Source organism: Wolbachia endosymbiont (group A) of Pogonocherus hispidulus (genome assembly GCF_964028195.1).
Classification (GTDB): domain Bacteria; phylum Pseudomonadota; class Alphaproteobacteria; order Rickettsiales; family Anaplasmataceae; genus Wolbachia.
Map to the genome: position 1 here is coordinate 1,325,716 of NZ_OZ034750.1, position 57,671 is coordinate 1,383,386.

The 57,671-nt window shown below is 36.0% G+C and carries 46 protein-coding genes, 1 tRNA gene and 4 pseudogenes (2 of these 51 only partly in view); 16 read left to right on the top strand and 35 right to left on the bottom strand.

Features of this window, described 5'->3' with window-relative positions:
• The 6 genes in view from ABWU58_RS06450 to ABWU58_RS06475 are tightly spaced (at most 59 nt apart) and all read right to left on the bottom strand, a layout consistent with a single transcriptional unit that may run on beyond the window.
• Positions 1 to 873, bottom strand: the 5' portion of a protein-coding gene (locus tag ABWU58_RS06450; RefSeq protein WP_353283733.1) for a COX15/CtaA family protein. 126 nt of this gene lie to the left of the window's left edge; the window shows 873 of its 999 coding nt (coding positions 1-873); its start codon is at positions 871 to 873; the stop codon falls past the left edge of the window.
• Entirely contained in the window at positions 855 to 2,453 is a 1,599-nt protein-coding gene (locus ABWU58_RS06455) for a glycosyltransferase family 2 protein (RefSeq protein WP_353283734.1), read from the bottom strand. Before ABWU58_RS06455 ends, ABWU58_RS06450 begins: the two co-directional genes overlap by 19 nt.
• A gap of 14 nt (positions 2,454 to 2,467) precedes the next feature.
• Complete coding sequence (locus ABWU58_RS06460) at positions 2,468 to 2,944, bottom strand: hypothetical protein (protein ID WP_353282952.1); 477 nt, start codon at positions 2,942 to 2,944, stop codon at positions 2,468 to 2,470.
• An 8-nt stretch (positions 2,945 to 2,952) separates the two neighbouring features.
• A complete protein-coding gene (locus tag ABWU58_RS06465; protein WP_064125096.1) occupies positions 2,953 to 3,432 on the bottom strand; it encodes a hypothetical protein in 480 nt (159 codons plus the stop codon).
• A gap of 3 nt (positions 3,433 to 3,435) precedes the next feature.
• Positions 3,436 to 3,663, bottom strand: coding sequence for a F0F1 ATP synthase subunit C (locus ABWU58_RS06470; protein WP_006014985.1), 228 nt, complete (start codon positions 3,661 to 3,663; stop codon positions 3,436 to 3,438).
• Positions 3,664 to 3,722: 59 nt separating this feature from the next.
• On the bottom strand, positions 3,723 to 4,448 hold the full coding sequence (locus ABWU58_RS06475; protein WP_353282953.1) for a F0F1 ATP synthase subunit A: 726 nt from the start codon (positions 4,446 to 4,448) through the stop codon (positions 3,723 to 3,725).
• A gap of 229 nt (positions 4,449 to 4,677) precedes the next feature.
• Here ABWU58_RS06475 and ABWU58_RS06480 point away from each other — a divergent pair, with 229 nt between their 5' ends.
• The gene (locus tag ABWU58_RS06480) at positions 4,678 to 4,965 is read left to right on the top strand and encodes a hypothetical protein (RefSeq protein WP_353282954.1); all 288 of its coding nucleotides are present in this window, start codon (positions 4,678 to 4,680) and stop codon (positions 4,963 to 4,965) included.
• A gap of 120 nt (positions 4,966 to 5,085) precedes the next feature.
• Positions 5,086 to 7,425, top strand: coding sequence for a phenylalanine--tRNA ligase subunit beta (gene pheT / locus ABWU58_RS06485; RefSeq protein ID WP_265026585.1), 2,340 nt, complete (start codon positions 5,086 to 5,088; stop codon positions 7,423 to 7,425).
• Here the strand turns inward: pheT and ABWU58_RS06490 are convergent.
• The 4 genes from ABWU58_RS06490 to hemJ all read right to left on the bottom strand — a co-directional run bounded on the left by ABWU58_RS06490 (position 7,419) and on the right by hemJ (position 15,635).
• The gene (locus ABWU58_RS06490) at positions 7,419 to 10,124 is read right to left on the bottom strand and encodes a hypothetical protein (RefSeq protein WP_353282955.1); all 2,706 of its coding nucleotides are present in this window, start codon (positions 10,122 to 10,124) and stop codon (positions 7,419 to 7,421) included. The two genes, pheT and ABWU58_RS06490, sit on opposite strands and share 7 nt — an antisense overlap.
• 58 nt (positions 10,125 to 10,182) lie before the next feature.
• Complete coding sequence (ileS, locus tag ABWU58_RS06495; RefSeq protein ID WP_353283735.1) at positions 10,183 to 13,551, bottom strand: isoleucine--tRNA ligase; 3,369 nt, start codon at positions 13,549 to 13,551, stop codon at positions 10,183 to 10,185.
• Between the two features lie 72 nt (positions 13,552 to 13,623).
• The gene (gene miaB, locus ABWU58_RS06500; RefSeq protein WP_353282956.1) at positions 13,624 to 14,946 is read right to left on the bottom strand and encodes a tRNA (N6-isopentenyl adenosine(37)-C2)-methylthiotransferase MiaB; all 1,323 of its coding nucleotides are present in this window, start codon (positions 14,944 to 14,946) and stop codon (positions 13,624 to 13,626) included.
• Between the two features lie 260 nt (positions 14,947 to 15,206).
• Positions 15,207 to 15,635: a protoporphyrinogen oxidase HemJ gene (hemJ, locus tag ABWU58_RS06505; protein ID WP_353282957.1), complete on the bottom strand. Its 429-nt coding sequence runs from the start codon at positions 15,633 to 15,635 to the stop codon at positions 15,207 to 15,209.
• A 66-nt stretch (positions 15,636 to 15,701) separates the two neighbouring features.
• On the opposite strand from hemJ, the gene pdhA reads away from it, so the two are divergent.
• Complete coding sequence (pdhA, locus tag ABWU58_RS06510) at positions 15,702 to 16,682, top strand: pyruvate dehydrogenase (acetyl-transferring) E1 component subunit alpha (protein WP_353282958.1); 981 nt, start codon at positions 15,702 to 15,704, stop codon at positions 16,680 to 16,682.
• Between the two features lie 469 nt (positions 16,683 to 17,151).
• Here the strand turns inward: pdhA and ABWU58_RS06515 are convergent.
• The 3 genes and pseudogenes from ABWU58_RS06515 to ABWU58_RS08130 all read right to left on the bottom strand — a co-directional run.
• Positions 17,152 to 17,597, bottom strand: a pseudogene (locus ABWU58_RS06515) (IS110 family transposase); the annotation flags it as partial.
• Between the two features lie 383 nt (positions 17,598 to 17,980).
• Entirely contained in the window at positions 17,981 to 19,165 is a 1,185-nt protein-coding gene (locus ABWU58_RS06520) for a phage portal protein (protein ID WP_353282959.1), read from the bottom strand.
• Positions 19,166 to 19,476: 311 nt separating this feature from the next.
• Positions 19,477 to 19,608, bottom strand: a complete 132-nt coding sequence (locus ABWU58_RS08130) for a hypothetical protein (protein WP_410542037.1) — start codon at positions 19,606 to 19,608, stop codon at positions 19,477 to 19,479.
• 142 nt (positions 19,609 to 19,750) lie between these two features.
• Between ABWU58_RS08130 and lipB the strand changes: the two genes are divergently transcribed.
• Together lipB and ABWU58_RS06535 are read left to right on the top strand one after the other, a co-directional pair.
• Complete coding sequence (lipB, locus tag ABWU58_RS06530) at positions 19,751 to 20,368, top strand: lipoyl(octanoyl) transferase LipB (RefSeq protein ID WP_353282961.1); 618 nt, start codon at positions 19,751 to 19,753, stop codon at positions 20,366 to 20,368.
• A gap of 233 nt (positions 20,369 to 20,601) precedes the next feature.
• Positions 20,602 to 21,645 (top strand): LD-carboxypeptidase, encoded by a 1,044-nt coding sequence (locus tag ABWU58_RS06535; protein WP_353283736.1) that lies wholly within the window; start codon positions 20,602 to 20,604, stop codon positions 21,643 to 21,645.
• Positions 21,646 to 22,237: 592 nt separating this feature from the next.
• On the opposite strand, the gene topA is transcribed toward ABWU58_RS06535, so the two are convergent.
• The 3 genes from topA to ABWU58_RS06550 all read right to left on the bottom strand — a co-directional run bounded on the left by topA (position 22,238) and on the right by ABWU58_RS06550 (position 26,111).
• Positions 22,238 to 24,688 (bottom strand): type I DNA topoisomerase, encoded by a 2,451-nt coding sequence (gene topA, locus ABWU58_RS06540; RefSeq protein WP_353282962.1) that lies wholly within the window; start codon positions 24,686 to 24,688, stop codon positions 22,238 to 22,240.
• A 279-nt stretch (positions 24,689 to 24,967) separates the two neighbouring features.
• On the bottom strand, positions 24,968 to 25,666 hold the full coding sequence (locus ABWU58_RS06545) for an IS4 family transposase (RefSeq protein WP_353282756.1): 699 nt from the start codon (positions 25,664 to 25,666) through the stop codon (positions 24,968 to 24,970).
• A 217-nt stretch (positions 25,667 to 25,883) separates the two neighbouring features.
• Entirely contained in the window at positions 25,884 to 26,111 is a 228-nt protein-coding gene (locus ABWU58_RS06550) for a hypothetical protein (protein WP_353282963.1), read from the bottom strand.
• 340 nt (positions 26,112 to 26,451) lie between these two features.
• On the opposite strand from ABWU58_RS06550, the gene ABWU58_RS06555 reads away from it, so the two are divergent.
• Positions 26,452 to 27,630 (top strand): ribonuclease D, encoded by a 1,179-nt coding sequence (locus ABWU58_RS06555; protein ID WP_353283737.1) that lies wholly within the window; start codon positions 26,452 to 26,454, stop codon positions 27,628 to 27,630.
• 152 nt (positions 27,631 to 27,782) lie between these two features.
• Here ABWU58_RS06555 and coaE read toward each other — a convergent pair whose 3' ends face one another.
• Entirely contained in the window at positions 27,783 to 28,370 is a 588-nt protein-coding gene (coaE, locus tag ABWU58_RS06560; protein ID WP_353282964.1) for a dephospho-CoA kinase, read from the bottom strand.
• A gap of 176 nt (positions 28,371 to 28,546) precedes the next feature.
• On the opposite strand from coaE, the gene ABWU58_RS06565 reads away from it, so the two are divergent.
• Positions 28,547 to 29,950, top strand: a complete 1,404-nt coding sequence (locus tag ABWU58_RS06565) for an NAD(P)H-dependent flavin oxidoreductase (protein WP_353282965.1) — start codon at positions 28,547 to 28,549, stop codon at positions 29,948 to 29,950.
• A gap of 80 nt (positions 29,951 to 30,030) precedes the next feature.
• On the top strand, positions 30,031 to 30,858 hold the full coding sequence (locus ABWU58_RS06570; RefSeq protein ID WP_353282966.1) for a hypothetical protein: 828 nt from the start codon (positions 30,031 to 30,033) through the stop codon (positions 30,856 to 30,858).
• A 451-nt stretch (positions 30,859 to 31,309) separates the two neighbouring features.
• Here ABWU58_RS06570 and ABWU58_RS06580 read toward each other — a convergent pair.
• From ABWU58_RS06580 to ABWU58_RS06605, 6 genes and pseudogenes are all read right to left on the bottom strand, one after another.
• Positions 31,310 to 32,503 (bottom strand): annotated as a pseudogene (locus ABWU58_RS06580) (IS4 family transposase).
• A gap of 244 nt (positions 32,504 to 32,747) precedes the next feature.
• The gene (dxr, locus tag ABWU58_RS06585; RefSeq protein WP_353282967.1) at positions 32,748 to 33,911 is read right to left on the bottom strand and encodes a 1-deoxy-D-xylulose-5-phosphate reductoisomerase; all 1,164 of its coding nucleotides are present in this window, start codon (positions 33,909 to 33,911) and stop codon (positions 32,748 to 32,750) included.
• 72 nt (positions 33,912 to 33,983) lie between these two features.
• Entirely contained in the window at positions 33,984 to 34,481 is a 498-nt protein-coding gene (locus ABWU58_RS06590) for a hypothetical protein (RefSeq protein ID WP_353282968.1), read from the bottom strand.
• Between the two features lie 75 nt (positions 34,482 to 34,556).
• Entirely contained in the window at positions 34,557 to 35,258 is a 702-nt protein-coding gene (locus ABWU58_RS06595; RefSeq protein WP_353282969.1) for an ABC transporter ATP-binding protein, read from the bottom strand.
• Positions 35,251 to 36,033 (bottom strand): MlaE family ABC transporter permease, encoded by a 783-nt coding sequence (locus tag ABWU58_RS06600; RefSeq protein ID WP_353282970.1) that lies wholly within the window; start codon positions 36,031 to 36,033, stop codon positions 35,251 to 35,253. The genes ABWU58_RS06595 and ABWU58_RS06600 overlap by 8 nt, the downstream gene beginning before the upstream one ends.
• A 398-nt stretch (positions 36,034 to 36,431) precedes the next feature.
• Positions 36,432 to 36,862, bottom strand: a pseudogene (locus ABWU58_RS06605) (transposase).
• A 765-nt stretch (positions 36,863 to 37,627) separates the two neighbouring features.
• Here ABWU58_RS06605 and ABWU58_RS06610 point away from each other — a divergent pair.
• Positions 37,628 to 37,915, top strand: coding sequence for a hypothetical protein (locus ABWU58_RS06610; protein ID WP_265025998.1), 288 nt, complete (start codon positions 37,628 to 37,630; stop codon positions 37,913 to 37,915).
• Between the two features lie 7 nt (positions 37,916 to 37,922).
• On the opposite strand, the gene ABWU58_RS06615 is transcribed toward ABWU58_RS06610, so the two are convergent.
• The 4 genes from ABWU58_RS06615 to ABWU58_RS06630 form a co-directional block, all read right to left on the bottom strand.
• Positions 37,923 to 38,372, bottom strand: a complete 450-nt coding sequence (locus ABWU58_RS06615; RefSeq protein WP_353282971.1) for a hypothetical protein — start codon at positions 38,370 to 38,372, stop codon at positions 37,923 to 37,925.
• 135 nt (positions 38,373 to 38,507) lie between these two features.
• Positions 38,508 to 38,582, bottom strand: a tRNA-Gln gene (locus tag ABWU58_RS06620).
• Positions 38,573 to 38,842, bottom strand: coding sequence for a divalent-cation tolerance protein CutA (cutA, locus tag ABWU58_RS06625; RefSeq protein WP_395460184.1), 270 nt, complete (start codon positions 38,840 to 38,842; stop codon positions 38,573 to 38,575). Before cutA ends, ABWU58_RS06620 begins: the two co-directional genes overlap by 10 nt.
• A gap of 491 nt (positions 38,843 to 39,333) precedes the next feature.
• Positions 39,334 to 40,641, bottom strand: coding sequence for a hypothetical protein (locus ABWU58_RS06630; protein ID WP_353282972.1), 1,308 nt, complete (start codon positions 40,639 to 40,641; stop codon positions 39,334 to 39,336).
• A gap of 155 nt (positions 40,642 to 40,796) precedes the next feature.
• On the opposite strand from ABWU58_RS06630, the gene ABWU58_RS06635 reads away from it, so the two are divergent.
• From ABWU58_RS06635 to terL, 5 genes are all read left to right on the top strand, one after another.
• Positions 40,797 to 41,012 carry a hypothetical protein gene (locus ABWU58_RS06635; RefSeq protein ID WP_353282973.1) on the top strand — a complete coding sequence of 72 codons (216 nt, stop codon included), beginning with the start codon at positions 40,797 to 40,799 and terminating at the stop codon, positions 41,010 to 41,012.
• Between the two features lie 82 nt (positions 41,013 to 41,094).
• Positions 41,095 to 42,129: an FtsH protease activity modulator HflK gene (gene hflK / locus ABWU58_RS06640; protein WP_353282974.1), complete on the top strand. Its 1,035-nt coding sequence runs from the start codon at positions 41,095 to 41,097 to the stop codon at positions 42,127 to 42,129.
• A 2-nt stretch (positions 42,130 to 42,131) separates the two neighbouring features.
• Positions 42,132 to 43,004, top strand: coding sequence for a protease modulator HflC (gene hflC, locus ABWU58_RS06645; RefSeq protein ID WP_353282975.1), 873 nt, complete (start codon positions 42,132 to 42,134; stop codon positions 43,002 to 43,004).
• A 3-nt stretch (positions 43,005 to 43,007) separates the two neighbouring features.
• Complete coding sequence (locus tag ABWU58_RS06650; protein WP_353282976.1) at positions 43,008 to 44,501, top strand: DegQ family serine endoprotease; 1,494 nt, start codon at positions 43,008 to 43,010, stop codon at positions 44,499 to 44,501.
• A 116-nt stretch (positions 44,502 to 44,617) separates the two neighbouring features.
• Positions 44,618 to 46,048 (top strand): phage terminase large subunit, encoded by a 1,431-nt coding sequence (gene terL / locus ABWU58_RS06655; protein WP_353282977.1) that lies wholly within the window; start codon positions 44,618 to 44,620, stop codon positions 46,046 to 46,048.
• Between the two features lie 11 nt (positions 46,049 to 46,059).
• Here the strand turns inward: terL and ABWU58_RS06660 are convergent, their stop codons facing one another.
• Together ABWU58_RS06660 and ABWU58_RS06665 are read right to left on the bottom strand one after the other, a co-directional pair.
• On the bottom strand, positions 46,060 to 48,270 hold the full coding sequence (locus ABWU58_RS06660; protein WP_353282978.1) for a hypothetical protein: 2,211 nt from the start codon (positions 48,268 to 48,270) through the stop codon (positions 46,060 to 46,062).
• 30 nt (positions 48,271 to 48,300) lie between these two features.
• Positions 48,301 to 48,522, bottom strand: a complete 222-nt coding sequence (locus tag ABWU58_RS06665) for a hypothetical protein (protein ID WP_264329650.1) — start codon at positions 48,520 to 48,522, stop codon at positions 48,301 to 48,303.
• Between the two features lie 146 nt (positions 48,523 to 48,668).
• Here ABWU58_RS06665 and ABWU58_RS06670 point away from each other — a divergent pair, with 146 nt between their 5' ends.
• Complete coding sequence (locus ABWU58_RS06670; RefSeq protein WP_353282979.1) at positions 48,669 to 48,827, top strand: hypothetical protein; 159 nt, start codon at positions 48,669 to 48,671, stop codon at positions 48,825 to 48,827.
• Positions 48,828 to 48,974: 147 nt separating this feature from the next.
• Here ABWU58_RS06670 and ABWU58_RS06675 read toward each other — a convergent pair whose 3' ends face one another.
• The 5 genes from ABWU58_RS06675 to ABWU58_RS06695 form a co-directional block, all read right to left on the bottom strand.
• Positions 48,975 to 50,393, bottom strand: a complete 1,419-nt coding sequence (locus tag ABWU58_RS06675) for a hypothetical protein (RefSeq protein WP_353282980.1) — start codon at positions 50,391 to 50,393, stop codon at positions 48,975 to 48,977.
• Between the two features lie 142 nt (positions 50,394 to 50,535).
• The gene (locus ABWU58_RS06680; RefSeq protein ID WP_353282981.1) at positions 50,536 to 50,658 is read right to left on the bottom strand and encodes a hypothetical protein; all 123 of its coding nucleotides are present in this window, start codon (positions 50,656 to 50,658) and stop codon (positions 50,536 to 50,538) included.
• Positions 50,659 to 50,981: 323 nt separating this feature from the next.
• The gene (locus ABWU58_RS06685; RefSeq protein ID WP_353282982.1) at positions 50,982 to 53,138 is read right to left on the bottom strand and encodes an ankyrin repeat domain-containing protein; all 2,157 of its coding nucleotides are present in this window, start codon (positions 53,136 to 53,138) and stop codon (positions 50,982 to 50,984) included.
• A gap of 198 nt (positions 53,139 to 53,336) precedes the next feature.
• Positions 53,337 to 55,244 carry an excinuclease ABC subunit UvrB gene (uvrB, locus tag ABWU58_RS06690; RefSeq protein WP_353282983.1) on the bottom strand — a complete coding sequence of 636 codons (1,908 nt, stop codon included), beginning with the start codon at positions 55,242 to 55,244 and terminating at the stop codon, positions 53,337 to 53,339.
• A 69-nt stretch (positions 55,245 to 55,313) separates the two neighbouring features.
• A complete protein-coding gene (locus ABWU58_RS06695) occupies positions 55,314 to 55,595 on the bottom strand; it encodes a hypothetical protein (protein WP_353282984.1) in 282 nt (93 codons plus the stop codon).
• Between the two features lie 114 nt (positions 55,596 to 55,709).
• Between ABWU58_RS06695 and ABWU58_RS06700 the strand changes: the two are divergent.
• Positions 55,710 to 56,923, top strand: a pseudogene (locus ABWU58_RS06700) (IS256 family transposase).
• An 88-nt stretch (positions 56,924 to 57,011) separates the two neighbouring features.
• Here ABWU58_RS06700 and ABWU58_RS06705 read toward each other — a convergent pair.
• Positions 57,012 to 57,671 carry the 3' portion of a helix-turn-helix domain-containing protein gene (locus ABWU58_RS06705; RefSeq protein WP_353282985.1) on the bottom strand. Its footprint extends 264 nt past the window's final position, so the window shows 660 of its 924 coding nt (coding positions 265-924); its start codon lies off the right edge, out of view — the gene reads right to left on this strand; its stop codon occupies positions 57,012 to 57,014.

Genomic DNA, 57,671 nt, shown 5'->3' on the forward strand with positions numbered 1-57,671 from the left:
GATCTGAATGACGACGGAGAGCAGCATAATATATACTGGTTTTACGCTAGCATTTTTTACTGTGAGTATTACTACCAAAGCTAGTATTAGCAATGCCAGTGCTCGATGTATAAATTGCACTGTCGCTCTGTTCTCAAAGATATTCAGCCATATAGGGTGTAAGAAAAATAAATCTTCTGGAACGACTTGTCCATCCATTAGTGGAAAGGTATTGTAAATCAAACCAGCATTTAATCCCGCAACAAACGCACCGAAAATTATTTGTATTACAATTAGGGCCAAAATCATCCCTGTGTAGTATAGAGTGTCACTACTAATCTTAAGTTTAGTTTGCTTTGGCCTGATTTGGTAATCAAAAAATTGATATGACAATAATGCAAAGATAATTAATGCTAATAATAAGTGAAGTGCAAGCCTATAGTGGCTAACATGAGGTTCAGTTACTAAACCACTTTTAACCATATACCAACCAGCAAAAGCTTGTAAAGCTCCAAATAATAATGCCATAAATAGCCTTATTACTGCCTTTTTAGATATTTTTCTTCTTAATGTAAAATATATAAATGGCAGGACAAAAACTAAACCTGTTAGTCTTGCAATTAATCTATGCACATACTCTATTAAGTATATAGCGCGAAACTCCTCCATACTCATACCATAGTTAAGTGCTTTATATTCAGGTGTAGCTTCGTATTTTAATTTTTCTTGTAGCCAATCTTGTCCACTCAGTGGTGGCAATGTTCCAGTGATGGGTTTCCACTCCGTGATTGACAATCCTGCTTTTGAAAGTCTGGTAAATCCACCAATCCCCACCATGAGAATTACCATAATACAGCAGAGAAAAAGCCAAATAGCTACAGGTTTTGCTTCCATAAACCATGCTGAGTTTTGTTCCATCGCTCAGGGTAAAGAATAAATTCCCACAAGGCAAGAAAAGCTGCAACACTATGTAGCAGACTATAGACCGGAAAAAATATCGATACTATATAAAAATAAAAAGGCATCTTTTGCTGTCTGACAGCTATTACCAAAAGAATCAGGTTAGTAACGTATACCACTACAAAGTAGTACAAAAATAATTCATTTAAAACTTTAGTTAATATCAATGAAAGCAGTAAAAATGGAGTAGTAAAAAATATAAAAGCTGCAGAGCCAACAAAAAGATTCAATAGCAAAATTCCCTTAAATCCGGTGTGTTTATAAAGTGACTTTATATTTTTTAAATGAACAATATAAGTTTGCATATAGCCTTTGATCCAGCGCGCTCTTTGCTTAATCCAAGCAAATACAGCAATTGGTGACTCTTCCAATGTTTCCGAGTCAATCATCCTGGTTTTATATCCCATTTGCGCAAGTCTCAAACCGAGGTCAGCATCTTCGGTAACACTATAAGCATCCCAGAAAAACAATTTTTTTAGAATTTTTACTGAAAAATGATTACTGCTACCACCCAAAGGCATTGGCATGTTCATTTTTTGGAATCCAGGCAATAAGTATTGAAACCAGTTCATATACTCCAGAGAAAAGGATTTTGTGAGAAAATTATAATCACAATTATAGTAATTTAATTTCGCCTGTACACAGGCTAACTTATCGTCGCCCTTATTAAATTCAATTAGTGCTTTTTTTAACTGCAATGGGTCTGGTTTATCGTCCGCATCATATATTACTGCATACTTTCCTCTAGCAAAGCTCATAGCATAATTGCATGACTTGGCTTTTGTTCTAGGCAAAGAATGAGGCACTTTTATTACTTCAAAATACTGCGGTAAAGTGTACTTTTCTATAGCTGCTAACGTTTCCTGGTCATCACTTTCTACCTGAAGCTTCACATCTAATTTTGATTGTGGATAATCCAAACTTTCAATGCTTTCGATCAATTGCTCTATTACTGCATTTTCTTTAAAAGCAGGCAATAAAATAGTATATATAGGAAAATCTTCTTCATTCAGCTTACTATAATCCACTTTTTGGTTGGAGGTTTCACATAAGTTAAAAATTGTAGCTATAAACTTGAATAAATAACTAGAACATCCGATTATAAATATCAACATCAAAGCAAAATATGTATATTTCTCTGTTAGTGTTAAAATTGAAGTTACAATAAAGAAAGAAGCAAAAAATATTGAGCTTAGTTTAATGCTTTTAGCTGAAAAATTAGCATTCTTGTAATATAAGTAGTTGCTTGCAAATTCTGAAATACCAAAGTGCGAGTTAAGAAGATTTAAAATCTGTTCGCTATCCACTTTTATTAATACACAGTCAATACCGTAATGAGCTTCGACCCAACGGTTGACATCTCGGCTTGTGTCTTCAACCATAAAAAAAGTAGTATCATTTAATTTTTGCCAAGGAATTATATTAAATTTATAGTAAAAAAGTTTCTCTTGCTCTTTGCACAAACTAGAATCAAACTTAATTTTTTCTACATTATCAGCTTGAAGTATAGGCAATTGTTGCATTAAACCTAATGCAATTTTTTATTTAAGTCACGTGAAAATGAAGATATGACCTCGCTACTACGCTTATCATCTTTACGTTCATGCATTATTTTTTTTACAGCATCAGCAGCTATATTCGCTGTGTTAGCCTGTAAATCTCCAAGAGCTTTTTCAACTTGGTCAGTGACTTTCTTCAAGTTAGAATGGGCATTGTCATCTAATGTCTGATCTAGCTGCTGTCTATTGTGCTTAATGATACTATTAGCTTTATCAAGTGCTTCATTCATCATTTTATTAACTTCTGCATCTAATTTTTTGTATTTTTCAGAAGATTTTTTGTAATACTCCAACATATCTTTTCTGAATTTTTCAGTTTCTTCACTTGAAAATTTGCTTTTGTTACGCTTATTGTTAAGCGCATTTTTTATCACTTTCTTTAGCAATTTATACGAAAGGACAAAACTTACCAAGAAGGCAAGACCGATAATCAGTGATGTAGACATAAAAACCCCTAAAATTCTTTGGACACCAAGTCAGCAACAAACTCCTCTTCAATTTCAGAATTGGTCAATTTAGTATAATAAATTAAAGCAATACTAGTAGCCATTTGTTTTAACTGATCAGTATATTCAGATTTAAATTCTGCCACTTTTTCTTCAATAAGCTTGCTCTTTTTTTTGTCTTCCTCTTCTAATATATTCTTAACATTAGCTCTCATTTCTTCTACCTGAGCAAGTGCATCATCTATGATTTTTTTTGCCTGTATTCTAGCTTGGTTTAAAGCGGCATTATATTTGGCAATCTGATCTTCCGTAAGTCTTAAAAGATGAACAGAACTATTAAAAGAACCCAATACTTCTTTACTTCTAGTGCTTATTATTTCATCTAACTTTGGTAAAAATAAACAACTTACTACGAAAAAAAGTGAAGAGAAAAAAATTAAAAACCAAAAAACTTGAGAAAAGAAGGTTGAAACATCAAGCTGTGGCATGTGTTAAGCAGCAAATATTAATAACATTGCAAGTACAAACGCAAGCAATCCCATGATTTCAACCATGGCAGCACCAATATAAACGTAACTTTTCATTTTACCTTCTGATTCAGGGTTTCTCGCAATCCCATTTAACATAGCAGAGAAGATATTAGCTATACCTAAACCAGCACCGAGCATTCCAAACACAGCTAAACCAATTGCTATAAATTTTAAAGCTACTAAATCCATATATTACCTTTAATTATTTCTTTATAATATAATTGTAAAATATTCTACAAGGAAGTCAATTACTTTACTGCATCTGACAAATATACACATGTTAATATAGTAAATATATAAGCTTGTAAAATTGCAACAAATACTTCAAATCCTATCAATGCAATTATGAACAAAAACGGCGCAGGAGTGAGAAATATGTTCATATTTACAATAAACCCTGCTATCACTTTGATGATTGTATGACCAGCAATCATATTTGCTGCAAGCCTTATTGATAGGCTAATCGGCCTTACTAAATAAGCAAACAACTTAATAATAATTATTATAGGTGCAAGCCACGAAGGAGTTCCTTTTGGTAGCAATATGCGTAAAAATTCTACTCCCCTTTCTTTAAATCCAACAATCGTTATATAAGTAAAAACTACCATCGATAAAGCGAAGGTGACTATCACATGACTTGTGACCGTGAAACTATAAGGAAGAACACCAACCAAATTACATGATAAAATGAAAATAAACACTGTAAATATCAATGGAATGTGCTGCAAGCCTTTGCTTCCAGTGTTATTTTCTATTATTGAAATAACAAAATCATATACATACTCAACTGCAGCTTGCAAATATCCTGGTATTACTGACCCCTTCTTTATTCCAAAAAGCAAAAAGAGTATCACCAGTATCACCGAAATCATCGTGAAAAGAGATGAATTGGTAAAGCTTACGTTATACCCAAATAACCTAGGTAACTCTATTATTGTATATACTTTAAACTGTTCCAGTGGATTTAATGCCATTTTAATCTGAACTATAAACAGTAAATAAAGTATGAATTTTATAGGACAAAGTCAAGAGTTAAGATAAAGCTCTGTGTTATTATAACATTAACATATTAACAAAATATGTAATTAGAGTGTTAATTACAGTCAGCTCTGTATTTTAAAATTTACTAATCTTATTAAATTATTCAATAATTTGACTTAACATCTTATTTCAATTATAATTTAATTTTTAGTGAGGTATATAATGAACGAAATAGATTTTATTAACACTAATCATCCTTTAAATTTAGAGCAGGAATTTGGTAACGGATACATCAAATTGACAGATGGTTCCTTTAACGAATATACTGGCCATTATCAAATAGGAAGCGAAATACTAGATGAAAGCCATGATATGATAGGAAACTTAACTATTGATGGTTACATTTATAATGCTTATGAAGATGACCACAATATGAATCTTAAATTCTCTATGGAGGTGGATTTAAAAGGTGATATAAAGAAGATAAATTCTCTTCACAAGAAGATATAAAGTTACAAAAGCTTCTACATCATTGCTCATGATGTAGAAGTTACTTTTCATTCCACTACAACAAACTTTAAAAGCACCGCATTTTATATTACAATAACTTTTTTGTTTCTTGTTAGATCGATGAAATTCACGTTATCTTGGTTACTGGAGTATTTAGAAACCAATGCTAGTTTAGAAGAAATTATCGATAAATTAACTCATATAGGGTTAGAAGTAGAAGATATTATTGATAATGCCAAATTAGCTGGGTTTGTTGTTGCAGAAGTATTAGAGGTGATACAGCATCCAAATGCTGATAAATTAAAATTATGTAAAGTAAATGATGGGAGTAAAATTCTACAAATAGTTTGCGGAGCAAACAATGTTAGAGAAGGTATGAAAACTGTGCTTGCATCTCTTGGTAGCACATTGCCAGAAAGTGATTTCACAATCAAGCCCACAAAAATACGAGGAGTGCTAAGTGAAGGGATGCTCTGCTCTGCTTCTGAACTTGCGCTGGTTCAAGAGGAAAGTGAAGGAATAATCGAGCTTTCCGATGATTATAAAGTAGGGGATAAATTTTTCAATTGTGACCCTGTAATTGATATAAATGTTACTCCAAACCGTGGAGATTGCTTAGGCATTTATGGAATAGCTCGCGACCTTGCTGCAACTGGAATTGGGACATTAAAGACTTTAAGCATTCCACAACTTACCAGCTCCATAAATTCACCAATCGATGTTGAAGTTACTGACGGGGAAAGTTTTATTAGTGGAATATACATCGCCAATGTAAAAAATCAAGAAAGCCCAAAATGGTTAAAAGATAGGCTGGAATCGATAGGAATGCGCTCCATTTCTGCAATAGTTGATATCACGAACTATATTATGATATCTTTCAGCCGCCCAATGCACGCGTATGATGCAAAAAAAATAGAAGGAGAGCTCACAGTACGCAAAGCAAACGACGGAGAAAAATTTGCTGGTTTGAACGGTAAAGAATACTTATTAAACACGGACACAAGCGTTATTGCAGGTGATAAAAATATTCATGCAATTGCTGGAATTATGGGTGGTAAGTGCAGTGAATGTACTCTTGAAACTACTGATATCTTTTTAGAGTCTGCTTGGTTTGACCCTATATCTATCGCTAAATCTGCAAGGCAGATGAATATCTCCACAGACGCTAGTTACAGATTTGCACGTTCAGTTGATCCTGGATTTACCCTTGAGGGACTCAATCTTGCAGCTAAAATGATTTTGGACTTATGTGGTGGAGAAACCTCAAGCGTAGTGTCTGCTGGCAGCTTAGATAGGACTGACACCAAGGTGAGCTTTGACTATCAGGATGTGAACAAGTTTGGAAGTGTGTCTGTATCGCCTGATGAAGTGTTCGATATCTTAACGAAACTAGGGTTTAGTATTGATAAAAAAACCGAAGGCAGTTGGAATGTACAAGTACCAAGCTGGAGATCGGACGTGACAATACCTGCTGACCTAATTGAAGAAGTAACAAGGATATACGGCTATGACAAAATAAAAGAAGAACCACTACCAAATAATGTTGAAGAAGTAGATAGTACATACGACAATTTGCGTATTTTGATGACAAACAGAGGGTTTCATGAAGTGCTAACCTGGTCGTTTATGAGTGAATCAACAGCTGAAAAATTTGGTTACTCGAATAAGTTATTTATCATCGATAACCCATTTAATAACAACTTCAATATAATGAGACCAAGTATCATACCAAATTTATTGCAAGTCACTGCTGATAATATTGCCCATGGAATATCTGATCTTGCAATCTTCGAAATTGGGCCGATTTACGATGGTGGAGCTCAGTCTAAACATGTTTTAAGTGGAATAAGAACAGGAAATAATTTGCCGAGAAACCATTATAATACTGATAGGAAAGTAGATGTTTTTGACGCAAAGGCTGATTGCATAGCAGCTTTGGAGTTTTTTAACGTCAATTGTGATAATTTAACGATAGAAAGAGCAGAAAAAGAATATTACCACCCAAGAAAGTCAGGCACTCTCTCTTTTAAGAATAAAGTAGCAGATTATTTTGGAGAACTGCATCCGAGTATACTGGATTTTTTTGATATCAAGCAAAAAGTTGTAGGTTTTGAGGTAATACTAGAAAATATTGAAAATTTACCTGTAAGTAGAAAGAAATTTATCGACTATAAATACCAAAGTGTAAAACGTGATTTTGCATTTATTGTAAATAAGGATGTGAAAGTAGGTAACATAATCAATGTGGTAAAAAAAAGCTCAGAGCTCATCACAGAAGTTTTAGTATTTGACGTATACCATGGAAATAATATAGAACCGAATAAGATGTCTATAGCATTGTCAGTTACTTTCTGCTCTCCAATCCACACTTTAACTGAAAAAGAGATCCAAAAAGAATCAAGTGCTATAGTTAATTTAGTATATGAAAATACCAGAGGAACTTTGAGAACTCATCATTGAGCCACAATCATAGTTTCCTGCTTTGGCTGTGCCAAGCTTACCTCATCTAATCTACTTCCAACCTTGAATTCAATATCCTTAAAAAATCTATCCCACATTCCATACAAATGATCTTTTATCTTAGGCCATACATCATTTTTAAATGTTTCTCCTTCATCAGAAAATAAATCACCTAAAAAAGCCCCAGCTTTCTCATAACTTGACTCGAAATGTTGAAGAAATGTCTCCACTTCCTTATAAGAGGTGTGTGCTACATCTAACGCTTTTCCTTCTGTACTCTCATCCCCATGTATTGCAACGACAAGGCCTGTTTTAATATACCCCCAACATGTCCAAAAAGATTTCACAGGTTGCAAAAGTGAACTCTTATCATTTTTTGGCACATTATTTATTATATTTTCCACCAACCTATCTATCAAAGGAGACAATAAATTTTGACTAAAATGTTTGATATTATCTTTTGTTTTAATTACAGGATATTTGATGCATCTTTCTGCTAAACAGTACTCAAGTTCTGCTTTCTCGAATAATTTCTTGATTTCTTTTTCATTAAAAGTTTCTTGCTTAAGCACCTCCAACAACTTATCTTCTATTACTGCAAATTTTATTTTTTCACGAGATTCTAGTTCTTCTCTGTAATCATTTGTTGCTTTTTCATTTATCAATAATCTTTCTTTTTTTAACTCTAATTGTTCTAATGCTTCCAGAATTTCTTGGTTATTTTCCAAGTGCATCTCTATTAACTTTGTATTTGGATGTTCTTTTCCCTTGCTATTTTGCTCATCTTTTAAGTATTTATTTAAATCCTTATTTCCTTCTATTATTTTTCTTAACAGTATAGGTTGTTCAGGTCTTTCCAAGTATTTTTCAATTCTCATTCGATGTGAATTAATCTCTTTCACTAGATCTGGTGCCTCTTCCTTTAATAACTCACATGAATCCTCTATACCCTTTGCTTGGCCTTTAAACAAACTTTGCGTTTCACATTTCGTTATTTCTAAATACATCTTTTCTATAAAGTCATTCACTTTATCCGAAGTCTTTGTTTCATTTAATTCACTAAGATCTTCTGCTAAAGATTGCTTTATTTTGTTATCTGATTTATTCAGTAGAGTTTGAATAGTCCTTATTCTCGATTCTATTAGCCTTTTCTCAACCTCTTGATCATCATATTCGAATTTAAAAAGATCTTCTAATTTTCTTTTTAATGCACCATCTGTTAAGCTACCGTTTTTCCTATTTTTATGCATCTCTTTTAGTTCTTCACATATCCTGTTGTATCTCTCTTGACCTTTTTCTTTTAAATGTTTAATTTTTTCTTCCGCACTACCCAGAGCTTCCTCTGTTGTTTGATGGTACATATCCCTATAAACATCAATTATTGTTCTCTTAGCTATCTTCTTTTCTTGTATAAGCTGCCTCCATTTCGCTCTAAACATAAGAAGCGCCTTATCTTCTAAAACATCTGGTACTTTTGCTCCTGCTTTTTTTAGATCTTTTATTATCATTTCTTTTTCACTTGGCAATTCCTTACCTTGGCTCTCCAACTCTTGTTTCACTAATATATCTCTTAGCACGTTTTCTAATGAAAAACCTTCTTTTCTTTTTTGTGCAAATTTAATTGCTTGTATAAAGGCAACTTGATAGGCGTTGTATATTAAGTGACTTGTCAATTTAGGACCTATACTATTTACTACTTCCACTCTGAATTCGTTCAACAATTCCTTCAGCTTATCATATGTAATATCTTTCTTTTCTAGCTTCATCAGCTCTTCCATAGTCTTCGCAAACTCTTGAATCGAAGTTGCAAGCACATTCTTGATTTCATTACGTAAAGGCTTAAGACCATTTTTTAAGTGGATATTAGCTGACAATTTTAGTACAGCATTGTGTTTTGGATCTTCGTATAAATCTCTAAGTAGTTGTTTAAATTGCAATGGAAACTTAACTTCCATATCCCACATAATGTCTGACTTACCAGCATCTATTTCACGAAAAGACACCTCAATATTTTGGTGTTCATTTTGACATAACCCATTACTTATTTTAATAGCAGCAATCAAAGAATGAGATAATTTTCTATTTAAAAGATAAAAAGTAGCCAAAGCGAGTGTTGCAGGAATAAGTAATGCTGCAAGCATAGCTATATTAACAAGAATCACTATTGCAGCAAGAACACCATATGCCAGTCTTTTTGCTGTACTTTCACTTACTTCACTTTTTTTTGTTTTATTCTCCTCTGAACTGATTTGTGTCTTATCATTTGTTTTTAATTTATTATATACGGCTAATCCTAACGCAGTGAAAACTATATAAGGAAACATTAAAACTGATAGAGCTAAATTTAATACTTTCTTCTCCGGGCAAGCTCGATTTACCTCTTTAAATATTCTACTTGATATATTATACCAAGAAGTAAAAAAATCAGAGTTATAATCTTTATAATGAAATATACTGAGTGGAACGTTAAAATTAGCTAACGGCTCTTGTTCTTCCACAGCATCAAAAAATTCTTCTTCCTCTTCTGAAGTAGCAAGACCTAAATCATTCCCTTCTTCTACATTAGAAACAGCTTCCATAGCATCAAAAAACTCTTCTTCCTCTTCCAAAGCAACATTGGAAATAAATTCTACTTTACCTAAATCATCACTGTTGTTATTCAAATTAACAACTTCCTCACAATCTACAACAGCATACATACCATAACCTTACCCCAATTACCCTAAGTATAGCACAAATGCTAACAATTTGCAACTATCAACAATCTAACTTAATACCAACAATTGAATCTTGGTATTCTTTAGAGTAAAAGTTGATTCCAATTTCTATATTAACCTCTAAAGATAAGGCTAGAGTTTGCTCTTTTATATATTCACTCCACGTATTTATTGCTTCCTTAATTTTCTCATCTTCTGTTTTGATTATTACTCTGATTCTATCAGACATATGAAAATCAGCTTGTTTTCTGGTTTCCTGAATGAGCCTCACTACATCTCTTGCAAGCCCTTCTAGAATCAATTCATCATTTAAAGTAGTGTTTAGGATCACAACCCCTTTGTTGTTATCAAATACAGAGGAGAATTCACTGTTTGCTTTTAATAATAGTTCATATTCGCCTTTTTCTATGATATAATTTTCTGACTCATTACCAAAAAAAACTTGCTCATTGTCAACTTGCTTCCATTTCCCCTCTTTGACGTACTGTACTAATTTCTTGATCTTGCCTGGAACTCTTTTTCCAAGCATAGGAAAATTTAGTTTCAGTTCTAGTGATGCAACTTCTTTCAACTCACCCACTATTTCTAATTCTTTTACATTTACCTCATCTTTTATCATCTCTTGATATTCATTCATGCTTGGTGTCATTCCAGCACTTGACCATTTCTTTTCTTTCTGGATCCCAGTGTCACGCACTGGGATGACGGGAGAGAGCTCTGGGATGACAGAGGGTTGTGTATCGTCAAGAAAACTGCAGGAAGACTTATGATAAATCGTCATACTATTAAGTGGCTGTCTGATACGTATGTTAAACGTGTTTCTAATAGAGAGTGCAGAGTTACATATCTCTCTCACTAGATCCATCTTGGCAATGAGCTGACTATCAAACTTCTCTAATTGTGGAAAATCAGCCAAATGAACAGATGTTTCTTCATACTTAAGCCCTTGCCATATATTCTCTGTTATAAGTGGCAACAAAGGAGCTGCAGCTCTTAGTATGTAATAAAAAACCGTATATAGAACATTATAAGCATCAGTTTTATCCTGATCCAAATCACTTTTCCAAAAACGCTCGCGACTGCGACGAATATACCAATTATTTAGCACTTCAAAAAAGTTCATCAAAATTTTGCAAGCCTCTTGGGAGTTATAGCTGTTCATAGAAGTTTGGATACTTTCTACAGCTTCAAAACATTTGGAAATCATGTAGCGATCAATAGTACTTTGATAATCCTTACAAACTTCAGCTTTAATTCCATCTGCATTTGCATACATAGTAAAAAAGTGATAACTGTTCCAAATAGGTTTTATTACGTTTTTCAGAACATCTCGTATTGAGTTTCCTTTTTTATCGAGTAGCAAATTACCACCACAAACAATAGATCCAGAAAGCATAAGAAAACGCAGTGCATCAGAACCGTATCTATCAAAAACCTCCATTGGATCTGCATAGTTATTCAAACGTTTGGACAATTTTTGCCCTTTTACATCCAAAACAACACCGTGGCATATGCAGTTCTTAAATGGTTCCCTATCAAACAAAGCAGTGGACAATACAAAGAGCGTATAAAACCACCCCCTGGTTTGCGCTATGTATTCAGTGATAAAATCTGCAGTTTCAAACCACTCCTTATTTTCAAACGGGTAGTGGACTTGCGCAAATGGCATCGAGCCAGATTCAAACCAGCAGTCAAACACGTCAGGTACACGGCGCATAACTGATTTTCCTGTTGGATCATCAGGATTTGGTCTTGTTAAAGTATCGATAAATGGTCTGTGCAAGTCGTCTATTTTAACATTAAAATCTCTCTCCAGTTCTTCTATTGAACCATATACATCTACTCTTGGATATCTTGTATCATCTGATTGCCACACAGGAATCGGAGTACCCCAGAATCGATTGCGTGAAATTGACCAGTCGTGTGCCCCTTCAAGCCATTTTCCAAATTGACCATCTCTAATGTGGTTTGGTATCCAATTAACTCTCTTATTTAGCTCTACCATTCTGCTTTTGAATTTTGTAACGGCAACATACCAAGAAGGCATAGTGCGATAGATCAAAGGAGTGTCAGTTCTCCAGCAGTGTGGATAATTGTGAATATATTGTTCAGTTTTGAACCAGTTTCCTTGTTCTTTCAATTTTTTTATTACTGTATCATTGGTATCAAAAACATGAACCCCTGCCAAATCTGAAACTTCAGCAGTAAATTTTCCACTGTTATCAATTGGACAAATAACTGGAATATCATGGCTTTGGCAAAGGTAAAAATCTTCCTCACCAAATCCAGGAGCAGTGTGTACAACGCCAGTACCATCTTCTCCTGTAACATAATCAGCAACAAAAACACGGAATGCATTCTTTGTATCTTTAAAGTAATCAAACAGCGGCTTATAGGAAAGGCCTGCAAGATCATTCGCTTTAAGTTTTATATTGCAGTTTTCATATGGAATATTGTTTTGTTCAGAGTGGCTGATAAATTTTTCTAGGTAGCTTTCAGCGAAAATATAAATTTCACTGTTCACTGAACTCCTTTCATTAACTTCTGTCATCCCAGTGCTTCGACACTGGGATCCAGAAATAGATTCCAGCGTCACGCGCTGGAATGACACCAAAGAGTGGACTGACACTGCACAATACTTGATGTCCTTTCCTATCGCCAATGCCAGATTGCTAGGAAGAGTCCAAGGAGTTGTAGTCCAAGCAAGTAATTTACATTTTTGTTTAACACTTTTAAACTGCTGTGGGTTTTCTAAAAGCTCAAATGCAACAGTTACAGCTTTGCTAGTCTTTTCTCTATACGCGTTATCAAGCCTTGTTTCAAAATTGGATAATGGAGTTTCGCACGCCCAGCTATATGGAACAACGCGTACTGATTCATACACTAGACCCTTATCATAAAGCTGTTTAAATGCCCACATGACCGACTCCATGAATGATTTATCCATGGTTTTATAGTCATTATGAAAATCCACCCACCTTGCCTGCCTATTTACATACTTCTCCCATTCTGACGAAAATTTCATCACAGAAGTACGACAATGGTTATTGAATTTTTCAATGCCGAATTTTTCTATTTCAGTTCTACCAGATATTCCAAGTTCTTTTTCTGCACCCATCTCAGCCGGCAATCCATGGCAATCCCAGCCAAATCTACGTTCAACCCTTTTTTGCAGCATAGTTTGATACCTTGCAAATGCGTCTTTGATGAAACCAGTGAGTAAATGTCCATAATGGGGAAGTCCATTTGCAAACGGAGGTCCATCGTAAAAGACAAAACAATTATCCTTGGAACGCCCTTCCACTGACTGCTCAAAAACTTTATTTTCCTGCCAAAATTTTATGATTTTCTTTTCTAACGATGAAAAATCAGGACTACTTACTGTATCAGGATAATGCTTTGACTTCATGTTCATTTTGACCGGATAAAGCCAAAGAATATAGGGCTTTCTAGAAAATTACAAATGCAAAAAGAAACAAACTTATTCCTGCACCCCACGCCCCAACAAACTGTTCTGCCGAGCTTCCAACACTTTCACGTTTACTATTTTGTCCCTGTATTTACCTTCAGGATCATCAATGCACACTGATTGCATATATGGGCTTTTACCAATAATTTGGTTTTGGTGTTTGCCTTTTTTATCACTGAACAAAGCAGGAATAGTTTTGCCTACCATACTCTGGTTAAACTCAAGTTGTTGCTTACTAATTAATTTCTGTAAACGAAGAAGGCGTTCTGTTTTAACCTCTTCTGGTACTTGATCTTTTCTTTCTGCTCCTGGTGTACCTGGTCTTGGGCTATATTTAAAGCTATAAGCCTGAGCATATCTAATTTTTTCTACTAATTTTACAGTTTCTTCAAAATCTTTTTCGGTTTCTCCAGGAAAACCAACAATAAAATCAGAAGAAAATTCGATTTCAGGTTTCAATTTGCGAAATCTGTCTATTATTTCCAAATACTCCTCTGCAGTGTGCTTTCTGTTCATCGCGTGCAATATTTTATTCGAACCTGACTGCACAGGCAGGTGAATAAATGGCATGAGTTTTGGCTCTTCCGCATGTGCCAAGTAGAGAGATTCATGCATATCTCTTGGATGAGAAGTTGTATAACGAATCCTCTCTAGCTTTTCAATTTTAGCAATATGACTAACTAATTTGCCTAAATCCCACACTTCCCCTTCGCATTCTCCATGGTAAGCATTGACGTTCTGACCAAGCAAATTGATTTCCTTCGCCCCATTTGCAACTAATTTCAATGCTTCACGAAATATTTCATTTACTGGTCGTGAATATTCAGCTCCGCGAGTGTAGGGCACCACACAAAACGTACAAAATTTATCACAACCTTCTTGTATGGCAAGAAACGCAGAAGATCCCTGGCTATTGCCATAGCATTCATCTGGCAATTTATCAAACTTTGCAACTTCAGGAAAATCAGTGTTTATTACATGACCTTTACTTCTGCTTGCTTTGACTATCAGCTCCGGTAAAGTAGCGATACTCTGCGGACCAACAATAATATCCACAAATGGAGCCCTTCTGAATACTTCTTCTCCCTCTGCTTGCGCTACACATCCAGCCACCACTATAGTAATTTCTTTTCGTGACGAATGAATCTTCCCGAGCTCAGAATAAAGCTTTTCTGCTGCCTTCTCTCTAATATGGCAAGTATTCAATATCACCAAATCAGCTTTTTCTGCATCACTAACAACGTTGAACCCCAAAGGTTTAATTATATTTTCCATTAAAACGGAGTCATAAACGTTCATCTGACAGCCGTAAGTTTTAATATATAGGCCTTTCATATTTGGTATGTCTTTTTCAAAACCCTACATACAATCACATTAAATGTCCAACAGACCAGCGCGTGACGCTAGTCAGCACAATAGATTTTTATAAAATTGGATCCCAATGTCAAGCACACAGCTATTGCAACTTGATTCACCAGTATCCCTGTAAAAATCATTGGTAAACCTCAGTAACTTTAGCTTATGTTATTTTCAAAAAAGTCAAAAATGAAAATAGAAGAGTAGCTGAGCTTTCTGCTTTTTTTGGGTAAGGTCAGTCAAAAAGGTTTTACAACAACCATAATAACTATAACTATTATTAACACTGTCACTGTTTCGTTTAAAACACGAAAATAAACGTGTTTTTTTTCATTTGAACCCATTGCAAAATCTTTTCTGTATTTTGCAAGCAGTCCATGAATAGCAAACATAAAAAATAATGCTAGTGCTTTCACATGAAACCACCCTTCGCGATATGCTTCTCTTATAATCATTAATGTCATTCCCAAACCAAGTGAGAAAAGCATTGCAGGGTTTATGATATATCTAAGTAGCCTCTTTTCCATTGTTTGAAGCAAGCTATCATTTTCCGATCCCGGTTTTACAGTTGCGTGGTAGACATAAAGCCTGGGTAAATAAAGCATACCTGCCATCCACATAATGGCGGAGATAACGTGAAAAGCTTCGAGCCAGCGGTAATAATTCATGCAGATATTGTTACAAAATGTTAAAAATTTCTGATATTATCTTAGTTTAATGAAAAAGAAATCAATATGAAAGCAGAAAATTTCACTAAAGAACAGATAATTGGATTCTACAGGAAAATGCTACTCATACGCAGATTTGAAGAAAAAGCAGGACAATTATATGGAATGGGATTAATAGGCGGGTTCTGTCACCTATCAATAGGGCAAGAAGCAGTTGCAGTTGGAACTCAAGCTGCATCAAAATTAGGTGACGCTTTTATCACAAGTTATAGAGACCATGGCTTAATGCTCGCATGTGATTCTGATCCGAATGTTGTGATGGCAGAGCTTACCGGCAAAGAAACAGGATGCTCGAAAGGTAAAGGTGGTTCGATGCACGTATTTGACGTTGAAAAAAAATTCTTCGGCGGACATGGAATAGTGGGAGCACAAGTTCCAATTGGCACAGGAATAGCATTTGCTAATAAATATAAGAAAAGAGATAACGTGGTATTCACGTATTTTGGTGACGGTGCTGCAAATCAAGGACAAGTATATGAATCATTTAATATGGCAGCTTTGTGGAAGTTGCCTGTGGTTTACATCATAGAAAATAACGAATACGCAATGGGAACTTCTGTGCAAAGATCAACTTTAGTAACAGAGTTATATAAAAGAGGAGAAAGTTTTGGTATTTCTGGAAAACAAGTTGATGGAATGGATTTTTTCTCTGTTTATGCGGCTACAAGCGAAGCAGCGGAACACACACGCAGCGGAAAAGGGCCTATCCTGCTTGAAATGAAGACATATCGATATCGCGGCCATTCGATGTCAGATCCTGCTACTTATCGCTTAAAAGAAGAAGTTGAAGATATGAAGCAAAATCATGACCCTATAGGCACTTTAAAGAAGTACATGATAAATAATAAAATTGCTTCAGAAGAAGAATGCAAAGTAATTGATAAGGAAATACGTGATTTAGTAAAAAAGTCGGAAGATTTTGCCAAAAATAGTAAAGAACCAAGCGTTGATGAGCTGTATACTGATGTTTACAAATTTGTTAGCTAATTTTTTTATCCAGGTGGCAACTAACTATACGAACATTGAGATATAAGAGTAATTTGTACCAAGAAAAAGATGTCATCCAAGTAGCTGACACTGGTTTCCATCCAAGACGGCAGTAGCCCCTTCGGTGTCATTCCAGCGTCACGCGCTGGAATGACAGCAGTCCTACGTCATACCGTCACGGTATCTGGGATCCAGGAATTTTAAAGTTGGTAAGCATAAAAGTATAGCTAACGCGAGCTCTACGTCATACCGCGATTCATTCGCGGTATCTCTAGATCCCGCTAACAAGCAGCGGGATGACGAGGTTATCGTCATACCACCGCGAACCGTCATATCAACTATGTTTTTTTTAAATTTTTTGAATTTAGTTTTATTACAACTCTTGTTTATAATTTTGTATTTTTATTCAATTAGAAAATGCATTTTTGACAATAAACACCCTAATTTATCATAGAAAAATTTTATATCAAACAACAGATTTGGACTTTGCAGCAGCCATTGCAGCCGTTAGTACGAACATTGCTTCTACCGCCTGTTATTCTTCGATAACCAATAGCTTTTCCACTTTCTTTTGGATGCGCCAGCAAGACTTGCTACTTCTTTTCTGTTTAAGTAGCCAAGCTCTGGCATCAGACACACAAAATCTTGAGATAACTTTGCCTGGCACTGTTCTCAGAATTTTTTGGCGCTTCTGTAACTCTAGATCTTTATCTAAGAAAATGCGATAAACCAATTCCCTGTGTTTTCTAAAGTCACTAAAGAATTAGGTAAGATATCTGAAAACTTTTTAAACAATTGTTGCTAACCAGAAGCATTATTATCAAATTCGACAACACTCTTCTGTGTGTGAACCGCAACAACATTTTTAAATTTTCCGATGTCAATACCAATAAAGTTTTGATAAGATGTAACCATATTAATAACCTCGATGGTTTATTGATTTAAGATTGTAAACGGGTGCATACATATGTCCCATGCAACTATTCAAACGTATCGAGGGCTAGTGTACCTTGATATAAACGGTTGTCAACGCCGCGTCGGTCGCACACGCCCGCTATTCCTATAGTGAGTAGAGTTATCTTCCCTCTTGTTTCTTTTATAACATATTTTTAACTTACAACTGCCGCGGCGCTAACAAGCAGCGGAATGACGAACCCTCGGTAAACCCAAAACTATAGGATAAAATAGACTAAATATGGTGTAATTTGGCTGATTTTTTTAATATTTTACAAAGTACAAAGCAAAAACTTAAACTCTTTTAAGTTGTCTTTTAGCCGCACAACTGAACAGATACAAACTTAACCTAACTCATCACCACCTGGCAGTGGTGGCAAACCAAATGCTTCCCTTTTTTCATTGAGCGTCATGAAGCTTGCGTTTTCTACGTATTTCCACAACTTCTGTCTCTTTTCCATGAGTATCTCTATTGCATCTTTATCGTATGACAAGCACAGATCCTCACCAAATTTTGGTGTCAGCCAAGAATTCAGATGACAGATAATATTTTCTAGCGTTGGTAAAACCGTCTGTTCCCAGAGGGATAAGCGTGCTTCGACTAAATTGCTATAAGTGTTATCACCTGGTATGCCAAGCAACTGCGGCGGGACGCCAAAAGCCAGGGCAATATCACGAGCTGAACTGTGTTTGGACTCAATAAAATCCATATCCCTTGGTGATAAGCTCATTTCTTTCCACTCCAAGCCTCCTTCAAGCAATATCGGTCTTCCAGCATTGACAGAACCTGAATAATGATCATTTATTTGCTCTTTTAAGCGTTGGTACTGCTCTTGACTTAAATTTCCACCACTCCCGTCCTTCGCTGATTTCACAACTATTGCACCACTTGGTCTTGCCCCATTTTGCAACATCGCTTGATTCCACGCACCCGCCTGATTATGCTGATCTATACTGTATGCAGCTGCCTCAATTGGTGATAACCCATACCAATCATTCAAAGGGTTAAAGGTCTTTAGGTGCAACACTGCTGAACGTCCGGTTAGTTTATCAACTTTAAAGTCATAACCGTTGTTATTTATGGTATAACGATAGATATAAGGAACGTTATTTCTCCCCGGAACAATTTCAACCCTATCAGGGCGCAGAAGATAAAGCTCTGTTGGTGGTTTTCTATTGTTCTGCGACTCAACCATCAATATATAAGAATTGCCGTTAACTAACCGATAAGTTACAATTCCCTCAATAAATTCCGATTTTGATGTCATTGGATTAGGAGAATAAAGTAATTTCAGTAATGGATGGGCTTTTAGTTGCGATTTTCCCTGTTCAGTAAGCTGGCAGAGAGTAAAAGGTACCGAAGATGCAGCACTTGCAATCATATTAATTGCTCGAAAGGCAATAACATTTTTTATGTAACCTTCCTCAGCAAAACTTACATAATCACGCTTACTCCAACTTGGTTCCATCATTAGTTGCAAAGCAGAGTATTCACTGCTTTTCTTTCTTTGAAAAATGTTGAAATTCATATGTGCCTCCTATTTGTTGAAAAAATCGAATTTGTTAAAAAATTGAAATTGCGGTAGAATTAATATGGGATGTTAATAGTTGGTGTCATCCCAGTGCTTGACACACAACTGTACGAACATTATCTACCCGGAGGATGTCATTCCAGTGCTTGACACTGGAATCCAGGAATTTTATTAAGTTGGTAAGCATAAAAGTATAGCTTCTACGTCATACCGCGATTTATTCGCGGTATCTTAGCATAGATCCCGCTAACAAGTAGCGGGATGACGATTGTCAGGCTAGCTGTCATCCAAGTAGCCTCTTTCTCCTGTCATTCCAGTGCCCAGACACTGGAATCCAGAAAACTTAACTTTAAATAAGTGGCTGCATAATAAAGGCTGGATCCCAGTGTCAAGCACTGGGATGACACCACCGTAAGGGAACCAGTGTCAGCTACTTGCATGGCACCTTTGTGTTTAAGGCAAAGCCTGCCATAATATTTAACACACTGCCTTCACAAATAAATGTTTGTACAGCTGTGTGTCACGCTACTTGGATGACAGGAAAAGAACGCACTGCTATACTAAAAAGAAAAGAAATAGAACATGGTAGAATGGCTAATATCTAATCAGCTTATTGATTATAACTATGCTGTAAAATTCATGGAAGAGAAAATTCAACAAATTTACAATAATTCAGCAGACGAATTGGTATGGCTACTCCAGCACCCTCCACTTTATACTGCAGGAATCAGTGCAACAGATGATGATATTGTTGAAAAACTATTTCCTATATATAAAACAGGAAGGGGCGGTAAACACACATATCATGGTCCAGGACAGCGCATCATATATTTAATGTTAAACCTTAAAAAAAGAAATAAATGCGACATAAAGCTATATATTAGAGACCTAAGTAAGTGGATAATAAATGTTTTAAAGCAATTTAATATACTTGGAGAATTTAAAGAGGATAGAATAGGTGTTTGGGTGAATAACAATGGAGTAGAAAAAAAAATTGCAGCTTTTGGTATCCGTTTAAGAAAATGGGTAACTTATCATGGCATAGCGCTTAACGTCTTTCCAGACCTCTCTCACTATAAGGGTATTATTCCTTGTGGACTGCAAGGTTATGGCGTCACATCAATGGAAGAACTAGGAGTGAAGGTTCCACTCTCTGAATTGGATGATATACTAAAAAAAGAGTTTTATAAGATATTTTAATGATCATTTACCTTTTATATTTTATTTTCACTTTATGTGCTAACACACAACTGTACGAACGTTGTAGTTTGGGAGCAATTCCCACCAGTGGGGTGTCATCCCAGTGCCCAGACACTGGGATCCAGCTTCTATGCAACTTAATTAAAAACGTTTGTTTTAGCGTAAGACAACTACCTTTAGCTCATCAGCTCAGTTATAAGCAAAATTTCTGGATTCCAGTGTCAAGCACTGGAATGACACCATTTGCTGTGCAATTTACCTTCAAAAATGAATGTTCGTACAGCTATGGTGCTAACACAGGTATTCATGCAATCGACCAAGTTGATATTATTGCTCCTTCTTCCAAGGGAAAAGAATCAGATTTGACTACTATAAAAGAATATGTAGAAGCTTTGGATTTTAATCCCCATATTTCGGAGAAAATATATAGTAATGATAATCCATTCTACTCTAACTCTGATGAATTCAGAACAAATGATTTGGTTAGTGCACTAACTAATGATAGTAAAATAATTTGGTGTATCAGAGGAGGAGAAGGGGCTTCTCGGTTAATTCCCTATCTAGAAAAGTTACCCAATGATAAAAAAGAAAGGATTGCTCAAAACAAAAAAATCCTCATAGGCTATAGCGATATAACTGCCTTGCACATCTATCTACAAGCTAAATATGATTGGCAAACTCTTCACGGCACCATGTTGGAAATGATAGTAAATAGCTCCGTTTCTGAAAGCTCTGTTGAAAAATTGAAAGAGTTAATTCTTAACAAGCGGGATTCTATCAGATTTGATAACCTAAAGATGATAAACAATGGCATTAGACTAAAAGATGGCAGATTAGAGTCTAAAGTCATCGGTGGTAATATGACTTTAGTTGAAAATAGTATAGGAACCGCTTGGCAAATAAATGCGAAAGGTAAAATTCTATTTTTAGAGGACATAAGAGTTTACCCATACGCAATAGAGCGCAGTTTAGATCACCTAAAACAAGCTCACATTTTTGATGGAGTGCATGCAGTAATCTTTGGGGATTTCGTTAACTGTTATAATGATAATCTTGTTGAAGTTGTAAAAGAAAGGTTTGCAAAAAGTGTTAACTTTCCTGTATTTACAATGAAAGGGGTAGGCCATGGACATACAAATGACCCTTTACCTCTTAACACTCACGCTATTATTAGCGTTCAAGACGAAAAAGAAGGTTTGTTTTTTATGGATGTGCAGAATTTAGCTAATCTTATAGCTAATGCGAGCTCTACGTCATGCCGCCGCGGTATCTCTTAGCCGCTAACAAGTAGCGGGATACTTAACCGTCATACCGCCGCGGTATCTCAGCCGCTAACAAGTAGCGGGATGACGGTTGTCGTTTAGCTATAAATATTTAAGAAATTTACCAAACAAAAAAAAAGGCAAAAGAAGCCCCGTTGGTGGTTGGCTATTTACTATGTACTAAAATATCGGCGTTTTTTTATTCTAAAACGCTTGATTAAGAGCGATTTAGCTGCTTTTAACTTGCAACTAACCTACACCGCAAGTGTTTAAGAAATTTACTAAGCAGGAAAAAAGGCAAAGAAACCCCGTAGTAGCTAGCATTCAAATTCTCCCTTGTCAATTTGACGTTTTTTGCTGTCTTAAACGCTTTGTAAGCGCGTTTCGGCTTATATAGGTAAAAACCCAGAAATTTTTAAAGACATGCGATGCACGTAGTGCGAAAAATTAAACATGAGACGCCAAATACCCTAAGTTTTTTGTCATTAACCTGCACAGATTGCGAAGATAAATAAATAGCTTCAGTTTCATGATAAGGGGGCTGGCGGAGTTTGTCAAGTAAGTTTTTTCGTTTCTATTCCCAATGTTATATGGTTATGCAAGAAGTCTACTTTTTATTCTTAATCAACTCTAAAGCCTTCTTCAAATCTATACTCTCAATATCTGCACTCTTGCCCAAAGCAACGTTCGTTTTACCGCATTTTATATAGAATCCATACCTACCGTTGCAGATGAAAACTTCTTTTCCTTTTTCATTAACCCCGAGAGGTTTTAACTCTTTGCGTGGACTGTTTGCAATAATTTGTACAGCTTCGCTCAATTCTGTATTCAGCACCTCTTTGGAGCTTTTCTTAAGAGAAAAGTATCTACCATCATAGAAAATATAGTACCCGAATCGTCCAAGGCCTATTTTTACTTCCTTTCCGGTTTTTGGGTGTTCTCCGATTACTTTCGGCAAGGAAAGTAATTGAGTAGCGGTGCTCAGATCAATCTCATTAACATTTATATCTTTTGGTATAGGAACCGCTTTTTTCTTTTCTGACTCATTATTAAACTGCAGGTAAAGCCCAAAAGGACCTTTTTTAATTACTACCTCTTGTCCTGTTATATCATCTATACCTAAACTTTTTGGATATTCTGAATTGTCATTACTGCCCGTAATTTCTTTTGTATGGTTGCATTCAGGATAGTTAGAACATCCAAGGAACACTCCTGTTCGCCCAAAGTTCAATTTCAATATGCCATCAGAGCAAATAGGACATTTCGTATTCACCTCTTTTTTTCCTTCTTCTGAACAAAACCAATCGATTACCAAATCGTGAATGCCGCTGAAAACTTCATCATGCGTCATTTGCTTGACAGAGTTTACATGACCAAAAAATGGCACCCAAAAGTGGCCTAATTCTTTTTTCCAATCTGCATGTCCATTTGAGATTAAATCAAGCTTTTCTTCCATTTGTGCTGTGAAATCATACTCTACACAACGCTGAAAAAAAGTTTCTAAAAATATAGTAACGATTTTACCGCGGCTGCTTGGAATAAATCTTTTGCTATCCAATGAAACATACTCACGATCTTGTAATACCGAAATAATTGTTGCATAAGTTGATGGGCGACCTATACCGATTTCTTCCATTTTTTTAACAATACTTGCTTCACTATAACGAGGTGGCGGTTGAGTGAAATGCTGTTTTGGCTCAACTGAAATCAGCTTACACGCTTCCCCTTCCTTCATGGCAGGTAGCAGGCCTTCATTTTCGGCTTCCATGTTATCTTGATAGACTTTATAAAAACCATCAAAGAATATACTTGATCCACTTGCTCGCAGAATCACTTTCTGATCAGTAGAACTAATTTCAACTACCACTTGATCAAGAATCGCCGATTCCATTTGACTTGCAATGGTTCTTTTCCAGATTAAATCGTACAATTTAAATTGCTCTGGCGTTAAGTAATCCTTAATACTACCCGGCGTTCTATTAATATCAGTTGGACGAATTGCTTCATGTGCTTCTTGAGCATTTTTGACCTTTTTTACATATTTACGAGGAGACTGTGGTAAATATTTATCACCATATAACGACTTAATTGACCCTCTAATTGAGTTTATAGCCTCATCTGCAATATGAAACCCATCTGTACGCATGTAAGTTATCAACCCTACAGTTTCACCACCAATATCGATACCTTCATATAAATTTTGCGCTATGCGCATAACATTTTTCACGTTAAAATACAGCTTATTCACTGCATCTTGCTGAAGACTTGAAGTAATAAATGGAGGAAGCGGGTTTCTCTTAACTTGCTTGCGTTCTACTGTGCTTACAGCATACTGCCTTGACTCAATCTCCCTGACTAAGTTCTTTGCCTCTTCTTCATTCTTAATATCAAATTTTTCTAGCTTTTTATTATCATAGTGGCTTAGCATAGCAAAAAAAGCCTCATCTTTGCTATTTTGCATTTCTGCCTTTATGCTCCAATACTCCTGTGTTATAAACTTACTGATTTCATCTTCCCGTTCGCATATAAGCTTTAATGCAACAGACTGCACTCGCCCTGCAGACTTGCTCCCCGACAATTTCGTCCATAACAGTGGTGACAAACTAAATCCAACTAGATAATCCAAAGCTCTGCGTGTTTGCTGTGCGCGCACTAAGTCCATATTAATTTCACGTGGATTCTTTATTGCTTCTTGAACTGCTCTCTTTGTTATCTCATTAAAGACTACTCTATAAATGTTGTTTTCATTACTGATTGCTTTCTTTTCTTTTAATGTCTCTATCACATGCCAAGCCATTGCTTCCCCTTCTCTGTCTGGGTCTGTTGCAAGATATATATCTGATGCTTTACTCGCTGCTTTTACTAACTCTTTTATATACTTTTCTGCTTTTTCAATGGTTTCATACTTTATAGCAAAATCATTATCCGGATCGACAGAACCGTTTTTTGCTGGAAGATCCCTCACATGTCCAAAGGATGCAGCTACTTTGAACTCTTTACTTAAATATTTGCCTATTGTCTTTGCTTTCGCAGGTGATTCAACTATTAATAATGCCATATTGTTAATTATTTTAGTATTTAAAGATAATATGTTGAGAAATATACGATGAAAAGTAAAAAAATATTTTAATAGGTCTTGTGAATTTTACAGAGTAGGTTGTTCATGGTTTCCAGAAAACCCTTGGACCTTGCTATTTTCAAGTGAATTTGAAGGTCTATTACAATAGTATATGATTGCAGCAGCAACCAGACAACAAGCTCCAACTGCTATTCCCACTGCTATAGGGAGAGTAGACCGGCGGACCTTCCCCGCCAGCCTCCATAAGTGTTGAAAGTATCAAAAATGGCGTGATATAAGATGATCGACAACATGTAAATTACCTCCTGATAGTAAAACAATTGAGCGTATAAAAGAATCATTAAGATCTAGTGTAAATTGCAATAATGCCATTTTAAATCCATGTAAATTGTTTTTAATTTTATAAACGAGAAACAGCAGGGCTGTAATAATAATCATATAAATATATACTTTCATTCCGTTCATGCTATGGCTCAAAAAGTGTTTATATCCAAGGTTTTGCTTTATAAATTTGAAGAATACTTCTATGTCCCACCTTCGCCTATACGCCTGTGCAACATCATAAGCAGGCATCGTAAACAAGTTAGTTAAAAACCATATTTCATTTCCTGCCTTGTTTTTGATTTTTATCAAACGTAAGTTATGCTTTTCTGCAATTTTGCCCTGTGCGCGATAAAGATTAACTATTATATCTTCTAAAATTTCTGATCCATCTTGCTGTTGTCCTTGAATAACTTTACTCCTACTTACAACATCATGCTTTCTGCTTGTTTCAACTCTTGTTATAAATTTGTATTCCTTCTCATCAAACTCAGCAAAAGTTCCAACCTTTCTGATTCCCCTATCAAATAGCAAAATATCCTCTTTTTTAACTTTTGCTTCGTTGATTGCCCTTACCAGTGCTATGTCTTCACTACCTTCTTCTTGCCCTTTACAAAACCTTATACTTGTTGGCAATTGTCCTTTTAATCCCAGACTTACTTTGACTTATTACTTTGGTTACCTAACTTTAGTCCATCTTTTATAAGATACCCTGATAAATTTATGATTGTTGAATCAAATCTATGTAAATCATGTGACGTTTTTTTGGGCAACAATTTTTCAACTTTGTTTATCAGATCAATATATACTCCCTTAAAATAATCAGAACTTTTAACCTTTTCGACAAGCCACTTTATGTGACTGTACTTTTGTCATCATTTTTATCTATCACACACCTGTTTATTACCATTGCTAATGCTCTTAAGCTTGTTTTCTGACCCATTAATATTAACTTCATTAAGCCTTTAAATATGATTTTGCCCACTAACTTAGTATTGCATTTATCTATCTCACTTAATTTTCCTAGCCTTTCCAAATCCTTGTCTTTAATTAAGTTTAATATGCCTTCTATTTGATCCATTATTGCCTCCATTTTTCTGCAATAATAGCTCTTTATATCCTTTTTGTATTACTTTCAACACTTATGGGTAAACATGTTGCCGTCCACTTCCGCCTAACAAGTATAATGCGGCTTTATTGTCATATCAGACCGCGGAGAGAACCATATGCTATTTTTAACTTATGTGGAATTACCAAGGATTATGGAGCAGATATGCTGTTTTGATTTGTGTGAAAATTATTGTTGACTTATGTGCAATTAGAGAACCTAAGTCACTTTAGCTATAGAAAGTTCTGCAAGAAGTCACTAATTGCAAAAATTTAATGTAAGTGATAAAGTAGAACCACTGAATGAAAAACATATGTTAATTAATACAACGTCGGAGCTGGAGGACATATGTGAGGGGTTGATAGCAAAAAAGCCGAAATTTATAGCAGTTGACACGGAGTTCATTAGAAATAATTTAACCTACTACCCAAAATTATCGTTAATTCAAATTTCTTACGGAGAGAAGAGTTTTATTGTAGATGCATTAGTGCCAGAAATTGATTTATCATTCATTAAGAAAATAATGCTAAATCAGGGGATAACCAAAGTGTTTCATAGCTGCCGGCAGGATATAGAATCCTTACTCACTGTGTTTAAATGTATTCCCACTCCCATTTTTGATACCCAAGTTGCCGCTATGTTTTGTCATTATTATCATGACTTTATTGGTTACTCAAAAGTAGTAGAGCAATATCAAGGAGTAGTGCTGGATAAAATTAAAGCTAAAAATTCAGATTGGTTAAGGCGTCCGTTGTCCGAGGATCAGTTAGACTATGCAATAAACGACGTGGTACACCTATATGACTTATACCAAATATTGTGCAATAAACTTGAAGAAAATAATAGGATGTGTTGGTTTCAAGAAGAGATGGAATCAATAGTTAATATAAATAAGTATTTACATAGTCCAAAAGATGCATGGAAGAGAATTAAATTTAATTATGAAGCAAATCCAAGATTGGTATTAACTGTTAAAGCAGTTAGTGAATGGCAAGAGACCTTAGCACAGCGCTATAATATGAATCGTAATAAAGTAATTAATAATGCTGTAATAGCTGGTTTTATTGAAAAAAATGTAGAGCATGTTGATGAGATTTTAGATGATCTCAAGAGGAATGCAAAAAATATAAAAGATGCAGATTTACTAGAGTTTGTGAATATTTTTAATGAAAATGAAAAAAATTGGATGCAGCAAAACAGCATCTTACCGAATAATTATGACAAATCTGTATTCGATATACTCTCAATTATTTTAGATAGTAAATGTAAAGAAAGTAACATATCAAGGAAATTAGTTTCTTCAAAAGATGAGTTAACCGGGTCAATATCTGGGCAGATAGATAAACTATTCAAGGGGTGGAGATACGATTTTTTTGGCAGGTCAGTTGAATCATTTTTGAACACAAGCTCAAAATTTGAGATTTCAGCAGTGAAATCCGCAAATAATACAACTAAAATTTGGAGTAATTTGGTGGAGAATAACTGTTGCTAAAGTAACTTAGATTTATCGACAATCGTCATTCCGCTGCTTGTTAGCGGGATCTAGAGATACCGCGGCGGTATGGCGGTTCGCGGCAGTATGAAGATAAGCTCGTCATCCCGCTTGTTAGCGGCCAAGAGATACTGCGGCGGTATGACGTAGAGCTACGTGTTTAGGTTTAATGAATCCACTATATCTTTTACTTGAGAAAAAACATGCTCTTTACTTACACTGGTATCGATAATAAAGTCACTCATCTTCCTTTTTTCCTCAATAGATAACTGAACATCGGAGATTAAATTTAGCTTTTCTTTATCTATGTTGCGTTCGTTAAGTCTTTGAGCTTGCACAACGCTATCTGCATAGATAAAAATAATAAGATCACAGTATGAATGAAATTTTGTTTCTAATAGAAGTGGCACATCTAAAACTAAAAGCTTTCTATCGATCTTTTTTTCCTTGGCAATAAAAAATTCTAATTCACGCAGCACAGCAGAGTGAACCAAAGATTGAAATTGTTTCCAATTTTCATCGTAGGCTAAGAAATATTTAGACAGTACTGTTCTACCTATTTCACCATTTACTACCACTCCAGGAAAATTTTTTTCTGCATAACTTATTATGCTTTTATCCACTTTATAAAGTTGGTGTACAACAGAATCAGCATCAAACACAGCAGCACCAAACTCTTGAAAGCAATTAGCTACAAAGCTCTTTCCTACCCCAATTCCGCCTGTTAGACCTATGATCATATAGCAAAATACATTAGACTTCTTTCGAAACTATATTTACAGTAGTTGCTTTTTCTTGCGTGTCTACTCAAAACCCAAATTTGGCTATGCAGAGGCTCTGATGATATAGGAAAAAATAAACAGCTATTATTTTTTTAGTAATTAAGTAAAATAGAGTGAAAGATTGCGAGGAAGTTTTGAAAAATAAGATAAAAAAGATAGTAATTTCAGGAAAGGAAGTGTGGCCAATCATCGAGGGCGGCAAAGGCATTGCAATTAGTGATGGGAGATCAAGCGGAGCATTTGCTGCAGCAGATGCTGTGGGTACGTTTTCTGGTGCAAATGCTAAGCTTATTGATGATAATGGTGAGTTAGTGCAGCTGATTTACAAAGGCAAAACAAGAAATGAAAAACACAGTGAATTGATTGAGTATAGTATTAAAGCTGGAATCAGTCAGGCAAAAATAGCGAATGAAATATCAAAAGGTCATGGAAGAATACATATGAATGTGCTTTGGGAGATGGGAGCAGCAGAACGCGTGCTTCATGGCATATTAGAAAAAGCAAAAGGCTTAGTTCATGGTATTACCTGCGGTGCTGGTATGCCTTATAGGCTTGGAGAAATTGCAGCTAAATATCAGGTTTATTATTACCCTATTGTCTCATCGGTGCGTGCTTTTAAAGCATTATGGAAGCGTACTTACCAAAGAATATCTTCCTATTTGCTTGGTGGAGTAGTGTATGAAGATCCATGGCTTGCTGGAGGGCACAATGGACTCAGTAACAGTGAAGACCCAAAGCTACCACAGGCTCCATTTGAAAGAGTTGCAGAGCTTAGATCTTTCATGAACGAGATCGGTCTTTCAGAAACACCAATTGTTATGGCAGGAGGAGTGTGGCATTTGAAAGATTGGGAACATTGGTTTGACAATCTGCAAATTGGACCAATAGCTTTTCAGTTTGGCACTCGTCCACTTTTGACGAAAGAAAGCCCAATTTCTGCAGAGTGGAAAAAGAAGCTACTCACTTTAGAAGAAGGTGATGTATTTTTAAATAAATTCAGTCCAACAGGGTTTTACTCATCTGCAGTAAAAAATAACTTCATACGTGAGTTGCAGAAACGGAATTCACGTCAAATAAAGTTTTCAGAAAATGCCAGCGAAGAATTTAGTAGTGAATTTGCAATGGGTAGCAGAGGTAGGAAGATCTACCTTACTTCAAAAGACAAAGAGCTGGCAAATACATGGACTAAAGCAGGGTATACAGAAGCAATGAAAACTCCAGATACAACTGTTATTTTTGTGACGCCAGGCAAGTTTGCAGAGATAAGACAAGATCAAATCAATTGTATGGGATGCTTAAGTCATTGTTTGTTTAGCAATTGGAGAGATCACGGCGACCATTCAACAGGACGAAAGCCAGATCCACGTAGTTTTTGCATACAAAAAACACTGCAAAACATTATACACGATGGTAATATTGAGAACGAACTCATGTTTTCCGGGCACAATGTGTACAAATTTAAGCAAGATCCGTTTTATGAGAATGGCTACGTACCGACAGTAAAAGAGCTGGTGGAAAGGATATTAACTGGGTATTAAGTTATGGTTGATTTGACAAGAAGACGTTACTTTGTTATAATAAGTATTTATTAATTTAGTCTTAACTTAAGAGGGTATTTATGGTAGCAAGTGATAGTGTTTTAAAAAGGTATGCATTGGCCTATATAAAGAAATCAGGTGGTAGTAATAATATTGAAGGGTTTCTACAGCATTGTAATACAACAAGTACCGGAAGCAATTTAACTTGGAGTGAGGGAAATTTTGAAAAGATATATAAAGAATTTACAGGTCGAAACTCAGGCAATGGACAAAATACAGGAAGCGGAAGAGATCAGCAAACTACAAGCCCTCAGGTTATACATGTACATACACAAAATACCGGCTTAAGTTTTTGGGATTATTTGCTATTACAATGTTGTATCGATTCTTTATTTGGTGGGCGTGGTCACACTACTAATGTAACGAATATTAACTACGGTCATAACGAAAGCAGAGAAGATAAGAAAAAAGAATCAGAAGATAATAGGAAGTTATTAGCTTTAGGTATAGTAGCTGCAGTTGTGTGTGTTGCTTTCCATATTGGTATGTGCTTTTGGTACCATAGTAGCAAAAAAGCAGCTAGAAAGGAAGAAAAAATAGATTATCTTGATAATAAACTTAAAATGTTCAGGAATATAGAATTTGCGGTTAGTGCTGTTTCTTTGGTAGCTTTGATAACTTGCGTGTTTTACCCAGTCTTACCAGTGTGGGGTTTAGCTATCCTTGGCGTTAATTCTCTCGTATGTTTTGCTGGTGGTTTAGCTTTTCATATGAAGCATGAGAAAGAATCAGATAATATTGAGAAGGCTAAAGGAGCGGTAAGAAGCTATCTTCAGGATACTTCTCCAAGTGCTCCTCTTTTGAGTGAACTTAATAATTCTAATGTGGGAGGGGTGTTTGGGAATTGAAGGGGTGCTAAACCCACAACTGTACGAACATTGTGATTTGGGCCCATCAGGAGGGTGTCATTCCAGTGCTTGACACTGGAATCCAGTTTTCCATATAATCTCATCGAAAACGTTGTGTTTTAACAACCACTTTCTATGCTAGTTTGCTTGCTTACAAGCAAACTTTTCTGGATCCCAGTGTCTGGGCACTGGGATGACAGGAGAAGGTACTAGCCTGACAACCGTCATCCCGCTGCTTGTTAGCGGTATGACGGTTTGCGGTAGTATGACGTAGGACTGCTGTCGTCCCGCTGCTTGTTAGCTGATGAGATACCGCGAATGAATCGCGGTATGACGGTCTGCGGTGGCATGACGATAACCTCGTTATCCCGCTGCTTGTTAGCGGGATCTAGAGATACCGTGACGGTATGACGAGGGAGAACAGTCAATGGCGTCAACTTAAGAGCATACATTAGCAAACTCTCCTAAAGACATGATGGCGTTTAGGCTTATCTACTTTATCGCAGCTATACAATCTTCCCGGTCGGATCTTAACTTTAGCGCGTATACTTGCTCTATCAAAAAGGGCTTGAAAATCTTTTGGCGCAACAAGCACTTGATAAAGTTTCTGTCTCATCACACCAAATAAAACTGAAAAATTTAAACGATACTCAGCAATTTGATCTGGGTTCCAAGGCCCTTGTGATATGAAGCGATAATATATTGCACATGACCAAGTTTGCCCAAAATTCTTGTAATACAGCCTCTCCAGAAAAATTCTCTAACTCTGCTCCTACTTTGAGTCGTTTATAGCACTCCTCTATGTGCCACCTTAATACATAAGCTTTACTGATATCTTCCAAAGTCTCGATCAAAAAGCTCTGTTTCTCCGTTGGCTAATGTCAGCACTATAACTCTTACTTTCTGTCCTTTCATTTTATTTTTTAGCTTTTCATTTTCCAATATAAAATCAAAATCTAATTCGCCAGCGTTCCCATAGCTTGCTATAATTTCTTTTTTGCAAGCGAAAAATAAAATCTACTTCCAAATCATCATGCTGCTGAATGAATTTTACTGAAGACGATCATAGATAAATAATAATTTCTCTTGATTTAATGAACGCATTTGAGTGATAACTTCGGGTAATTGCTCTTCCGCCAACGTTTATTCACCTATATTCCAAGCCGCAAGACGAGCACTACAAATCAGCGAAGTACACAAATCAACAAACAAATTGCCAATGGTGGCATTGTGCCTGTTGTTCCATTTGGTTTAAAGCGGCCAAACTCGGATACAATTTCCTCAGAGCTGGGTAATCTCATACCAGAACCATCTGCTGCAATAAGTCTATAGCCTCTCCAAGTTCCATACTCAGGTTCATCATGATAGGCTGTTTGGATGCTTAAATTCTTGAAAGCCTGTATGGCAAATCTTATACCTTGCTTTAGAAAAAGCTTGCTTTGAGGGTGGAGTTTTACATGTCAACGGCTCCATAAGTTCACATTCTATTCCCAAACTTTTTTTAACTAACTTTAAAATCATAGAAAATACTGTCGAAAAAGGAAGTTTTCTTGTTCGTGTAAAACTCAACACAATGGATTTTCTGAAAAGTTTTCGAGTATATTGCATTTTTAATTTGTAAGATAAGATCTTTTCCTTTTTGCATGCCTCACCTAAAAATGACACATTTTAAACTTTTTTGTTGAAATAAAATAGAAACAAAAGTGCTGTCTCTTGTAGTATTTTACTCCTTAACATCCCTTAAGTTGACGCCATTGGCTGAACGGATACAATTATTCAACCATATTTTTGAAGATAGCTAGTTTCTGTATTTACTTTAAATTGAAGAAAGCTCAAATGAAAGATCGTGTTTTGCTAAAAATCACAGAATGCAGTCTGGTTACATTACTCTAGCTATACGCAATAATTTTACTTTCAACAATTTTATTAGCAATAACACGGCTTTCACAATCAATATTTATTATATCAGATAGTGAATTAATATCAGTATAACTATCAAAATTTTCCATTGTTGATTCCACTACCTCTACTATTTCTAAAAAGCCGATTCGTGACTTCAAAAATTCATTAACAGCTATTTCATTTGCAGCATTGAGCACAATACTGTTTGTTTGTGGAGCAGAAGAGTTTAACACTTCTATGCTAAGCTTTAGCGCAGGAAAACGCTTATGGTCTGCCTCTTGAAAGGTCAATTTTCCTTGCTTTGTTAAATCTAATTTATAATTTAAAACTAATCTTTCTGGCCAAGATAGAGCATATGAAATGGGGATTGCCATGTCAGTTTCTGCAAGCACAGCAAAGTTGAACCCATCCTTATAAGTTACAATTCCATGTACTATTGACTCAGGATGCACTATTGCTTCAATTTTATCCGGGCTGATGTTAAACAAGTTATGTGCTTCTATTATCTCTAGTGCCTTATTCGTCATTGTTGCACTATCAACCGAGATTTTCTTTCCCATATTCCAAGTGGGGTGACTAAGCGCCTGATCTACCATGACATTTCTTAATTGCTCAGAACTATAGTTTAAGAATGGTCCACCAGAAGCAGTAAGTATGATCTTTTCTACGCATTTGTCGTCATTTTGCAAAACTTGAAAAATTGCGTTGTGTTCAGAGTCGATAGGGATTATTTGTACGTTTTTTTCTTTAGCTTTTTTGAGTAATAACTTTCCACCGCAAACAATGCTTTCTTTGTTTGCTAGTGCAATGACTTTAGTACCGCTTTCTATGATGTGCATAACTGGCTCAAGGCCTGCAATGCCAATTATTGCAACAACTGAGAGATCAACAGGTATGGTAGCAATATTTGTAGCGCCAATTGCTATTTTTACATCTGTGCCAAGTAGGTTTTCTCTTAAATCTTTGTAAAACCTTTCATCGGAGATAGCAACGTATTTTGCATTCAGCAGTTTTGCTTGGTGTGCCAGTAGAGCAAAGTCTGAATGGGCACTTAGTGCTTCCACTTGGTATTCTTCTTTTCTCTTTGAGAGCAAATCTACAGTCTTTTTTCCAACACTTCCTGTTGATCCTAAAACTGAAACCTTTTTCACTAAGACAAACTCATAACAATAGCAACTTTTCTTGCGAAGCTTTCTCCCAACTATTCAATAGTTTTTAAGCGTTTAACCAAGTTCATGCCCGTGGTCATCGCCAACAGATGGTGAAGGACCAGGTGAAAAAGATTGACCATGGTAATCACCTGCGTCATGCATGTCTTGCAAACCATCAGCATTATGAGCTATTTCATTATTAGCATGAGGGTAATCATCTGAGTGATGTCCCTCATCACCATGAGCCATATCCATTCCTTCTGATGGCATATCTTCCCCACCTCCACCTGAAAAATGTTCTGCAAGGCTTTCAAGAAATTTTATGCCAAACATATTACCTAATTTTCCAAACAGTGTTACTAGACTACTACCACTCACCAAACTTTCAAACACATTATTATAAGCAGCAATCGCCCCTTCATGAAAGTTGAACAACCATTTCATTCCATCCACGACTGTTGAAACAGAGTCACTATGACCAAGACCAAAACCACTTTTCTCACCAGCGGCTTCTTGGTGTTGCTGCTGCGCTTGCCATTCTGCAATATTTGGACCTTGAGCTTCACTCATAAATTTTTACTCTCAACCTTAAGCTATTATTCTATCACAAATATTGATTGTTAGCAATAGTGTATATATCTTTAGCTATATATAACGAATGAATTTTTTTATATATTCGTTATTAGTATTTTGTATTTCCTGAACAGTTCCATGGGAAATGATCTCCCCTTCATATAATACTGCTATTTTATCAGCTATTTTAAATGCGCTATGAATATCATGTGTAATCGTGATAATTGTAGTGTTAAGATCTTTAGATAATTTTATTATTATCTCGTTTACTATATCTGACATAATTGGGTCCAATCCTGAAGTTGGCTCATCCAATACGATGATTTCTGGATTGTGTGCAATCGCCCTTGCAAGTGCTACTCTTTTTTTCATTCCGCCTGATAGCTCTATTGGAAACATATCTGCTATGCTTTCCTCCAGTCCAACATCATTTAACTTCTCGATTGCTAGCTGTTTTGCCTCCTTTTTGCTGATATTAAAGCGCTTTTTATAATTAAAAGATATATTTTCCCACACTGTAACGTAGTCAAATAAAGCGGAATTTTGAAATAAAACCCCAAATTTATTTTTACTTTTACTATTTATTTTAACAGACCCTGAGTCTGGAGCAAGCAAGCCGATAATTGTTTTTGTTAGTACCGATTTGCCACTTCCTGAGCTACCAAGTATGACTAATGATTCCCCTTTCGATATATCAAAATTTAGATCTTTTAGTACTGTCCTATCATCAAAAGATAAGCTTAAGTTTAATATTGATATTATGGGGTTACGCATGTATCAAAGTAATCATGTAGTTTGCTAAAATGATCAGTATGGACGAAAAAACAACAGTTGATGTTGTAGCAACACCTACTCCTCGTGCACCTTCTTTGCAATGATAACCGTAATAGCAGCTTGAGACAGAAATTATAGTGCCAAATGCAGTTGCTTTAGCTAGCCCAGTTATAAAATCGTACGTATTAAAGAACTGAGCTGTGTATTTTATGTATATATTTAAATTGTGGTTAAATTCGAAGACTGCAGTGACATACCCTCCAAATATTCCTATTAGATCTGCACATACTGTAAGTATGGGAAATACTATGATTGACGCTAAAATCCTTGGTGCAATTAAATATTTGAAAGGGTTGATGTTCAAAGTTGTAAGGGCATCTATTTGCTCGGTGATGCGCATTGTACCAATTTCTGCTGCAATTGATGATCCAACCTTCCCTACCATTATTAAGCTGATCAAAACTGGTCCTAACTCTTTAATGATAGTGATCATAACAAGTTTGGGTATTATCTGTTCTTGATCAATCAATGGACCACTCAAGCTACTTTGTAAAACTATCGCCGCTCCTATGAAAACTCCAGTGAGCCCAACAATTGGCAGAGAGAAAAAGCCTATCTCTATAATTTGTCTTGCTACGTTGCTAAAATAATATGGTGGCACAAAGCAGTGGTATAGAGATTGAATAAAAAATATGAATACACTACCAAGCCTTAACAAAAAATTGATAAAGCACTTACCAATTATTCTAACACTATTTATATCAAAAAAGCTCACTTTGTATTCATTTTAGCTAGAGGTTAGTCTTACTGATTTTATTAAAATTTTTATTAACTTTATCGCAAAGTATAGCTGAGATATGTTTTAAGTTCAATAGCTAACGTAACTTTACCTTATACCGCACACAACTATACGAACGTTTATCTTTCTAAAAGCAATTTGCATAGCAAATGATGTCATTCCAGCGCGTGGCGCTGGAATCCAGTTTCTACACAATTTAATCAAAACGCTGTATGATATATTTTTTGTAATCAAGTCTTCTGGATCCCAGATACTGTCTCTCATGTCAAACAATTAATTTACAATTAAATGGCTGATTGTTTTTAAGAATACCAAAAAAGACATGCATCAGTTTTCTCATCAAGGCTAAAACTACGACTTTTGGACACTTTCCTTTACTCGTTAAACGCTGACAAAATTTTTGAAAATGATGATTGTACTACTATAGCTGGCATATAAAAAGCTTTTCGAATACGCTCAGATCCTATTTTACATATTCGGCTTCTTCTACTTATTGACGATCCAGATTGATGATGTTCTGGCGGCAAAAGCTGTTAGCATGACTAAAATTATCAACTGACGGCGTTTCTGCGATAACAGCAACAGCAGTAAGATATCCTATGCCTTTTACAGTTTTGAGGTTTTCTATCATATTTTTTAGGTATGGATAGTGATTAATATGCTCATCAATTTCTTTTTCCAGGATAGCAATTTGTGCATCTATTGTTGAAATTACTTCGGATCTAGCGTTTTTGCAGCTGGAGTGCATATTTTTATTTTCCAAACGGTTCATCTGTTGCAACTTGTCGTCTTTAAGTGATTGCATGCAACGATAAAGCTCTCTTAAATGCCTAACTTCAGGGGAAATAGGTTTCCAAAGAGCAGGTTTATTAGCGATACAAAATCTATAGCTGCATCTGATTTATCGGCTGAGCAGTTCACTTTTGCCAAAAGCCTTCTGGATTTACTACACTTACGTTATGTCCCAAGTCGTGCATAAAAGTAGCCAAATCTTCACCACACCAGCTAGTTGCTTCAAGACAAAGATGAATAAGGTTTGCTCCATGTCCATTGCACCACACTACAAGTTTTGTAAAGCCGTCTTCAAAAGACTTTGTGCCGTTTCTTATCGTTTATTAGCAAACAAACATCAAATTTCTTTTTAGAAATATCTACACCTAAAATAGCATTTACTTGCATAAAACTGCCTCCAAGACTATAAATAAATTGAGAGTTCTTGTAAATACGGGATATAATTCCAAAGATACTGTTCAGTCTTCTAACTCTATGGGAGGGGAGCAAAATCTGGGATTCAGCCTTATTGGCATTAGTGTCAAGTTGGCTTCACCCTCCCTGTGAGATATTTTAGCTCTAATACCTCACATCATAAAGATACAAGTGTCACGCACTGGGATGACAGGGAAGAGAATACTGGATGACACCCTGACAACCGTCATCCCGCTGCTTGTTAGCGGGATCTATGTTAAGGTATGACGGTTAAGTAACTCGTCATTCCGCTACTTGTTAGCGGGATCTGCTGTGGCGACATAAACTCAAATCATTTCAAATTTCAATCCAAAGAGGTATCATCATGTCAAACAACTTCAATTTCAAAGAATTTTTTCACCATTACGAAGCAAACAGTACGTCAGATGATATACAACGGTACTGTATACTGTGGAAATCAGTGATAGCACAGGCAATGACTGATGCAGCAAGTAACTGTAAAAAAACAGAAAGCTTGGTAGAGAAACGTAAGGCGATTTCTTGGTTGTCAGACTTTAGTCAAGATTTTGTGCACACATGTATATTGGCTGATTGTGATCCGGTATACGTAAAAAACAAAATACAGCCAATTTTAAAAAGCCTTACTAGATAAAGCCTTTTCAATGAGGTTTACTCCTTTTACCGAAAAAAATATCATTCAATCTCCTATCTATAGTTTCCTCTATATCTTTGATTAATAGCTGCTTTATCATGTTTACTTTCCGCTTTGCATCTTGAGCGTGATGCTCACTGTTATTGCTGTAATTATTCTTATCACTATAACTACTGCCACTTGGTTTACTACTGTTACTGAACTCACTACCCTTTTTTCTTCTTGTGATTATGAACTTGAGTATCTTTTCCTTTAAAAAGGACTTCCAGCCTGTGCTAAGTAATAATTTATAGAGAAAATGCGGAGTAAGAAACGCCACTAATATTCGAATAGAAATTCCGTAACCGAGATCTTCCCTATTTTCATAATACCACTTGCAATATTGAAATAAATGGTAAAACGCATTTTTGAAAGAGCCAAATTCTACAGCATACCAAAAACCATTGCTGAGAAACATGAGCACAATGCTGGATGTGTAAAGATACATTGTGAAGAGAAACAGTTTCACAATTATATCTTTTAGACTACCTAATATATAATTCAATAATCTTAATCTATAGAAAAGTGATATCATTTCACACCCACTTCAACATGGCTGGGGTGGAAGGATTCGAACCTTCGCGTGGCGGTATCAAAAACCGCTGCCTTACCACTTGGCTACACCCCAATACTACTTACATCAATAACACTATTAGCCCAATTAGTAAAAGATTTATTTGCTTTTTCTATGGGCATCACAGCAATAGCTGGCTGATCATAAGAATGCATTGCTTCGATTTTTTCTACAATTTTATCAACTTGATCATTCCTGCTCTTCATAATTGCCACTACTTCACAACCACTGTTAATTTCACCCTTCCATAAATACAGAGAATTTACTTCAGTTACACATACAATTAACTTCTCGTTTAACAATTCTTCAGAAATAGTTTTAGCCTCATTTAAATTTGAAAAAGTTGAAAACTAAATTATTCATTAGAATCTATATAAACGCATTGCTACTATACTCCACTCAGGTTTATTCATCAAGAGAAAATAACGCCAGCGCGTACTGTATGAACATTTGTTTGCAAAGGTAGTATGTTAAGTGTTATAGCTAGTTTGCCTCAAACGTAAAGGTGTCATCCCAGTGCCCCTGTGATGTCATTCCAGTGCTTGACACTGGAATCCAGTTTTCCATATAATCTCATCGAAAACGTTGTAACCACTTTCTATGCTAGTTTACTTGTAAACAAGCAAACTTTCCTGGATCCAAGTAGTCAAGCACTGGGATGACACCTTTCCTAGCAGAGAAATCACAATGTTCATACGGTTGTACGCGTACCGCTGGGATCTAGGATTTTTCTATAGTTTAAAAACAAAAAAAGGATGTTACTCAACGAGTAACATCCTTTTGGAGAAGGTAGAAGTTTTACTTATTACACTGTTCCTGGAGTTGCTGTAGCTCTTGAGTTGACAGGTTCTGCACTAGGTTGATCTAGAGATGCGCGTCGTTTTGCCAACTTTTCTTCGCGTTCTCTGTCAAATTCTTCTTTTAAAGGAAGAACTTGTTTTCTTGTTGGCGTAGAAGAACCAGAACCCATTCCACTATCAGAAGAATTACTGCGAGTTAGAGTTCCCTCATCCAGTGAATTGCTTCTGGTTGATTTGGGTGTAGAAAGCACATGTTTTTTCGCCCGCTGATCAACAAACTTTGACCATTCATCCTCTAAGGTTGGACTTTCAGGTACTTTTGGTGGAGCAACTGGAATAGACTGCTTACCAGAAGGTTTTTGTCCTATTGTTGCAGTTTTGTCAAGCACCCCAAGATCAGAACTAAAAGGTTCGTGAAGTTGTTTTTCTACGTTACTCCCTCCAAATTGTATAGAATCTCTGAGTGTCCCATACTTTCCTGCTACTTTATTAAGGTTCTCCATAGAGTTAGAAAGTTTATGCTCTGTTTTGCACTCTTTAACAATCCTCTTAATTTCATCGTAATGTTCAGAGAAAACACGGTCAATGAAATAAACATCGCTAGGCAATGCTTTCTGTTTTATCAAGACACGCAAATCTTTTTCATCCAAATGCTTAATGAAGTTTTTTTGTACTTGCCACTTAGGAGTATGCTCTATCGATTCTGATTTTGCCTCCTCTGCTATTTTTAAATCAATTTTTAACGATATTTCAGAAAGTATATTTTTTACTAACTTAGAATTATCTCCTTTATCAGCAAAAATCGCTTTTAGTTCGTGCTTTATTTCACCAGCTTTCTTGCGATCTTCCTCAGGAAACTTTGTCATTTTTTCTATAGCATCACCTTCCTTAGCATGATTGTAAAATACAACTCTATCCCTTTCCTTAAAGCGTTTTTTCAGTGAATCTACACCTTCTCCCACCTTATCTCTAGCATGCACAGCACCACCTTTAGCTGTTTCGTAAAGATTTTTCGCCCCATCAACTGTCTTTTCTGCTGACCATTTGAGCCCTTTGAATGTGTATTCAACTGCTTTATAAGCAAAAAATAGAGTAAGGGCAACTATTGCACCTGTTGCAGCAACCGGTAAAGCAACTGCCACAAATGGAAGTAATGCACCAACCATCACACCTACTGCACCTACTGCAATCATTTGCTCTTTTGCAGACCAGTTAGAGAAATTTTTTATATCTTTTAGTTTATCCTGCACAGTTTCCATGAAAGTGGAATTTTTTTTAACAGAACTTGAATTTGTTTGTTTACTGGCTAACATTTTAAACCTCACTATTAATTAAATATATTATATTGTACACCCTCGATTCTTAAGTTAGTGTTAATTTGGCTGCCAGTATTCATTTGTCTTCAAATAATTTCGCTTGACGTGTTTTTTGATAGTGTGGAAAATTAGGTCAAGAAGCCGGAGTATTTATGAGGTGCATAAAAAGGGCACTCATCTTTTTGGCTGTTATAACTTTAATAATAATAGCTTTACTATTTAGGTATAATTCCCATTTTCACGAAGACGTAGTGCACTTAAAGAGTGACAATAAAGAATTCAAAAAAAAGCCAGAAAATTCTGTAGAGTCGACCATACTATATAGAGAAAAGGAAGTGTACGATCATGTTTTCCATCCTGATGATTAATTTGTAAATAAAATAGCAATTTATGTTTGCATTTTCTTATTAAAGAAGTAATATTAGCGTATTAATTATAGAATCAATCATTATGTTTGATGAGAATAATCCTTGGAATCTGGGAAAGAAACCGGTAGGGAACAAAACTCCTAATAATGAAGATATTTTAAGTAAAGCTGTATCTGATGTAAGGTTCTTTCTTAATGGATTAACCAGAAACAGGGGCAAAAAACCTTATTTCATCATTTTTATTATTTTGCTGTTCTATGCTTGCACTGGCTTTTATATTGTCCATCCTAGTGAGGAAAGTATAGAACTTACCTTTGGTAAATATTCTAATACAGAAACACCTGGTTTGCGTTATCACTTCCCCTACCCTATTGGCAAGGTTTTTAAAGTGAACGTTAAGGAAGTAAATCGTGAAGAAATTGGGGTAAGTAGTTCTTATGGGCGAGATACAGATCGCGGTGAAGGTGTGATGCTAACTGGAGATGAAAATATAGTCAACGTTAACTTCGAGGTTCAGTGGCGCGTTAGAGATGCTAAGGACTATTTATTCAAAGTGCGGGATTACAAACCCGGTTTCAGTGTTAAAAATGCTGCTGAAAGTGCCATGAGAGAAATAATAGGTAAAAACACGATCTCTTTTGCACTTGGTCAAGGCAGACCAGAAATTTCTAGAGATACTAGAATTCTATTGCAGCAGATTCTTGATGGATACCAAATGGGCATAGAGATTTTATCTGTTCAAATGAAAAAAATTGATCCACCAGAAAAAGTAATCAGTTCGTTTAGAGATGTACAAAGTGCTCGTGCAGACAAAGAGCGTACTATAAACGAAGCATATGCTTATAATAACGATATTATACCTCGAGCAAAGGGTGAAGCGATAAAGATAAAATTAGATGCAGAGGCATATGAGAATGAAGTAATAAATGAAGCAAAAGGTAATGCAAATCGCTTTTTATCTCTTTATGAGGAATATAGACAGAATCCTTCTCTCGTTAAGAATCGTATTTATCTTGAAACTATGGAAAATATTTTCAGTAAGGTAGACAAAGTTGTTGTAACTGATGATCTGAAAGGTATGTTTTCTTATTTACCTCTTACAAATTTAGGGAAATAACCATGAGTAGTAATATTAAATTTGTTTTTGTTTCTGTATTTGTTGTTTTATTGATTGTTTTATTTAATTCAATATTTGTTGTGCAAGAAACAAAGCAAGCGATAGTTATACAACTCGGTAAAGTTGTAAGAGATGTTAGGGAAAGTGGCTTATATTTTAAGTTACCATTCATAAATAGTGTAGAGTTTCTTGATAAAAGAGTTTTAGATTTAAGTCCTGATAAGATCCCAAGGGAAGTGATAACAGCGGATCAAAAACGTATTATAGTAGATGCGTATGCAAAATATAAAATAACAAATCCTGTTACTTTTTACCAGGCTGTGAGGAATGAATCAGGGCTGGTTAGAAGATTGTATCCGGTTATAGAAGCACACATAAGAGAAAATATAGGCAGATTTTCGTTGATTAGTTTGTTGAACGAAAAAAGATCAGAGGTTATGCAATTGATTCAGCGTGGAGTTTATTCTGAAGCTGAAAAATTTGGCATAGAAATAATAGACGTAAGAATTAAGAGAGCAGATTTACCAGAAGAAAATAGTTCTGCAATATTTCGCCGTATGCAAACTGAAAGGGAAAAAGAAGCAAAAGAAATTAGAGCAGAAGGAGAGCAAGCTGGGCAGGAAGTTAGATCAAAAGCTGATAAATTAAAAAGGGAAATTATCTCCAGTGCAGTAAAAGAATCATATGAAATAAGGGGCCGTGGTTATGCTGAAGCAACTAGAATTTATAATGAGGCATTTAAGGTTGATGAAGAGTTTTTTAACTTTTATCGCTCTATGAGCGCTTACAGTAAATCATTTGTCGAAAATAATACTAAATTTGTACTTTCACCAAACAATAACTTTTTAGATATTTTAAATAAGGGATGGAAATAGTCTATGAAAAGTAAGGCATTTATTTTATCTATATTTGCATATTTTCTAATTGCGTTTTCTTCGTATGCTAATATGTTTGATTGGAATGCAAAAAAGGTCGTTGATGCTAGCACTACTGGATGTAACTGTAATCAAGGACTTGCCGATTTAGTGGAAGAACTCATTCCTGCGGTTGTAAATATTTCAAGCGAACAAATAATCAAACAAGAAAGTAACAATAGAACTAAAATCCCTTTTATGCCAAGAAATAATTTCTTTGATGATTTTAGAGAATTTTTTGAGCATTTTGATCAGTTTTTTATGGATAGGGGCCCTAGTGTTAACAGAGAGGTGGTGTTGCTTGGTTCTGGGTTTATTATAGATAAAGGTGGAACTATAGTAACCAATTATCACGTTATTAAAAACGCCCAAGATATCACAGTTACTATGAACGATAATACTTATTTCAAAGCAGAAGTTTTAGGCTATGATGCAAGGACTGATCTTGCTGTGCTTAAGGTTCATTCTAATAAAGATCTTCCTTTTGTTGCATTTGGCAATTCTGATACAGCAAGGGTTGGCGATACAGTTATTGCAATAGGTAACCCATTTGGTTTGGGTGGTTCTGTAAGCACAGGAATTATATCTGCAAGGTCCAGAGACATTAGTATCGGCACTATGAATGAATTTATCCAAACTGATGCTGCAATTAATAGAGGCAACTCTGGAGGGCCATTATTTGATTTAAATGGAAAAGTTATAGGCATTAACACCGCTATCTATTCCCCATCTGAGTCTGGCGGCAACGTGGGTATAGGTTTTGCCATACCATCTAATTTAGCTATGTCAATTATTGACACATTAAAAAGTGGCAAAAAAATAAAACATGGTTGGCTCGGTGTGCAAGTGCAGCCTATAACGAAAGAATTCGCTGAGTCCTTGGGTTTAAAAGATATAAAAGGCGCATTGGTTGCAAGTATAGTAAAGGATAGTCCTGCAGAAAAAGGTGGGATTAAAGTAGGTGATATATTATTAGAATTTGACGGTAAAAAAATCGATAGAATGACACAATTACCTCAAATGGTTTCAAGAGCTGGACCTGAGAAAAAAGTGCAAGTTAAGTTGCTTAGAAAGAGCAAAGAGGTTAATATTAAAGTTGTGGTCGGAGAATCTACAAATGATGGCCAAGATAACAATCAAGAAGAAAATAAATCAACATCTGATTATGTAACAGGTTTAACTGTTTCAAATCTGCCAAAAGAATCAAAAGAAAGTAAAAATGATGTACCTACAAAAGGTGTGATAGTTACCAATGTAGATAGTAACAGTAATGCCACGCTGCGTGGTATTAAAAAAGGAGACATTATTATCCAATTAGATGGAACCGATATAGAAAATACTAATGATTTTCAAAAACAAGTTGATTCAGCAGTAAAGAAAAACGGTAAAGATTCAATAATGTTGCTTATTTACCGCAATGGAAATCAATTCTTTACTTCGATAAAGTTGAAGAAATAGCACTCGTAGGTTATTTACTAAATTAGCAGCATTGTAAGCCTGCCATTGTAACACCTCAATCTTATAAGACAAATCAAAAATATTAAAGTCTACATTCTATTCACTAAAATACACATATGGATAATATAAATTTTCTAAAATTCATTGAACTGTGCTTTCAAACGGTGGTGCCGGGATGTGAGTATAATGATTATCAGTACATAAAAGTCATAGCAGACAGGCTGGAAGCAGCGAGCATTGGTGAAGTGAGACGAATAATATTCAATATGCCTCCGCGTTCAATGAAGTCCATATGTGTAAGTGTTGCGTGGCCCGCATGGATACTGGGAAATCAGCCATCTGCAAGAATAATAGTTGCAAGTTATTCTCGGCTGCTCAGCGAAAAGCACTCGCTTGATACCAGGTGCATAATGCAATCTGATTGGTATAAAGAGCTGTTTCCAGAGGTAAAATTATCCAAAGACCAGAACACTAAATATAAATTCCAAACAGTGCAGAGAGGATTTAGAATCGCAACATCAGTTGGAGGGACGTTAACAGGTGAAGGTGGTGATTTTATTATTGTGGATGATCCGCTTAACCCTGCCCAAGCTTTGAGTGAAACGTTTAGAAAGCGTGCCACAAACTGGTTCGATCAGACTTTGGTAACCAGGCTCAACGATAGGAAAAAAGGAGTAATTGTGCTTGTTATGCACAGGCTGCACCTGGAAGACTTAACTGGGCACCTCTTATCCAAGCCAAAAAACATATGGCATCACATTTGTTTGCCAATGATTTCTGAAAAAGTGGAGATAATCGACTCAATTACGACACAAGAAAAAGGTTTATATTCAAGAGAAGAGAATGAGTTATTATATCCCCTGGAGGGAGGAAGAGAAGAAGTTGAGATGATAAAAGTTGAACTCGGGAGTTACGCTTTTGCTGCTCAATATCAACAAAACCCCCTGCCACTTTCAAGCGATATAATTAAACAAGAGTGGCTAAAGCGCTATAAAAATTTCCCTGATAATCCCTCACATGTAACTCAAAGCTGGGACACTGCAGTTTCAACAAACGATTCCAGCGACTTTAGCGTCTGCACCACCTGGGCAAAAATAGATAATAAATTCTATTTACTTGATGTATATCGAGCAAAGCTTGAGTATCCAAAGCTTAAAGAGCAAGTTCTGTCACTAGCTGCAAGATGGGCACCACATGCAATTTTGATTGAAGCAAAAACGAGTGGTCAACAATTAACACAAGAGCTAAAGGCAAATAGCGATCTACCCATTATTGAAATTGTGCCACACAATGACAAACTCACTCGATTTTATCAAATTGTTCCGGTGATAGAGTCTGGCAGGGTTTTTCTGCCACAGCAAGCGGTATGGCTCAATGATTTTGAGTATGAGATTTTAATCTTTCCGGAAGCCCATTATGACGATCAGGTGGACAGTACGGTACAATATTTACAATGGATGAGAAAAATTAACACCAGCGCCTTTAGGGTCAGGGACTTTGGCCCTAACCCTAATAAAACGCTTAGGTGGCTGAGAGCAGTGGATTAGGTACAAACCGCTTATATAAAAACTTCTTTTTCTTCTTGCAAGTGTTTCTTGATATTAGGAGAATCTACCCTAGAACTTATAAGAAAGTTATCACTAATTTTTTGATTACTAAAGAACGTGTGAAGTAAGCTTAATACCTCCTCAGGAGAACTTGATTGTACTTGCTCCATCTTCTCAGGAGGAAGAGGAAGAACTGAGCACATTTGCTCTTTTGCCTTAGGCTCAGAAAGAAGTAAGCGCAGCTCTCTCTTATCAACATAAAGTAAGTATAGTAACTTCTCGTACCCAAGAGGCAAAGAACCGGAGTCTAGCTTCTTCTTCATCTCAGGAGAAAGAACTTTGTATAGCTCCTTACTCTGACCAGAAGTAAGACATTGTTGCAACTTTAGTCCACCTGGCACACCTTCATGCGTAGGAGAAGTCACTTTTGAGGGTGGATTACTTTTTGCTTTTCTTTCTGAGGCAGATCGTTCAGAAAGAGGTGGTTTTTTAGTTACAGAAATTGCAGGAGTACTTCTACTTGAAGATATCGAATTACGTTCTTTGTTATTTCGCTTTAAAAATGATAATATCTCGTTTGGGATAGCTCTACTCCAATGTTTCTTCGGAGATTCACTCTTTTTATTTTCGGACGTGCCTTGTGATAAACAAGGGTTAGCCCCTACTGGATTAGCACCTTTCCATGATGAAGGTCCACTCTGTGACCATGACGAGAATCCTGCACTTGAAGCCGGTGATGACCAAAAGCCTATTGGCTGACTAGTCCATGCTGATCCACTTTCATTAGCACCTTTCCTTGATAAAGGTCTACTCGGTTGCCATAACGAGGGTTCTGCACTTGGAGCCGGTGATGACCAAAAGCCTATTGGCTGAGACCAAGCACTAGTACTTGCTTGCACATTTTGAGCAGCACTTACACATTTCCCTGTACGCTGACTAACTGCAATAGAATTCAGCTGCGGCGATGACCAAGATCCTTTACTCGTTCCAGCTAAATTTACAGGATTATGCAGCGGCAACTTTTCTGATCCTTGCCTGGGAGAATCCTCTAATGCTCCATCAGGACTCCGCGTGGGAGGCCCCCATTGTGTCGATTGTGCCTCATTTAGATATCTATTAGGCACTTCCACTGGCGAATGTGCAGGCGACAATGCTCGAAAATGAAGCTCATGGTCAATGGACAGTTCATGGTCTTTGTTGATTACAGAGCTTTCTATTATTTTGGTTATCACACAGTGAGAAATTTCTTTATTAGAAAAGTCTATGCCATACACTACATTGCTTCCATTTACTGATATTTCTGCTTGAACTTTATCACTAACATCATCAAGTACAACATTATTAAATGCATAATTTAGTTTAAGAGCTTCTTCGTGTGTTAATAATCTAGCTCCTTTATCATCTAGTATAACAGGCACAAGAACTGAGGCGTCTTTCCTACCTAAAGGAGGAGCAAGTATAAAACCATCTATCATCACTTTTGTCACCGAATAAGTAGATCTTATTATCATATTTTTAAATGACTTCACACTATGATCAACATCATTGCCAACTCCAAGGTCCATACCTGTAAGCCATGCCTTATACCGTGTTACACTATCAATAAAACGAGCGTCATCAAAAACGTCCTCGATGTATACACTATTGCCTTCAACCTTCAGAGGGTTCTTAGGAACATTTTCATATCTTGCTTTCATCCTTGATAAAAACATACTCTCAAATTTCTTGCGTAATCCTTTATTATCAAATTTAGAATGACATAAATACTTTTCCTTGTTAAATGGTACAGTTGTGCTGCTAACCTGCATATCTTCTCGAATATCCTTTTCAAGTGAAGAAGCCAAATGAGACTTCAAATTAAAAATTACACCTTTATCTACAGGTGTTACAAACTTAAACCCATGCTGTTTATCCCAAGACCAGTCTCTATCACTGATATAAAACGGGAAAGAATTAACATCAAAAATTAGCTTAGCTGTATCCAATATTTCTGCATCATTACTTTCCTCAATGCCGTAGAATTCACGTATTATCTTCCTTTTTATACTGTCCAGATATTCTCTACACTGGTACGTATCCATACTCTTCTCAAATGAGACTACGATATAGTCCTTCTTGCCCTCGCTTTGCAGCGTAAAATTAGTTTCAACTGTATTACGAGCATAATTATGTACATTAAAAGCACTAACCAATGCTCTTACTGTTTCTCTTGTATTAGGCATAACACCCTCCCTATTTTTTTATTACGACAACTATCTTTTATTACTGCTACCAACCCCACTAGAGCTTGATCCACTAATAGAACTGCTAGGCTGATTAGACTGACGTAGCTTCTCTCGTACGTCCTTAAGTGCATCACGATGATCATCAAACCTTGCTCCTTCGATTCGCAGCAATCTCCCACCACCTGGACCTGGATTCTCACGTTTCCACTTTTCAGCATCAAAACCTTTTTTATCATTACCGCTATGCATATTGCCTCCTAAGTAAAAATATTATGTAATTAATATACTAAAAATAAAATTAAGTGCAAGCACTTTTTTTACATTTTTTAGTATAAATTTTATTCACTCTTTTTTTATAAAACTCAACTTTCAAGATTCCGCTAACACGTAGCGGAATGACGAACTGTCGACATCTGTCTATATGCCCCTGGATTCCAGTGTCACGCACTGGAGTGACAAGAAAGGGACACTGGAATGACAAAGAAAAGACACTTGGTCTACAACTCTGGATTCCAGTGTCACGCACTGGAATGACAAGTCATTGGCAACCCTAAGTTCCCTACGTCATACCGCCGCGGTATCTCAAGCATAGATTCCGCTAACACGTAGCGGAATGACGAACTGTCGACACCTATCTATATGCCCCTGGATTCCAGTGTCAGCTACTTTAATGACACCCTTTTTTGTCATCTAAGTACTAGCTATCCCTTCGATGGTGTCTTTCCTACTGACTGACCTTCTACACATTTCTCAACTTTTACATCATTAGTCAATCCTCCTGGTGGTCGAGCATTACTTACAGAACCTTCATTCTCAGCACCATTCCAAGTACCCATGTTAGTAAAACTAAATCCACAATCAGCAACAGAACTTTTAACGGATTGCTCTGAAGCCTTTCTGTCAGACATAGATTTTGGGATAGGTTGGTTCGAAGCTTTTCCGTTAGGAACAGAGCCTTGAGTAGGTTGGTTTGGAGCTTGCTTATTATTATTTTCATCGTGGTTTTTCCTTCTGTCCCACCTACTATTGCATCCATAAAACTTTTTTCTCCCCTGCTCCGTCCCAGTTGCAGGTTGCCCTGTAGGGTTCGGTGGACACACCTTTTCCTTCGGTTCCTCTGGCTTCGCTTTTTTCTCTTCTTCCACTTTTGGTTTTGTTTCCTCGCGGATCTCCTCCTTTATAACCTCTTTAGGCATTAGTTCTTTCATAGGTTTTGGTAAAAGATCAAGCTCTGGTTTGCTCAGAGGGACTGGTCTTACAAATCCTGGTGAAACGTCAAAAAGGGAAACTGGCACTTTAGGTTTTTCTCTTTCATCCACTTTTATTTCTACGTTTTCGCAAACTTCTTTATTTTCTTCCTTTAATGATGTTTTTTCTGCTTTTTTATCTTCTGCTTTAGTTGTTTCTTCTGTAGATGCCTCTATTATAGCTGCTAGCTCAACTCCAAACATCTCTGCAAACATTGTAACAACCCAGCCAACCAGGAACATCTGAAGTTTTAATTTTAGTCCTCTCAGCGCTTCCAATCTTTCTAGTATTGCTACTTCCTCTTCCTTAGATAAACCACCACCGAATAATTTTTCTTCCAATTCTTTTATCTCCTTGTCCAACTTCTGATCGAAACTTAAATCGCGTGCAAAAATCTTCTTGATTAACTCCTTAAGCTTATCACGCAAAAACTTCATTATCGCAGCAATCAGGTTCTTTTCTTTCTTCTCCTTGAGCATTTGGTAGATTTTCGGATCATCTACATTTACTTCAAAGAGGTTGAAGAGAGATTCAAAGAAATTCCGGAAATCTCCAAGTACTCTTTCTCTTTCACCATTGAAGTAACCCTCATCACCTTCTTCGATATGTAGCTCTGCTTGAGATGATATTTCATCGATACAACTAGAAGCCTGACGCTCACACTCGAGCCTTCTGAGCAAATCTTGTCTGTCAAGCTCCTCTATGGCTGCTTTTAGTTCGTTTAGCTTCTGCTCCGCAGAGAAATCTTGCTCCCTGATTTTTCCTTGGAAGATTGAGCTACCGTTTTTGTTATTATCTGAAAAATTTTCCATTATTTTTGTCCCTTCAATAAAATTACTGTCTTTATTGTTACCTGAAAAGCTTTCTACCATTTTTACTTCCTTTATAAAACTTAATAATTTAATTGTACAGCACTAAATATTTAAGAAGTCTTAACGTAAAGATGTCAATAAAATTATTTACATCTTTACACTATATTATATCATACGCCATTTAACCTTTCAATAATATTTTTTATTCTTGCTGCTTTTTCAAGTTCCAGCATACGCTTTCCTTCTTATTAATGTTCACTTTTGCCTCTACCACCACTTTTTCTTGTAAAGTATTTGATATAAGTTTTATTATACTCTTTTGCATAACATTGTACAGCATATTATATTCAGAGTGTAATGAACGAGCCTGAAAGGCTGATAAACGAGTATCAACAAAGACTGTCAGAAAGCAAAGATAAAGCTGCATTAGATATATCTTAGCCACTTAAGTAGGGTTGGGCCCGACCCTGAAAGCACTGGTGTTAATTTTTTCACCCATTGTAAATACTGTACTATCCACTGTGGTGAGTTTCTGGGAACATTAAAACTCATACTTAAAGCCATACCGCTTGGTGCGGCAAAATAACCCTGCCAAATCGGAACAATTTTGAGTGAGCTTATTATTGTGTGGCACAATTTCAATAATCACTATCTGCCTTTAACACTTGTGTCAATTTGCTGCGAACAAGCTTGCGTAAAATCAGTAAATGGAACATCCTTAGTAATCTCGATTGACTCTGTAGGTACATTACCATTTTTCTTAAAACCTTTAGCTTCTATAGCTTCCAGAACACTTTTTTCTCCCAAAAGACAGTTTTCTCCTAAACTTTTTTTCTCAGCTTTTAACTTGTTAAGCCTTGCTTCGCTCTCATCATCAATTTCTACTTCTATTTTATTACCATCTTTCTTACTAGGACTTAGATAAATACTAATCTCTCCTACCTCAGTGGTAAAAGACATTTTAATGCTACCTTTTAAGACATCTGTGTAATTTCTTTTTCCATCTTTTGTACCTTCAACTCTTACTATACTCTCCCCAATTTGAAGTATGCCGACTTTTAAATTTAAAGCTTTATCTTTTAAAGCTTCAGCTTTGTTAAAGATTTTCATAGGCTCAATAATACTATCTTGTGAATATTTCATATAAAAATATTGATTATCTATCTCCACTACCTCTAGCTTCCCCTTTTTAGCTTGCCCATCTCTGCCTACGATACCTTCACATGCTATACTCTTTAGCTCTTCTTTCCTATCCTTATATTGCTTATTGAGACCATTTAAATAATCAAAGTCATAATGTTTATTTGTAAGCTCGGTATCACCGGAGAAAAATTTTTTTCCCATTCCACCTTTTAACAACAAATTACTTGTGATCCTTTTTATGATGATGTCTGAAGTTTTATATTCGTCAGCTTTATATTCGTCGCCATCACTTTCATCGGTATAATCATGTGTATTAAGCATTGCGGTTGAAGAACGTGGATTCACACGAAGCTGACTAATAACTCCTTCCATTTCTTTAAATATTAAACTTGTTACAGTTTCTTTATCACCTTTTTCATTGTCATTTTCATTATCATTACTACAACTTGAATTTAACCTTATTCCTTCCTTCAAGTACTCCTTTACTATTTTCTCAATACTTTCTAGAATATTTTCTTCAGGTTCTTGTTTATTTTGTGCTGTTATACCTCTTATCTTCTCACAAAACTCATCAATTAGCTCCTTTTCACTTGTAGTTAATGGTATTTTTAGCTTCATCGAAAGTGAGTCTTCTAGAAAAAGATAATCACTTGAACTACAGCTCGAATCCTCATCTTTTCGGTCACAATCACTCGGTTCAGTAGAAATTGTTTTATTATCGTCACCGGAGCTATGCCTTGGATCATCATTGTGCTTGTTAGGGTAATTACTAGAGTTATTTGTCAAATTCCCTTTATCTTTAGTAGGAACTGTTTGATTATCGTCACCGGAGCCATAACCTTCATCTGTCGCATTCCCTTCATTTTTACGAAAATTATCTGAACCATATCTCCAATTCTCAATAGCTTGAAGGCAGTCATGTTCAGTAACATATTCAAATGGAGTCTTTCCATCTTGATCTTGCATATTTTTATCAGCTCCTTTTTTTAAAAGAAGCTCTATAGCTTGAAGGCAGTTATTTTTAGCAGCATAATGTAACAGAGTTCTTTTATCTTGGTTCCGTGTATTTGGATCAGCTCCTGCTTCTAGAAGAGACTTTATATGGTAAGCATAATTATTTAATAGATTGCTATTGCTTGCTAACCGATCTAAAATGTCACATAATTTTTCATTTAAGTAATCTGACAGAGTTTTTCCATCTTGGCCTTTTGTATTTGGATCAGCTCCTGCTTGTAGAAGAAACATTATATGTTGAGTAAAATTGGAATCATCTAATAGACTTCTATCGATTGCTAACTCATTTAAAATGTTAAATAATTTTTCATTTAAGTAATCTGACAGAGTTTTTCCATCTTGGCCTTTTGTATTTGGATCAGCTCCTGCTTCTAGAAGAAACCTTATATGTTGAGTATTATTGGAATCATTTAATAGATTGCTATTGCTTGCTAACTGATTTAAAATATCAGATAATCTTTTATCTAAGTAATGTGACAGAGTTTTTCCATGTCGGTTTTGTGTATCTCGATCAGCTCCTGCTTCTAGAAGAAACATTATATGTTGAATATTACCGGGATTATTTAATAGATTGCTATCGCTTTCTAAATCATCTAAAATGTTAAGTAAAGTTTCATTTAATTCCTTGCTTGCTTGGTACCCCACCATTCATATTCTATAACCATTACTCACTAATTCTTTAGTGATTACCGTAATACATAGGTAAGTCAATAAAAAAATACACCTTTCCTTCTTCAGTTCTAAGAAATTGTCAAAAGTCTCAAAAAGATGAGTTAAAATAAGAAGGAGAACAGCAGGTTGTTTACACTTTCATACTATGCCCATAGCATCATATATTACTTAACCTTACAATAATTTTTTTATTTTTGCTGCTTCTTCAAACTCTAAATTTTCAGCATGCTCTATCATTTGCTTTCTCAAATCATCCTTATTAGTGTTCACTTTTGCCTCTGCCACTACTTTTTCTTGCAAAGTATTCGATATAGGTTTTATTATAGTCTTCGGGACAATATTGTGCAATATATTATGTTCTTCTTGTTTTTTTCTTCTTCTTTCGGTCTCTCTTAATGCACGATCTAAAGAACCAGTGATTTTATCTGCATACAAAATTACTCTACCTTCAGCATTACGCGCAGCACGACCGATCGTTTGAATGAGCGATGTTTCTGATCGCAAAAATCCTTCTTTATCAGCATCTAAAATTGCAACCAAACCACACTCTGGAATATCAAGACCTTCCCTAAGCAAGTTAACACCTACTAAAACGTCAATTTCTTTAGATCTTAATTTACATATAATTTCTATTCTCTCCAGCGCACCAATATCCGAATGCAAATAACTCACTCTCATATTTAATTCACTCATATATTCAGCTAAATTTTCAGCCATTTTTTTTGTCAGTGTAGTGATTAAAACACAAAATCCCTTTCCTATTGTCACTTGTGCCTCATGAATTACATCATCAATTTGACTCTCTATTGGTTTCACAATGCAGATTGGGTCTGTAAGCCCTGTTGGACGAATAACTTGCTCTATAAATACGTTATTGGTTTGTGCTAACTCATACTTTCCGGGAGTAGCTGAAATGTAAATAGTCTGCGGCTTAACTTCCTCCCATTCTTCAAATTTTAATGGACGATTATCAAAAGCGGAAGGGAGCCTGAAGCCATAGTCAATCAATTTCTTTTTACGCGCCTCATTACCACTGTACATTGCACCAATCTGAGGAACGGTGACATGACTCTCATCAACAAATAAAATTACGTCTTTGGGTAAATATTCAAACAAAGTAGGCGGTGGATCCCCAGCTTCCATTCCATAGAGATAACGCGAATAATTTTCAATACCTTTACATATTCCTGTTGTTTTCATCATTTCAATATCAAAATTAGTGCGTTGCTCGAGGCGCTTTGCTTCAACAATCTTGTTTTGCAAGTAGTAATAATCCAAGCGTTCATGCAGCTCTTTTTTGATTAGCTCAACCGTCTGCAACAGAGTCTCACGTGATGTAATGTGATAGCTGTTTGGAAAAATGGTGATTGTATTTAGGCTTTTGGTAATATTACTCGTTATAGCATCAATTTCAGAAATTTCTTCTATTTCATCACCAAGCAGCGATAAACGCCAAGCTTTATTTTCATAATAGGCAGGAAATATATCGATAATATCGCCACGCACTCTGAAATATCCTCTCTCAAACTTGGTATCAGAGCGCTTGTATTGGAGATCAGCTAAGTTACTCAAGAAATCATTAACATGAATTTTATCTCCAACACTTAAAGATATAGTCATGCTGCGGTAGCTTTCAGGCGAACCAAGACCGTATATGCAAGAAACACTGGCAACTACGATCGTGTCCCTGCGCTCCAAGAGGGAGCAGACGGCAGAATAACGCAGCATGTCAATTCTGTCGTTGATTGCAGAGTCTTTTTCGATATAAGTATCAGTTTGCGGCAAATAAGCTTCGGGCTGATAGTAATCATAATAAGAAATGAAGTATCCAACAGCATTATTGGGAAATAATCCTTTCATTTCCTCATAAAGTTGTGCTGCTAAGGTTTTATTGTGTGCCATGATCAGCGCAGGTCTGTTTGTCCTTGCTATAACATTTGCCATAGTGAAAGTTTTCCCAGAACCAGTAACCCCAAGTAAAACTTGGTCTCTTTTATTGCTATTTAGCCCCGCAATTAAACTATCGATTGCCTGCGGCTGATCTCCAGCGGGTTGAAAATGTGTAGTGATTTGAAATTTCATAGACTTTACTTACTATCTTTGATTCATTGCATAGTGAACACTATATTGCTTTTAAGATAAGTTGTATAGCTATAAACTTTCCGTAAAGCCATAAAACATTAACCAACAATAGACTTCTTGCATAACCATATAACAAACTTTTATTGGGAATAGAAACGAAAAACTTACTTGACAAGTTTCGCCAGCCCCCTTATCGTGGTGTGTAGTACAATGATACAAATTAAGAATTCCCCCATCCTGCGCTGGTTCTTCGATCTGAAATCCTACTTCTACCTGATCACGACCTATCTTAATTTGTCCTATCAATGCTTTAATAATACCACGTTTAGTTCCCCAATCTAGCTGTTCCAAGTTCGATTTTATACTAGAATAAAAATTCTTTATGCTACTTAGGGAGTGTTAAATAAACTGTGTCAAACCGAAAAGAAAAGTAATAAATTGATATAAAAAAATGGAGGTTTGACAATGAGTCAGAAAGTAGTAAACAGAACTACCGGATTGGTAGATTATAAAGAATTAGAAACAAATATCCTGTCGTCTATACGAGAAGGAAGACCGCTGACAGGAAGGGACGGAGCATTAACACCGTTTATAAAAAGGTTGCTGGAGGCGAGTCTAGAAGGTGAAATAGAAAACCACTTGTTGGCTGAAAGTGAAGAAAATAATCGAAGAAATGGGAGAAATGCAAAGACTTTACGTACAAGCGCAGGTTCATTTGAGCTTTTGACGCCAAGAGATAGAGAAGGAAGTTTCGAACCACAAATAGTCAAAAAAAGGCAAACAAACTTACATCCAGAGCTTGAAACGAAGATTTTGAGCACATTTGCCAGTGGTATGGGCTATAGAGATATAGCGTCACATGTTGAGGAAATTTATGATCACAAAATATCGGTGGCAGAGATATCAAGTATTACTGACAAATTACTGCCTGTAATCAATGAATGGCGGAGCCGTCCACTGCAATCAGTATATCCAATAGTGTTTATGGATGGGATGTTTTTTAAGATCAAGGAGGACGGACATTGCGTGAGTAAATGTATGTACAACATATTAGCAAAATGGCAGAAAAGAAGTACTGGGCTTTTATTTGGCTGAAAGTGAGGGAGCTAACTTTTGGTTGGGAGTACTAAATGATCTAAAAGAGAGAGAAGTAGAAGATATTCTAATTGCCTGCGTTGATGGGCTAAAAAGCTTTCCTGCAGCTATAAACAGCGTGTTCCCTAATGCGGAAGTACAGCTATGTATAGTGCATCAGATACGCAACTCACTGAAGTACGTGGCTAGTAAAGATGCAAAAAGTTTTTTGAGCGATTTAAAGAAGGTATATCAAGCTTCAAGCAGGGAAATTGCCGAGAATTATCTATTGGAATTGGGTGAAAAATGGGGCACAAAGTACCCTATGGTTTTGGCAGAATAACTGGGAAAATTTATCTGGTTACTTTAAGTATTCTGACCCAGTTAGGAGGATAATTTACACCACCAATCCCATAGAGGGGCTACACAGACAGATCAGAAAGTTCACTAAAACTAAGGGCTCGTTTACCAGCTTGTACAAACAGGTATATTGTGCTATAAAGAAAGTAGAGGAGAAATGGACTATGGCTTTGCCTAATTGGGCATTAACTATGTCTCAGCTCGACATTTTCTTTCCTAACAGACTGAAAATTGAGTTGAGTTAAAAATGCGGTTTGACACAGTTTATTTAACACTCCCATTTTCTAAGGAAATTATCTTGATATTTATGGTCCTTCAAGCATGCCACTAGCTTTAAGGTTTTGTAGGCCAGTCGCCTACATTAATAGGAACACCTACCTTAAGTAGGTTCTTTGCCACTTCTATTTCCCCTATTTTTTTACCCTTTTCTTTATCAATCTGTATTCTTTTAGATACTGACATAATTAATGAATAAAATTTATCACGTATTTCTTCATCCTCAATTTTATTATACTCTCTCACTAAATCTAGTACTCCATTTTCTCCCTCATTACTTCTTTCAATTTCAACATTGCCTTTTTCTATTAGTTCACTAATTTTCGGCAGTAGAGTTTTGGCATGCGTTGATAATTCGTTTGCTATGCTAAGCAGTTTTCCTATTGTCATGACATGGGTTCCTTGCTCGTAGCGTCTTATTTGACCACCTGTTAAACCGACTTTATTTCCTAAATCTTCCTGAGAACGTCCTCTTGCTAGCCTCCAGTCTTTCATATTTTCCCCTGTTTTATAGGCTATAAAATTAACTACCTCTGTTTTATCATGTTTCTCAAGTTCATCTTTAGACAAGCCTGTTGTTTGGAGAATGATATCAACAGAAATACCCGCTTTAAGTAGATTCTTTGCTACTTCTGCTTTTTTACCTTCTTCTTCCCCCATCTGGATAGATTTATTTAATGCAGAGGCTATCTTACATAATTCCTGATTCCTAAATTT

Coding starts and splice junctions, on each gene's coding strand:
- ABWU58_RS06460 (WP_353282952.1), bottom strand. CDS start 2,944: ATGTCTACATCACTGATTATCGGTCTTGCCTTCTTGGTAAGTTTTGTC.
- ABWU58_RS06465 (WP_064125096.1), bottom strand. CDS start 3,432: ATGCCACAGCTTGATGTTTCAACCTTCTTTTCTCAAGTTTTTTGGTTT.
- ABWU58_RS06470 (WP_006014985.1), bottom strand. CDS start 3,663: ATGGATTTAGTAGCTTTAAAATTTATAGCAATTGGTTTAGCTGTGTTT.
- ABWU58_RS06475 (WP_353282953.1), bottom strand. CDS start 4,448: ATGGCATTAAATCCACTGGAACAGTTTAAAGTATATACAATAATAGAG.
- ABWU58_RS06480 (WP_353282954.1), top strand. CDS start 4,678: ATGAACGAAATAGATTTTATTAACACTAATCATCCTTTAAATTTAGAG.
- pheT (WP_265026585.1), top strand. CDS start 5,086: ATGAAATTCACGTTATCTTGGTTACTGGAGTATTTAGAAACCAATGCT.
- ABWU58_RS06490 (WP_353282955.1), bottom strand. CDS start 10,124: ATGTATGCTGTTGTAGATTGTGAGGAAGTTGTTAATTTGAATAACAAC.
- ileS (WP_353283735.1), bottom strand. CDS start 13,551: ATGAAGTCAAAGCATTATCCTGATACAGTAAGTAGTCCTGATTTTTCA.
- miaB (WP_353282956.1), bottom strand. CDS start 14,946: ATGAAAGGCCTATATATTAAAACTTACGGCTGTCAGATGAACGTTTAT.
- hemJ (WP_353282957.1), bottom strand. CDS start 15,635: ATGAATTATTACCGCTGGCTCGAAGCTTTTCACGTTATCTCCGCCATT.
- pdhA (WP_353282958.1), top strand. CDS start 15,702: ATGAAAGCAGAAAATTTCACTAAAGAACAGATAATTGGATTCTACAGG.
- ABWU58_RS06520 (WP_353282959.1), bottom strand. CDS start 19,165: ATGAATTTCAACATTTTTCAAAGAAAGAAAAGCAGTGAATACTCTGCT.
- ABWU58_RS08130 (WP_410542037.1), bottom strand. CDS start 19,608: ATGCAAGTAGCTGACACTGGTTCCCTTACGGTGGTGTCATCCCAGTGC.
- lipB (WP_353282961.1), top strand. CDS start 19,751: ATGGTAGAATGGCTAATATCTAATCAGCTTATTGATTATAACTATGCT.
- ABWU58_RS06535 (WP_353283736.1), top strand. CDS start 20,602: ATGACACCATTTGCTGTGCAATTTACCTTCAAAAATGAATGTTCGTAC.
- topA (WP_353282962.1), bottom strand. CDS start 24,688: ATGGCATTATTAATAGTTGAATCACCTGCGAAAGCAAAGACAATAGGC.
- ABWU58_RS06550 (WP_353282963.1), bottom strand. CDS start 26,111: ATGGATCAAATAGAAGGCATATTAAACTTAATTAAAGACAAGGATTTG.
- ABWU58_RS06555 (WP_353283737.1), top strand. CDS start 26,452: ATGTTAATTAATACAACGTCGGAGCTGGAGGACATATGTGAGGGGTTG.
- coaE (WP_353282964.1), bottom strand. CDS start 28,370: ATGATCATAGGTCTAACAGGCGGAATTGGGGTAGGAAAGAGCTTTGTA.
- ABWU58_RS06570 (WP_353282966.1), top strand. CDS start 30,031: ATGGTAGCAAGTGATAGTGTTTTAAAAAGGTATGCATTGGCCTATATA.
- ABWU58_RS06590 (WP_353282968.1), bottom strand. CDS start 34,481: ATGAGTGAAGCTCAAGGTCCAAATATTGCAGAATGGCAAGCGCAGCAG.
- ABWU58_RS06595 (WP_353282969.1), bottom strand. CDS start 35,258: ATGCGTAACCCCATAATATCAATATTAAACTTAAGCTTATCTTTTGAT.
- ABWU58_RS06610 (WP_265025998.1), top strand. CDS start 37,628: ATGTCAAACAACTTCAATTTCAAAGAATTTTTTCACCATTACGAAGCA.
- ABWU58_RS06615 (WP_353282971.1), bottom strand. CDS start 38,372: ATGTTTCTCAGCAATGGTTTTTGGTATGCTGTAGAATTTGGCTCTTTC.
- ABWU58_RS06630 (WP_353282972.1), bottom strand. CDS start 40,641: ATGTTAGCCAGTAAACAAACAAATTCAAGTTCTGTTAAAAAAAATTCC.
- ABWU58_RS06635 (WP_353282973.1), top strand. CDS start 40,797: ATGAGGTGCATAAAAAGGGCACTCATCTTTTTGGCTGTTATAACTTTA.
- hflK (WP_353282974.1), top strand. CDS start 41,095: ATGTTTGATGAGAATAATCCTTGGAATCTGGGAAAGAAACCGGTAGGG.
- hflC (WP_353282975.1), top strand. CDS start 42,132: ATGAGTAGTAATATTAAATTTGTTTTTGTTTCTGTATTTGTTGTTTTA.
- ABWU58_RS06650 (WP_353282976.1), top strand. CDS start 43,008: ATGAAAAGTAAGGCATTTATTTTATCTATATTTGCATATTTTCTAATT.
- terL (WP_353282977.1), top strand. CDS start 44,618: ATGGATAATATAAATTTTCTAAAATTCATTGAACTGTGCTTTCAAACG.
- ABWU58_RS06660 (WP_353282978.1), bottom strand. CDS start 48,270: ATGCCTAATACAAGAGAAACAGTAAGAGCATTGGTTAGTGCTTTTAAT.
- ABWU58_RS06665 (WP_264329650.1), bottom strand. CDS start 48,522: ATGCATAGCGGTAATGATAAAAAAGGTTTTGATGCTGAAAAGTGGAAA.
- ABWU58_RS06670 (WP_353282979.1), top strand. CDS start 48,669: ATGACGAACTGTCGACATCTGTCTATATGCCCCTGGATTCCAGTGTCA.
- ABWU58_RS06675 (WP_353282980.1), bottom strand. CDS start 50,393: ATGGTAGAAAGCTTTTCAGGTAACAATAAAGACAGTAATTTTATTGAA.
- ABWU58_RS06680 (WP_353282981.1), bottom strand. CDS start 50,658: ATGCAAAAGAGTATAATAAAACTTATATCAAATACTTTACAAGAAAAA.
- ABWU58_RS06685 (WP_353282982.1), bottom strand. CDS start 53,138: ATGGTGGGGTACCAAGCAAGCAAGGAATTAAATGAAACTTTACTTAAC.
- uvrB (WP_353282983.1), bottom strand. CDS start 55,244: ATGAAATTTCAAATCACTACACATTTTCAACCCGCTGGAGATCAGCCG.